We start from the raw sequence: 54792 nt of genomic DNA on the forward strand, positions 1-54792 counted from the left end.
ACCGCTTTAGCATCTCGCGCGATCCAGACAATCCAGGTGTAAATCTGGAAAATCTGCAGATAATAAACGGCTGTCAAACCACTTCGTCGCTGCGACATGCCTACGAACAGGGCGACCTTTCGGAACGTGTACAGGTCCAATTGAAGGTGTACGCGTCCAACGACCGCGCTTTCGTTGATGGTGTTGTAGTGGCTACTAACAATCAGAATGCTATCGGAACTCGCGATCTTCATGCGAACGATGAGGCGCAGGCGCTCATCCAGAGACGGATCCAAGAAGATTTCGGCCTGTTTTACGAGAGAAAACGGGGAGAGGCTAAATCTCAAGGAATCGCAAGATCGGACGTCGTGGACCTTGAAAAAGCGGGGCAGGCTTTCATCGCCATTTTTAGGCGACAGCCGACAGTTAGTAGAGCGCAAAAGTACAAGGTCTTCACCGATGAATTTTACGGGTCGGTTTTTGAAAATAGAAACGCCCCAGCACAGTTGGTGATTGCGCATGAAATTTACCGCTTATGTGAATCGCTCGGCAAGCTTCAGATGCGTTGGTTGGATCGGGAACATGAGGACCGAAGTCTGTTCAGCTATGGAGTGTTCCATTTGGCGAGGATGGTTCATTGGCTCATCAAAAACGATGAGGGCCTGCGTGATCTTTCCGACGTAGAGCTAGTCACTCTCCTGCGAAGAAGTGATGCGTCAGTTGCGGGTAATCACGAAAAGGCTGTTGCTATCCTTCGTACGGTGATTTCCGAGAATCGAGAGACGTTTCAAAATCTGAACAACTACTTCAAATCTACTGCCTCTCAGCAGCACGTGAATCGTCATTTACAAGCTTTGGAGAGTCAAACTGAGCTTGAAGAAGCATAGTCTAGACCGGCCCGCGCGCGCCCTGCTGGCAAGGGTTTTATGGCTGGCTGTGCGCCGTATGGCGCTGTGACTGACGAGGTGAGGGGCGGATGGCGACCAAGGAAGACATTCTCGAGCAGGTCGTTGAGGAATACCTCATCCACCAGGGCTATTTTGTTCAGCACAATGTGAAATTCCTTCCGCGGCGGGATCACCCGGACTTTGTGTCCAACCAGGACAGCAATCACTCCGACATCGATGTGCTGGGTTTTCATCCGGGCAAGACCGGTCCGGATCAGGTCTTGGCGGTGAGTTGCAAGAGCTGGCAGCAGGGTTTCAGCCCGGCCAGCGAAATTGCGGCCATTGAGGGTGACAAGACCCTGCGCGGGCGAAAGGCCTGGAAGGCGTTCCGCGAGTTGACCGTTCCGAAATGGTCGGAGGCGTTCATCGCAGCGGTTGAGGAAAAAACCGGCCGCCGAGAGTTCACCTATGTCACTGCGATCGCCAAGCTGAAAGGGTCTGCCGAGCCATGGGAAACCCATCCCGGCTTCCGCGCTGCGCTGGGTGGAAACCCGATCCGTATCCTCACCTTCGAGCAGATGATCCGGGACCTTGCGCCGGACATGTCGACGACGCTGGCCGCAACGGAAGTCGGTCGATTATTGCAGATGTTTGCGGCGGCCGGATATGATCTGAAGGCGCGCTAGGGCGCACTGGCTGACAAGAGATTTAAGCAACACGCGGGGCTATGAATGCGGTGCGAACGTTTGGTCTTTGTCTGAAAGCGCCTGCTGTGGACGGTGCTTGCGGTCAGTGTATCGGTGGCGATCGGTGTGGCCTTGTGGTTTTTTGACCGGGCCTATCCCGATATCGTGCCGTTCTGGCTGATCATACTCTTTGGCTTGCCGATTCTCGCGCTGCCATGGTTCTTCGTCGAGGTTTTCTTCACCTCCCTGCTCGACGCAGTTGAGCGCAAGTCGAAAGACTGACGGGACATTCGCGCTCAGTCGAACGCGTGAATGCCCCAATAAGCCCATCCCGACAGCTAGCGCCGCCCGGCCAGGGTGATGAAATTCCAGTTGGCTATGAGGGGCCCCGCCAGATCCCCTTGTGGCGCGGCTTGCGCCGCGCGCCCCTCACCCCCGGCTTCGCCGGACCCTCTCCCCACAGGGGGAGAGGGGGCTGAGCCCGTCAGTCGTCGGTATCGGTCTTGTCACCGCCCAGCGTGTAAAAGGCATAGGTGGCCAAAAGCCCGCCGCCCGTAAGCGCCACATAGGGCAGAAGTTCGGGGTCCCAGCCGGCAAAGACCTGCATCATGGCCAGCCAGGTCATGACGCCCAGATACACCGCACCTCCGATCAGCAGGCGCTGCGCGGCGCGGCTGAAGAGCGGGGGCTGGGCCGGGGTGTCGGGTGTAGTGTGGGATGCGGTGGGTGTCGGTGTGGGCATGTCAGCCTCCGTCGTCGGGTCCATCAAATCCCGCATCTGCGCCGGGCTCACATCAAACGCCGCCGCCAGGGCCTGGAGTGTATCCAGGCTGGGCCGGGTGCCGGTCTCGCTGCTGCGTTCAATCCTCTGAATGGTACGCTCGCTCAGTCCGCTCAGGGTAGCGAGGTGTTCTTGTGACCAGCCTCGCTCCGTACGCAGGGCCCGAAGACCGTTGGCGTTCTGGGCGGTGGATGAGCTGTGAACCATGCGAGAGAAATCCTTGAAACGTGTGAACGAGAGGGCCAGTGAGCATCGGTGATGCGGTTCGCCACACCTAGCCTGACCGCGCCGGGCCGGCCCCGACACGGGACCGACACAGACGCGACACTAGCCCGACATGCCCGCCGCACAAAGGCGTGCGTCATCGGAGCCTCACCCTTCGCACGGTGTGGGCCTATTCGGACGCCATCATGACGGTCTGGCGCTCCAGTGCGGCCGTGCGATGGTGATAGGCGGCCCGATAGGCCGGGTCGGAAAACAGCGCCCACAGGGCGTCGGGTCCAGGATAGCGGCCGATGACCACCAGGTCCCAGTCCTCATCCGGGCCCAGAAAGGCGCCCATGCCCGGGCCGGCGAAGAGGAAACTCCCGCCCGCACGGGCCATGGCTGGCATGCTCACAGCGGCATAACGGTCGAACGCGTCCTGACCCGTGCCGGGCGAGGCATTGTCCAAGGCGGCCAGAGCCTCCGGCTGATACTCGGCCTCGGCCTTCATCCTGAAGAAATTGACGAGAATAAAGGCCGCATCTGCCGGACGATCGAGGGCGTGTTGCCATTGCGCGCGGGTGGGAGAGAGACCATCGGTGCCATCACCATACCAGCCGATGAGGCGGTCCAGACGATCATCCAGTTCCCGGGTGGAAGAGGGGGTGAGATTGACGCTCATGGCGACCTCGCTCTAGTGTTTTTTACAAGTGTAAAATAGGAGCAAGTTTACACGTGTCAAGTAAGAGTGAGCCCCGTCGTGACAAAGCGCGAACCCGCCAGGGCATTCTCGATGCGGCCTGGGATCTGGTGCGGGTCCAGGGGGCCGAGGTGTCCATGGCCGACATTGCCCGGGCTGCCGGGGTGAGCCGACAACTGGTCTATCTCAACTTCACCTCACGCGGCGGGTTGTTGATGGAATTGGTGCGCCGGGCCGATGAGCGCTTTGCGATCAAGGCCGCCTTTGATGAGGCCGCCCGCACGGGGGATGCTCAGGCCCGCCTCGCAGGGTGTCTGCGTGCCTGGTTCCGCTTTGTGCGCGAGATTGATCCTGTGGCCCGGGATCTGGTGCGGTTGCGTGATACTGATGCCGATGCAGCGGCGGCTTGGGAAGATCGCATGTCGGATTTGCGGTCCTGGTGGCTGGCCCTCCTGTTGGATCTGGAACGCGAAGGAGCGCTGGTGCCGGGCTGGACGGCGGCCCGGGCTGCCGATCATGTCTGGGCCTCATCCTCTGTACAGGTCTGGGGGCTCTATGTGCGCGATTGTGGCTGGAGCGAAGCCGAGACGGAGGCTCATCTTCTGACGGGGATTTGCCAGCTGGTCCTGGCCGGTGACTGGTGTGGGAGGTGAGACTCAAAAATGTCCCGTGTGCTGTCCGTGGCGGGTCAGAACGGATAACTGATGTCCCTAATGTCCCCTATTGCAGATATGATTACGCTGTCAATCTGCGAAAAAGCGACATCTTCCGCGCAAATGTGACAAATCGGGGTGGTTTCAGGCTTCCCACCTCTGGCTAAACCGCCTAGCGTGACCGCTAACGAATACACGTTACCGGGATTGAACCCGGCCGGACTGGAATCCGGACCGTGTTGTGAGAGGGGAGGACATCATGTCCGATAATGAAGCGGCCGTGCCGGGGCAGGCACTGGCGTTCGTGGTTTTCATCAGCCTGGTGGCGACGCTGGGCGGATTTCTGTTTGGCTATGATAGTGGCGTGATCAACGGCACCGTCGATGGTCTGCGCACCGCCTTTAACTCCGATAGTGTGGGAACGGGTTTCAACGTCGCATCCATGCTGTTGGGCTGTGCCTTCGGGGCCGCGGGTGCCGGCCTGGCATCCGATGCGTTCGGTCGCCGCGCCATGATGCGTGTCGCCGCGGTGTTTTTCATCATCTCGGCCTGGGGTTCCGGTGTAGCGGGGACCTCGCTTGAGTTTGTCCTCTACCGTGTTCTGGGCGGTGTGGCCGTGGGCGCGGCCTCGGTCATGGCCCCGGCCTATATCTCCGAGATTGCTCCGGCCCGTTTGCGCGGTCGTTTGTCGACCATTCAGCAGGTGGCGATTATTTGCGGTCTGTTCATGGCCTTTGTCGCGAACTACCTGATCGCGGGAGCCGCGGGGGCGTCCACGGAAATCTGGATGTGGGGTTTTGAAGCCTGGCGCTGGATGTTCTGGATGGAGCTGATCCCGGCCTCCCTGTTCCTGGTCGCCTTGTTCTTCATTCCCGAGAGCCCGCGTTTCCTGGTCGCCAAGAAGCGCGAAGACCAGGCGAAAACCGTGCTGGACCGTGCCCTGGGTGAGGGTGAAGGCGCTCGTGTGCTCAAGGAGATCGGTCAGAGCCTGGCCGAAGGAGCGACGGCCAAATTTTCCGACATTTTCGGCGGTGTGGTGTTCAAACCCATTATCTGGATCGGTATCGGTCTGGCTGTCTTCCAGCAATTGGTCGGCATCAATGTGGTTTTCTATTACGGCGCTGTACTCTGGCAGGCTGCGGGCTTCACGGAAGACCAGGCCCTGTTGGTCAACGTGCTGTCGGGTGGATTGTCTATCGCAGCCGTCGCTGTTGGCCTGCTCGTAATCGACAAGATCGGTCGCAAGCCGATGCTGGCGATCGGTTCGGCCGGCATGGCGGTGACACTTGCCGTGGTGGCCTATGCCTTCTCGACCGGTGAATTGATCGAAGGCGGATCACTGAATCTGAGCGATGAAAACGGGCGGATCGCACTCTACGCGGCGAACGCCTATGTGATGTTCTTCAACTTCTCCTGGGGGCCGGTGATGTGGGTCATGCTGGGTGAGATGTTCCCCAATCGCCTGCGCGGTTCGGGTCTGGCGGTTTCGGGTTTTGCCCAGTGGATTGCCAATTTCATCATCACCATGACCTTCCCGATCATGCTGGCCGCTCCGGCCATTGGCCTGGTCGGTGCCTACGGGGTCTATGCCCTGTTCGCGGCGATCTCGCTCGTCTTCGTGATCATCTATGTGCGCGAAACCAAGGGCAAGACGCTGGAAGAAATGGAAGGCTAACGCGGGACCGCGTGCTGGCGCGCATAATAAAAGCGCACCAGCTCGTGGAGCCGTTTGATATGCGGCGGCGTGGCGCCTGCATAGATATGCAGGAAGGTGGTTGGCCACACTTCGCCGCGCCAACCGGGCATGATATCGACCAGGCGGCCCTGCTGAACCAGCGGGGCCGCTACCGGTTCGGGCAGCAAGGCACAACCCAGTCCCAGCTCGCACAAATGCGCCAGATTGTTGAGATTATTCGTTTCCAGCAGGGGTGGGTGATCCCGACCCGCCAACACGCATGTGGCGTCCGTCGCTCCCTGGCGCAGTGTGAGCCCGTCCGGCTGCCAATCGCCCGTGATCCAGGGGGCCGAGGGCGGCAGAGGCTGTTGGGTTGAGAGTGTGTGTTCGCTGGCCCAGTCCGGTGAGGCGTAGAGAGACTCTGTGATCTCCCCGACGGGCAATCGTTTGTAATCACTATCGGGCAGGCGCCCGGCGGCCAGAGCGACATCAAACCGGTCGCGCACAAGATCGCGGCGTGTGTCGCTGACATCCAGACGAAAGCGCAGGCGCGGATATTCGCGGGCCATTCGGGCGAGAGCCGGCCCGGCCACCGTGTCCGCCAGGATGACCGGCACAGTCATCGAGAGCTCGCCGGAGGGTGAACTCACCTTGTCCTCAAAAGCACGAAGGGCCGAGGCATATTGATCACGCAGCAAGAGCCCGCTCTCAAAAAGGGTAGCGCCCGCCGGGGTCAGGCTCAGTGCCCGGGTATGGCGAACCATTAATTGTTGCCCCAGCTGGTGTTCCAGCCGGCTCACCTGCTGGCTGACTGTGGATTTGGACAGACCCAGGTGTGTGGCCGCGCGTGTGAAACTGCCGGTTTCGGCGACTTCCACAAAACTCAGGAGATCATTCAGGTCAGGTTTATTGTTCGCCATATCGGACAATGAGTTCCAGAATCGGGTATTGTTTGAAGATGGCGGCTCGCCCAAGTCTTGGCAAGAGCCCGGCTGGCCGGGCGTTCTGTTCGATTATGAAGGAGCCTGACATGACCTCGAACACCACCCAAGCTGTTGTATTTCGTGAAACCGGGGACAGTTCGGTCCTGTCGATTGAAACGCTGGATCTGTCTCCACCCGCTGCGGGCGAGGTTCAGATCCGCGTCGAGGCGATCGGCCTGAATCGGGCCGAGATTATGTTCCGTGAAGGGGCGTATCTGGAACAGCCGGTTTTCCCGGCTCGGATGGGGTATGAGGCTGCGGGTGTCGTGACGGCGCTGGGTGACGGCGTGTCGGGTTTTGAGCTGGGCCAGAAAGTCTCGACCATTCCGGCGTTTTCAATGGGCGTTCACGGTGTCTATGCCCACATGGCGAATGTGCCGGCCCATGCTGTCAGCGCCTATCCTGACCGCTTAAGCCCGCGTGAAGGCGCATCCATCTGGATGCAGTATGTCACGGCTTGGGGTGGTCTGATCGCACGCGGTGGTCTGGCATCCGGCAAGACCGTGATCATCACAGCGGCCAGTTCGAGCGTGGGTCTGGCGTCTATCCAGCTGGCGCGCGCTGAGGGCGCGACGGTCATCGCAACCACGCGGGGCGGGTCAAAGGTTGAGGCCTTGAAAGCGGCCGGTGCGCATCACGTCATCCAGACCGATACCGAAAACCTGGTCGAGCGGGTCCAGGAGATTACGCAAGGTCAGGGGGCAGACATCGCCTTCGATCCGGTGGCCGGCCCGATCGTGGATGAACTGGCGCAAGCCATGGGAGCGCGCGGCCGGATCATTTTGTACGGGCTGCTTGATACCCGCCCGGTCAATGTGCCGCTCTTCCCCATGCTGGCCAAAGGCGTGAGTTTGATTGGTTATACCCTGTTTGAGATTACCCAGGATCCGGAGGCTCTTGAGGCGGCCAAGGTCTATCTCTATTCCCGCCTGAACGATGGAGCGATCGCGCCCATTCTCGATAAGGATTTTGCGTTCGAGGATATTGCGAAAGCGCAGGACTATATGGCCTCGAACCAGCAGATCGGGAAGATCACCGTCAGCGTTTGAAAACGTTGACGTGGTATTTCAGGGGCGGCCTGGTCGCCCCTTTCACTGTCAGGTCTTAAGAAGCGCACGGATCTGTTCCAGCACAGTCTGGATCTGACCGGCTGTGCGTTCATTGATCAGCACACCCTGATCATCAAACCCCTTAAAGGCCTGGGGCAGGGTGGCATGGGTGGTCGTGGTCACAACGCCCAGATCGGTCAGAAAGGCGCGCAAGCGCGGGATGACCCGGATTCCGCCCAGGCCGCCCGGGCTGGCGGCCATTATGCCCGCAATTTTTCCAGCAAAGGGCCGGACCCTGTCTTGACCGTCCGACCGGCTGGCCCAGTCTAGAGCATTGACGAGCAAAGGTGGCATATTGCCATTATACTCCGGCGTTGAGATCAAAAGGGCGTCATGATCGGCCAGTAGGGCCTGAAACCGGCGAGTTGCTTCCGGCAGTCCCTCTGCCTCCTCCAGATCGCCATTGTAGAGCGGCATGTCATAGTCAGCGAGATCGAGCAGGGTGACGTCAAATCCAAGCGCCTGTGCCGGTTCGACGGCCGCTTTCGCCAGTTTCCTGTTGAACGAGGCCTGGCGGATGGAGCCTGAAAAAATCAGCAGACGAGGCATGGCAATCTCCGGAAAACAACTGGTTCAGCATATAAAGAGGCTGGCGCAGTCTTCAATGTGGGTGTGGAGGGATTGAACCTTTTTCCGGCCCGGAGCCACTTGGTCCGTAAGAAGCGAGATCACGGTGATCTCCGGTCGGGCCGGGAGGGCGTGCTGGATACTCGAAAACGCAGATTGACGGAGTATCTCATCCTGTCCGCTCGCACGGGCGAGGGTGATGCCCTGAATCAGCTTGCGCGACTGTGGCACCCGGGCCTGCTGGCTTATGCGGCGCGCCAGCTCGGCGATCGGGATGCGGCACGTGATGCGCTCCAGGAGGCCTGGCTGGACATTCTTCGCGGTTTGCCTCGATTGAGTGAGCCGCGCGCCTTTCCCGCCTGGGCCTATCGGATCCTCTCTCGCAAATGTGCCCGCCAGATCGGATCTGCAGTCCGGCAAAGGGAAACCGCAGACGCGGTCATGATTGACCCGACCGAACCGGACCAGGCCGAGCCGGAGGCGGAAACACGGGCTGAGTTGCAGTTGATACGACGTGCGATCGCGGCATTGCCGCCGGGCCAGCGCGCGGCCATGACACTCCACTATCTCGAACAGATGAGCCTCACCGAGATTGCCCTGGTCCTGCAAATCCCGGTCGGTACGGCAAAAACCCGGCTGATGCATGGGCGCAAGAGCCTGAAGGCTGCCCTCAATCTCATTGAAACAGGAGAGACAGATGAACACGAATGATAAGGATATCGATCATCTTATCCGCGAAGCCCTGGCCACGGAGGATCGTGCGATCCTTGATGAGTTCGGGCCTGAACAAAGCTGGTTCAGCCAGGCGTTCGCCTCGTTCACCGGGCGCCATGGCTGGGTCGTCTGGGTCATGTATCTCACGAACCTGGTGGCCGCCGGGGGGATGATCTGGGGCATATGGGCGCTTCTGCACACAACGGATCTACTGGTGTCCTTGCGTTGGGGCGTCTGGGTTCTGGGCTGTATGAATATTGGCCTGTTCATGAAACACGGTATCAATCAGCAGATGCAGGCCAACCGCGTCCTGCGTGAAATCAAGCGGGTGGAACTCCAGATTGCACGGTTGCGATCGTCTGACCGGACTTGATATTTCGGGCGGGTCCAGATTTGTTAATGTGTTCGTGGCAGGCTTAAACCTCAGTGATGATGCCGGAGGCCTGTCATGTCGAAGACCCTTACCTCCTCCTATCGCCGGGTTTCGGATCGTTTTGAACCGGACCTGGTCCAGGATCCAGCCGAGGCGCGCAAGCTGCGCGGCCATCTCGAACAGATTGACTATACGGTTTTTGCGGCCAACCAGGCCGTGATCCAGAAAACCATTCATCATGTGACGATCGAGGATTTCCAAAATCTGGCCTTGTCCGCGTCGAAGGCCCGGTCCGCCTGGGTTGATGCAGCCATGGCTGCCGCCCGGGATACATCTCCGATGAGTAAGGAAGATGTCGAACGGCTGGCTCTTTTGCGCACGGCTTATGAAGAGATTTCCGAGGCTTATGACGCCATGCGCCGTATGGTGGAACGCGGATATCTGCAGTTTCACAAGACCGTCTAGACCCTGGGATCCGGTCCGCGCAGTGGCGGAAGCCAATGTGTGTCTAGAGGTCTTCGGGCTGTTACGGCAGCCAGGCCATCTCGTTCAACTCGGCCCTGGCCTCATCAATCAGATCCGGAAGATCTGCCAAGAGGGCGGTCGACACGTTGGCGACAACCACGATTTGACCTGCCTCATCGTCCAGGCCCAGCGTCCCACTGGATGCAAAGTCGGCATAAAGCTGCTGGTTGGGAGATAATTCATCGCTGTGATGCAAGCATGTCCTGCCGAAACTGGGCATCACACTCTTGTGACCCCCTCGCATTTTCCGGAATGGCTTCCTAAATATGCGAACGGACCGGTTCTGGGGTGCGCTCACGGGGTGCAAGGAGACCGGTGGGAAAGGAATGAAATCGCCATGGCTAACGCATCTGCTTCTGCACTGACCCTGTCACCGGAACAGGGATTGTCCAGCTATCTGGCAGAGATCCGCCGGTTTCCGATGCTGGAGAAGGATGAGGAATTCATGCTGGGTCGCCGCTGGCAGGCGCATGGCGACACCGAGGCTGCGGAACGTCTCGTGACGTCCCACCTGCGTCTTGTGGCCAAGATCGCCATGGGATATCGCGGATATGGTCTGCCGGTCGCGGAGGTGATCTCCGAGGGCAATGTCGGCCTGATGCAGGCGGTGAAGAAATTCGATCCCGAAAAAGGCTTCCGCCTGGCGACCTATGCCATGTGGTGGATCCGCGCCTCGATCCAGGAATACATTTTGCGGTCCTGGTCGCTGGTGAAGATCGGCACAACTGCCGCCCAGAAAAAGCTCTTCTTCAACCTGCGCCGGATGAAAAGCCAGATGCAGGCCATTGATGAAGGCGATCTGCGTCCGGACCAGGTCGAAGAAATTGCGACCAAGCTGGGTGTGACCAATGAAGACGTGGTGTCCATGAACGGACGCCTGTCAGGTCCCGATGCGTCTTTGAACGCGCCTCTGCGCGGATCTGAAAGTGACCAGGAATGGCAGGACTGGCTGGCCGACGAAGAAGGCGAGAACCAGGAAGAGCATCTTGCTGAAACCGATGAGTTCGACGCGCGCATGCAATTGCTGCAATCGGCCATGGGTGAGCTCAACGAACGCGAGCAGCATATCCTGCAGGAGCGCCGTCTGTCTGACGAGCCGAAGACTCTGGAAGAGCTGGCGGAACACTATGGTGTGAGCCGTGAGCGTATTCGCCAGATCGAGGTGCGCGCGTTCGAGAAACTGCAAAAAGCCATGCGTGAGATGGCGTCGGATCAAGGTTTGATGGCGGAGGCGGACTAGTCCGCCTTTCGTGCCAGACCCAGCGCGATGCCGGCCTGGGCCAGATAATAGGTGGACCAGACCACGGGGCCGGCCCACTCCAGAAATCCGGCAAACTGACGAGTCGCCAAAACGCTGTCCGACACGACGAACAGCAGCGCGCCCGCGATGGCCAGGGGGTGGGATCGACCCAGGACAGCGAGGATCGCCATCACCAGAATAATGGCGTTGTAGACACTCGCTGCAATGCGCAACTCGCCAAAATGGGGCTGGAGCCAGATCAGCATGACCAGACCGAACACGCCCAGCCCGATCGCTGCAAGTATACCGGTTCGCCCACTGAGCCCCGAGCGTCGTAAATGGTGAGCAAACAGCCCGATATAGACGAGATGGCCGAGGCCAAAGGCGAGAATGCCCAGATCAAAACGCGCCGGCTGCAGAGCCAGGAAGGCGTCGCCTGCCGCGCCCATCCACAGCCCGGCTGCCAGCCATCCACAGCGATACTGCGCCGCGATTACCCCCAGCAGGATGATGCCGGACGCTTTGAGCCCAACATTTGCGGGATAGGGCAGAGACAGGCCAAATCCATCTCCCAGATAGGCCAGGCCCAGCAGGGCTGACATCGCAAGCAGGATCTGTCGCGCGGATGTGGCAGGATGAGGCAGGAGTTTGGAGATCAGACCGGTCATCATGCTGGTCACGCTAGTGGCAATGACCGGAGGAGGAAAGCCGGTCTGACAGAATTCGGGGACAGGTGAAGTTTTGGGCATGGTTGGGAATATTGTGGCGGCGGCGCTGGGACTTGTCCTGGTCAGTGCGCATAGCCATGCTCAGGAAAGCCCGCCTCGCCCGGTACGAGACGCCATGGCCGAGCTGCGCGCCCGCCCTCATGCCGAAGACGAGGTCTGGCGCGAATTGTCTGGACGGGGCTTGCCTCTGATCGACAGACAGATTGCTGGTCCTGGCCGTACCCGATTGACCTTTCTCTACCGCGCGGAATCGGGAACTGAACGCGTACGCCTCGACAGTGTGTTGAACGCTCCTTATGCCCGCCAGCCGGTCGAGGACTATGAGCGCGATTTTGTGCTCGACATGACCCGTCTTCCAGGCAGTCGGATCTGGACCATCTCCATCGATGTGCCGGATGATGTGCGGGCCAATTACAGTTTTCGTCTTGAACGAGCCGGGCGGTCGCTCTGGCGTCCGGATCCGCATGCCCGGCTGACCCTGCGCGGTGGGGAGGCCGAAAGCGTTGTCGTACTGGCTCCGTCGACATTGGATGGCGTGTTACCGCTCGGGCCTCCCTCCTATACGGATGCCTCCCGGACCAGCGGTGCCAGCCAGGTCATGAACAGCCCGGCGCTCAATCGCAGTGTCTGGCTGGATATCCACGCCCACCCGGATGGCGGGGCGGACGCGCCGGTTCTGGTACTCTGGGATGCTTTCCTGTGGGGGACACGGGCTCCTGCGGTCGATATTCTTGACCGTATGGAGCGCCAGGGCTTGATACCGCCCACCCATCTTGTGTTGATCGATCAGCTTGATCCGGACAGTGCAGCCTTGGCCTATGCCGACCAGTCGGCCTTTATCGCGGATGATCTGGTCCCTCTGCTGCGTGACAGCCTGGGCTGGCAGATGAACCCGGACCAGCTCTTGCTCGGCGGGGCGTCGAGACGGGGACTGGCTGCTGCGCGTGTGGCGCTTGATCACCCCGCTATGGTGGGCGGGGTCATGTCGCTGTCCGGTTCCTTCTATTGGGCCCCGTCGGGCGAGGAGATGGAGTGGCTGTCACGACAAATCGACCCGGCCGGCCCGGATACACCCCACTACATTCTGGCCGCCGGCACTCTGGAAACCATGCAAACCTCGACCAATCGCGGGCATGTGATGCTGGAGGCGAACCGCAATATGCAGGCGGCGCTGACGCAGGCCGGTTATGAGAGCACGCTGCTCGTCTATTCCGGAGGACATGACCTGACCGGGTGGCAAAGTGCGCTCGCCCAGGCCCTGGCCCTCTATTTTGCGGAATCCACTGACGCCGTCCCGGGTGATTAGTCTGACTGCGCGCTGTCCTCGACCTTGACCGGTTTGACGGGTTTGCCGGGGACCTCACCTTCATCAGGTGTGTTGCCCACACGCCCGGCCTCGAACTCAGCCAGCTGATCGGCCCAGGCCTCGGAGCGCACCGCGATGTAAAGCATCGGGCCGCGTGGATTGCGCCGGAAATTCGAATCCGTGGCGACCACAGCATAGGTATCGCCATCGCGTACCAGGAAGGGCGAACCGCTATCGCCGCGAGTTGTGTCGCAATTATGCGCCATCGTGTTGTCACGATAAACTTGGTCGATGGAGCAGTCCTCATTGCCCGACAGGTGAGAGCCGGTATCCCAGCTATAGCCGGCCTGGAGCAGACGGGCATTGCGGGCCTGGCGACGCCCCTCCCGGTCGACCAGTTCCAGCACGCCCACATGGCCCAGCTCGGCGCCCAGCGGGGTGTCGATCCGCAGCAGGGCCCAGTCTGTTCCGTCAATGTCGTCGGTGGTGTTGAACCGGCGATCATCCCAGTTCCGGTCAACGAGATAGTCGATGATGCGGGCCCGGCGCGGACCGCCAGGCAGGTCGAACCCGGTCGTGAATTCCCCGCGGGCGCTGATGCGGCTTTCTCCGGAGATACAGTGGGCGGCCGTGATCAGGACGCTCTCGCCGACCAGCGTCGCCGTACAGGTTCCCCCCTCGTCCAGATCGATCGTGCCAACCACACTCCAGGGGAAGGTTGATGTGTCCATGAAGCGACGATCATCATGTCCGAAGAAATGGTCATTGATGGTCAGCGGGCGTTCGCGACCGGCACAATCGGCCCGGTCGGTTCGTGCTTCACAGCGGCCATCACCGCCATCTGGCTCGTTGCAAACGCCATCAAACGCCCGCTCGCACGTGTCATTTCGAAAGCGCAGAGCTGTCACATCGCGGCAATCGGAAAAATCCGTAGCCTGTGCGCAGGCTCCCGTGCCCAGGCCGAGAGGCTCGTCACATTCGCCATCATTGGCCCATCGACAGCTATCATCCTCGACACCCTCGGCGATGCGCCAGCAATCCGAATAGTCCGTGCCTGCCTCACAGGCACCGGTTCCAAGACCGATATCGTCACATTCACCATCATGAGCGTACTGGCAGCTGTCATTGCCCTGATAGCGTCCAGTACCCGACGTGCCGGTGGGTTTGACAGGCTTGTCCTGGACACGCGCCAAGTAGGCATTGATATCGCGCGAGGACAGGCGTGATTCCGGACCGTCGTCCAGCTGAGCCGAGGCCAAGGAGGTTGTGACCAAACCCAGCGTGCCGATCACCATGAACCGGGCGATCCGGGTCAAACCCTGGTCAAACAAGTGTCTCAAAACGCGCATTCCATCCCCCTCAGGCCTATACCGGTCTCGCAGCGCGCCCTGTTGCGGACAGAGCGCTGACAGTTCGCCGTCGATCCTGGACACAGTGTGCGGCAGGTTTGAGGCATGTCCCGCAAGGATCATAGGCCCGGGGTGGACAGACTACCAGCGCTCGGCGTCATTGGGTGCGTAGACCAGCTCGATGCGGGTGGGGTCCTCGTCAAACGCGGCCATGTTCTCCGCCGTGATGGCATTATCGCCAAAGCGTTCCGTCAGGGCCCGAACCAGCCCGGACCGCGCCTGGCTCTTGAGGCGGGCGATCTCGCGCCCCAGGTCCCGGCGCCAGAACTCAACACCACGCGACAGGGCCTCGAAATCCTCCGGGCGGTCGGACCGGTCAAGATCACGCCAGCGCGCGATATCGCGATACGCTGCGCTCAGGCGCAGGCCCTGTTCGTTTTCATAGGCTTCGATCTCGGTAATCAGGGCCTGATAGCTGGCACTGGTCTCGATTATGCCGACTGGAGCCGGGGGCGTTCCCGCATACCGACGGAAATAGTCCCGCGCTTCTTCAATCGGGCGCGAGGCTGCGCTGGTCCACACATTGCGTTCCGCCCGGTTGATGACGTCTCCGGTCGAGGGATCGATGACCAGGACGGTCGGAGTGCCGTAGATCGCGGTCACACCATAACTCAGGAGGACGGCCTGATTGGCATCGCGCCAGGCGACGTCGACATAAGTGAGAACGTAAGAGGCATCCAGCAGGGCCGCCAGCTCGGCATCTTCGAAATGATGGGCGAGGCCGCGACTGTCATGGCACCAATTGGCACCAAAAACGAGGAGCAGGCGCTTGCCCTCGGTCAAGGCCTGGTGGCGTGCGGCCGCAACGGCCTCGGCGGCATCATAATTCTGATCGAACGGACGCGGATGATCATCCTCCGCCACAGCGAGAGCCGGGGTCAGGACCCAACCGACAAAAATTACCAGAAACAGCGCGCGCAACATGAGTATGTCTTTCCCGGTCAGAGGCCGAAAGGATTGTCGATAGAGGGCGAGGGACGGGTGAACCATCGCGGCCCGTCGGCGGTCATGTAGAAATGATCTTCCAGACGGATGCCAAATTCACCGGGAACGCAGATCATCGGTTCATTGGAAAAGCACATGCCGATATCCAGCAGGGTCGTGTCGCCGCCGACCAGATAGGGGCCTTCATGAATATCCAGGCCTATGCCGTGCCCGGTCCGGTGCGGTATTCCCGGCAGCTGATATCCGGGCCCGTAGCCGCGACGCTCTGATTCTGCACGCGCTGCATCGTCCGCGGCATGACAGGGCTGGCCCAGTTGCGCGGCCCGAAAGGCGGCCTGCTGGCACGCATGCTCGTCCTCCCAGACCTTGCGCTGGCGGTCGGTCGGGGCACCGAAGACATAGGTGCGCGTAATATCGGACTGGTATCCGTGGATGGCACAGCCGGTATCGATCAGCACCATATCACCCTCGTCCAGGGTTTTGGGCGCGGCAACCCCGTGCGGAAAGGCCGTGTCGGGACCAAAGAGCACGATGCAGAAGGTTGAACCGCCCGGTGCCCCGATTGCCTTGTGGGCCGCATGAATGAAGGCCTCGACTTCACCGGTGGAGATGCCCGCGCGCAGGATCCGCGCCGCAGCCTGGTGAACAGCCAGCGTCGCGGTTTTGGTGGCCTGCATCAGTGCGAGTTCCGCTTCGGATTTGCGGGCGCGGGCGGGCAGGATGATCTCTGCGGCGTCTTGGGCCTGGCCGTTGAAGGCGTTGATCAGACCCGTCACACGAAACAGCGGCGTGGCCGGGTCCAGCCCGATCCGGGCGCCTGCTGGCAGGTGAGCCGCACACAGGGCGTAGGGGTCTTCATGCTCCTCCCAGGTGATCAGCGGAGAATCCAATCGCATATAGGAGGTGAGCGTGCCGGTCTCGAAGGCGGGCCCGACATAGGTGATCGACGCGTCCGGTTTGACCAGTGCGCCGACCAGGCGTTCCGAACCCCACCATTTAAAGCCGGTGTAATAGGTCAGATTGCTGCCGGCATCGAGATAGACGGCATCATAGCCTGTTTCGCGCATGCGCTGGGCCAGGCCGGCCAGGCGGGTTTTATGTTCGTCCGTGGAGATGGGTTGGCACCCGTGCAGCCTGTCTGTCAGCTGCGCCAGCTCTGTCTCAGCATCCGATCCGCCCACACCCTTGGTCCAGGCTGAAGTCTCGACTGTTGTCATCACGCTCTCCCCGTCTTGTGTTGGCATCATGCGCCCGGCAGGGCGGAAGACAATGCCTAGTCTCACAGATGTTCCAGGAATTTCTCCAGGCGCTGCATGTCTTTCGGCATGTCTCGCTCGAACCGGATCGCAGCCCCGGTGATCGGGTGTTCAAATCCCAAAATGGCGGCGTGGAGAGCCTGGCGACGAAAATCCTTCAACGCCTTGCCCGTTTCGCTGGTGGCCAGCAGGGTGCCACGGCGATTGCCATAGAGCGGATCGCCCAGCAGCGGGCAGCCAATATGCGCCATGTGCACACGGATCTGGTGCGTGCGACCTGTTTCGAGGCGACATTCCACCTTGGCGGCCAGACCTGTGCCGATCGCGGCATCGGGTTTTTGACCAAATCGGGTGAGCGTTTGGTAATTGGTGATGGCGTGTTTGCCTTCAGTGCTGTGCGGGTCACGCGGCACTTCAAACTTCTTGCGATCACGCGAGGAACGGGTGAGCTGGGTTTCAATCCGTCCCGTTTTCGGATTTGGCGCGCCGCGCGTGAAGGCAATATAGGCCCGCTCCACAGTGTGCGCTGCGAACTGCCGGGTCAGGCCCTTGTGGGCCGGATCCGATTTGGCGACCACCATCACACCGGACGTGTCCTTGTCCAGTCGGTGGACGATGCCCGGCCGTTCTACTCCACCAATGCCCGACAGGCTGTCGGCGCAGTGATAGAGCAGGCCGTGGACGAGGGTTCCTGTCCAGTTGCCGGCCGCCGGGTGAACAGCCAGTCCGGCCGGTTTCATCAGGACGATCAGATCATCGTCCTCGAACAGGATGTCCAGATCCATCTTTTCCGGCTTGGGATCGGCAGGTTTGGGCGGGGGCACAGTGAGCGCATAGCGCGCACCTGCGATGACCTTTGCCGACGGGTCCGTCATGACCGTGCCATTGACGGTCAATTGCTCGTCCTCGATCAGCGCCTTGATTCGTGAGCGGGAAAATTCGTGGAGTTCAACGGCCAGCCAGCGGTCGAGGCGCTCTCCGGCGGCCTCGTCCTCGGCAATCAGCGTGCGAATATCGGTGTTATCTGCGTTCATCCACATGCGAGTAGCCTTCTCGTCGTGAACACGCAACAATCAGACGCTAGGAGAGGCAGATATCTGTCTGGAGGGGATGATGACCAAAACCGATCTGACGCGCCGGGGCGCACTTCTGGGAGCGGCTGGTGCCAGCCTGACTGTCGCGGCCTGTTCGGGCCAGCAGCCGGAGCCGATGGTCGTGTCGGATACGGGCACCCCCTTTAAACATGGCGTGGCGTCCGGTGACCCCGATCAGAACAGTGTCATGTTGTGGACGGCCATCACCGACGATGGCGGCGGCTATCGGGGTGTGCAGGTCGCCACGGATCGTGAGTTTACGAATGTCGTATTTGAGGCGGGCGATGACATCGCCTATGTGACGCCGCAGCCGCTGGGCACGTGGAAATACCTCGCGACCGGGCTCGAGGCGGGCCGGACCTATTTCTATCGTTTCCGTCTGAACGATGTGTTTTCACCAACGGGTGTCACGCAGACCCTGCCGGACGGTGATGTCGACAGTTTCAATATCGGCGTGTTCTCGTGCTCGAACTTCCCGGCTGGTCACTTCAACGTTTATGGCGCTGCGGCGCAAATGGCTGGTCTCGACCTCGTGCTGCACCTGGGCGATTACATCTATGAGTACGCGCGCGACGGGTATGCGACCGGCAATGCCGAGGCCCTGAACCGTGTGTCTGTTCCGGCGCATGAGATCGTGTCCTACCAGGATTATGTCGAGCGCCATGCGCAATACAAATCCGACCCGGACCTGCAATTGCTGCACGCGAGCGTGCCCTGGATCATGACCTGGGATGATCATGAAAGTTCCAACGACTCCTATACGGATGGCGCGGAAAACCATGATGAGAGCGAAGGGCCGTGGGATGTACGTCGCGATGCGGCTCTGCGCGCCTGGTATGACTGGACGCCGAGCCGGGAGCCGGATGATCTGCGCCATCGCTGGGGCACGTATCAGATCGGCAATCTGGCAACTCTGGTGATGATCGAGAGCCGTCTGACGGCCCGTGATGTCCAGGTAGATCTGTCCAGCTTCCCGGTCGAAGCGGATGCAGATGACTCCGATCCCGAGGTGCTGGCCGCTGTCGAGCGCTGGAAAACCGAGATCATTGGGGATGAAAGCCGCGAATTGCTGGGCCGTGAGCAAATCGACTATGTCGCCAATGCCTTCGGCGCGTCTGTCGAGGCGGGTACGCCGTGGCGTATCCTGGGCAATCAGATCATCATGAGCCGGGTCAACTTCCCGGATTTCTCTACCGAAATGCCGGGTTGGCTGCGCTGGTTCGCGACGCGCGACAATGAGTTTGCACGCCAATTCATTACGCGGACCCGGTTCGGCATCCCGTTTGGTCTCGACATGTGGGATGGCTATCCGGCCGAGCGTGACCGTCTGTATTCAGCGCTCAATGCGGTCAATGCGGATATCATCACCGTCACCGGCGATGTGCATTCCTTCTGGACCAATGATCTGATTGATCGGGAAGGCCACCGCATGGGGACGGAGTTTGTGACGGCGGCGGTGACCAGCCCGACACCCTTCTCCAGCTTTGCCGCTCCCGGTGTTGATTACGGTCGCATGCTGGTCGAGGCCAATGCCGAAGTTCAGCACTGCAATATGGAAGACCAGGGCTTTATCCGCCTTCACCTCACGCCGGAGCGTTTGCTCGCCGATTATTACCGTGTCTCGACAATTTTGAGCCGTGACTATGAAGTGGTGACTGAGAGTGCGTGGGAAATCGAACGCGGCCCGCTGGGGACCGCGCCCGACGTCCAGCAAGTGGTCTGACCCTTTGGGGACGTGACAAGGGGTCGGGTCAGGCCGCCTGCCGGTTCCAGGGCATGAGGCTCAGAAGATTGGCCATCATGCAGGTGCCGGTGATGCCGGAAAAGGCCAGTCCCGCCCCGACAAAGGCCGACACCCCGTAGAATGCGGGATGAACAAGTGTGCCCAGCATGACACCGATCAGCACCAAAGTGCCCGCGGTGATCATGACCTGGCGGAAGATATCAATGGGTTGGGAGCGATCGACAATGGTGTCCAGTCCGGCGAGTTTCCAGCCGCCTATGCCGCCATCGACAATATAGACGGTTTCACTCTCAATTCCCTCTTTCAGCAGCTGCGCTTGCGCCCGGGTGCGAACACCGCTGCGGCAGTGGAAGATCGCAATCTTGGCCGATTCATGAGGAATGCCGTGTTCCTCAATCCTGCTGAGTGGCAGGTGTTTTGAGCCGGGGATGTATTCCCGTGCCCGTTCATCGGCTTCGCGGATGTCTATCAGAACAGCGCCTTCGCGGATCAGGGACTGGGCGCGGGCGGGGGATATAACGTCACTCATCAGTGTCTCCTGTCATCGTCGTCTAGGGGCAGTAGATATCCTTGAGCGTGCCCAGAATGCGCACGGCTCGCGGGTCATGGATACGATAGAGAATTGTGGTGCCTACACGGCGTGTCGCCACGACATCCGTCTCGCGCAGCTTGGCCAGGTGTTGGCTGAGTGCGGATTGGCTCAGACCCGATCGAGCGACCAGATCGCCTGCCGCGAGTTCGCCCTCAACCGCCAGGTGACACAGCACCAGAAGGCGGTTTTCGTGCGCCAGCAGTTTCAGCATGGCAGCGGCGTCTGCCGCGTTTTCAGTGAGGTCCTGGATCACATCCGTCATGGGTTTCTTTTATTTAGGAAAATCTAATTTAGATAATTCTAATAAAAAGTCAAGCGGCTTGGCTCTGGTCTCACTCTGACAAAACGCGTAAAAGGCGCCCCCAGTTTTGAAATCATGTCATGACACCGCTTCTAAGCCTGCACGATATCGCCGCCCAACGGCCTGATGGTTCGATCCTGTTCGAGCGGGTCGGCTTCGCCCTGACAGGCGAAAGGGCGGGGCTTGTCGGTCCTAATGGAGCAGGCAAGTCGACCTTGCTGTCGATTCTCGCCGGTGATCGCAAGCCGGCTTCGGGGCATGTGGACTGTCAGGGGCGGATCGGCGTGTTGCGCCAGGTGGTTCATCACGATGCGCACGCAGACCTGACGACCGCTTTCGGTGTCGAGCGGGCATGGGCGCGTCTGCATCGGATAGAAGCCGGCACGGCCAGCCTGGATGATATGTCCGAGGCGGACTGGGACATGCCGGTGCGAATGGAGGCCGCGCTTGCGGAATTCGGCCTGTCAGGACTGGAGCCGAAGACGCGGCTGTCCCGTCTGAGCGGTGGACAGGGCGTGCGTGTTATGCTCGCTGCGCTCTTCTTTCGCGAGCCCGATCTGATCCTCATGGATGAACCCAGCAATAATCTGGATCGCGACGGGCGGGATCTGCTTCTGGCCGCTGTGCGGCGTTGGCGGGGCGGCGCCTTGATCGTCAGCCATGATCGGGAATTGCTGGACGAAATGGACGCCATTTATGCGCTGGACCGGTGTCAGGTGAAGCGCTATGGCGGCAACTACACGGCGTATCGGGAGCAGCGCGCGATCGAGCAGGAGGCTGCGGCCCATGCACTGGATGTCGCGCGGCAGGACGAGAAGCGGATTGCCCGCCAGATCCAGCGGACAGCGGAGCGCAAGGCTCGCACAGATGCTGCGGGTCGGGCCGAGCGGGCCAGTGGCAGCCAGCCCAGACTGGTCATGAATGCCAAGCAGGAGCGCGCCGAGAGTACAGGCGGTGCATCGGCCCGCCAGGCCGAGAAAATGACATCAGAGGCCCGGCTGGCCGTCGACAAGGCGGCGGAAGAAGTGGCGCATCAGATCCGGCAATCTTTTGATATTGCGCCGTGCGGCTTGCCGGCGGGTCGTCAGGTCCTGTCGCTCGACGCCGTGGCCGGAGGCTGGCCGGGGCAAGCGCTCTTGTTTGAGGGCGTCACACTGTCGATCCGTGGACCGCAACGCTGGCGGATTACCGGGCCAAACGGTGTCGGCAAGTCGACCCTGCTTCAGATCATCATGGGGCAGCTTGAGCCGCGTGCGGGTTCCGTCGTTCGTGGTGTGGAGATGGCGCTGCTGGACCAGACGGTCAGCCTTCTGAGGCTCAACGCGTCTCTGGTCGACAATTTCCAGCGGCTCAATCCAGAAGCGACAGTGAATGAGGCCCGGTCCGGCTTGGCGCGGTTCAGGTTTCGCAATGTTATGGCGGACCGAAGCGCCGGGGATCTGTCAGGGGGTGAACGGCTTCGGGCCGGTCTGGCCTGCGTGCTGGCGCGTCCGCAGCCTGTGCAGGCTCTTATCCTCGATGAGCCGACCAATCATCTCGATCTCGATGCGATTGAAGAATTGGAGGCCGCGTTGCAGGCCTATGACGGTGCTATTCTGGCCATCAGCCATGATGAGCGGTTTCTCGACGCGATCGGAGCGAGCGAAGCTCTGGACATGAAAAAGGCCGCCCGCGGCGGCCTTTGACACGGTCGATACGTGAACCCGATCAGGCTTTTTCAATCAGGCGCAGGAAGCGATTGCGCAGATCGGCATCGGTCTTGAACTGGCCCGTGAAAGTGGTGGTGATCGTGGAGACGTTCTGATGGTGTACGCCGCGCGTGGTCATGCACTGGTGTTTGGCGTCGACATAGACAGCCACGCCCAGCGGTTCCATGGCCTCGGTGAGGGCGTCAGCGATCTGCGCGGTCATGGTTTCCTGAGTCTGCAGGCGCTTGGCGAAGATTTCCACCACACGCGCAATCTTGGAAATACCCACAACGGCCTTGGTCGGGAGATAGGCCACGTGTGCCACGCCCAGAACCGGCGCAATATGGTGTTCGCAATGGCTCTCGACATCGATATTGGTCAGCAGGACCATGTCGTCATAGCCCTGAACGTCCTCGAATTTTTTGCCGAGAACCTTGGCCGGATCGTCATTATAGCCCGAGAACCATTCTTCATAGGCTTTCACGACACGCTTGGGCGTTTCCAGCAGGCCTTCGCGATCCGGGTCATCGCCGGTCCAGGCGATCAGGGTGCGAACGGCCGCCTCGGCCTCTTCGCGGGTCGGGCGTTTAATCTCGTCTTGGGCCATGCGGTCGGCCTCGGGGGTTACGGCGTCCATCGAATGGATCCTTTCGTTGACGGGTCGGTCGGTTCTACGACGTGACCGAAGTTCCGGTTTCCGGATCGAGGTTCAAAGCGCCACTTTTTTACAGTCCGGGCCTGACATCCTCAGTATCCACGCTCATGCGCTGTGCGTTATTTAGGCGTAGAATTATCCAATTCCAATGTTATGACCACAGACTCGGCGTCAAGTTATCACGTTTGTGACGCCTGTTCAGCCTTTCACCAATGGATGTGACCGATGTCGGCCCTGACACTCTATGACACGCACTCGCGCCGTAAGCGCTTGTTTGAACCGATGAATCCGGAGCGGGTCACGATGTATGTCTGTGGACCGACCGTGTACTCCTATGCGCATATCGGAAATGCGCGACCGGCTGTGGTTTTCGACGTCTTGTCCCGGGTCCTTCGTGGAATCTATGGCCAGGACCATGTCGTTTATGCCCGCAATATCACGGATGTAGACGACAAGATCATCGCTGCGTCGAAGGAGACCGGCCAGCCGATTTCCGAGATCACGGAAAAGTATGCGCGAATTTATCGTGAGGATATGGGGGCGCTGGGTGTACGCGTCCCGGATATCGAACCGCATGCCACTGATCACATCGGTGAGATGATCGATATGATCCAGGTGCTTGTCGATGAGAAATACGCCTATGAGGCCGAGGGGCACGTCTTGTTCGCTGTGTCGACCTATGACCGCTATGGCGCACTCTCACGTCGTTCGCTCGAGGACATGATTGCCGGGGCCCGCGTCGAAGTCGCCGACTACAAGCGTGAGCCCGGCGATTTCGTGCTCTGGAAACCCGCCGCTGATGATGAGCCTGGCTGGGGCAGCCCCTGGGGTCGTGGTCGGCCGGGCTGGCATATTGAATGTTCTGCGATGTCCGAGAAACATCTCGGTGAGACGTTCGATATTCACGGCGGTGGTGTGGACCTGGTCTTCCCGCACCATGAAAACGAGATTGCTCAGTCGGTCTGCGCCCATGGCGGCAAGGCCATGGCCAATTACTGGCTGCATAATGGTTTCTTGACCATGGGGGCGGGCAAGATGTCCAAATCCGAGGGCAATGTGAAACTGGTGCATGATCTCGCCAGGGACTATCCGGGTGAGGTGCTGCGCTATGCCTTGCTGACGGCGCATTATCGCGCGCCCCTTACCTGGAATGGCGAGCTTTTGACGAAGACACGCCGCTCGCTGGATCGCATCTATGGTGTCTTGCGGCGCCTGGCTGATGTCGAGGCGGTTGAGGCGACACCGCCGGCCGATTTCCTCGAGGCGCTGCATGATGATCTCAACACGCCCAAGGCGCTGTCCGCCCTTTTCCAGCTCACGGCGGCCGCCAACAAGGCGGAGACGGATGCCGAACGGGCTCGTATCAAGGGCGAGCTCCTGGCTGCTGGCGAGCTTGTCGGTTTGGCGCAGGGGGATCCGGATGAATGGTTCGGCATCTCCGAACTACCGGACGCCGAGCGTGCAGAAATTGATGCACTGATTGATCGTCGCAATCTCGCACGGGCGGAGAAGAACTGGGATGAGGCGGATGCTGTGCGTGAAGAGCTGACGGCACGCAAGATCCAAGTGGACGACGGGCCGGAAGGCTCGACCTGGCGCAAGCTGGAGGGCTGACATGGCGCTTTGCGGTTTCAATGTCATGCTGGAAGCTGAAGATGCTGTGGGCGCGTGTTTTGTGTCCTATGGCGTGGTTGCAGAAAATGCTGACCAGGCGGGCCAGCTGGCCGAGGGGGCCGCGCAGTCGGAAGGGTTCTGGTCCGTCGTGGTGGACGAGGTCTGGCAACCCGACGATCTCGACCCGGAGGATGTCGGCGAGATTCCTGAAGTTCTGGGGCGGACCGATCCGGTCTATCTCGATGAAGACGAGTATGAAGAGGATTAGCGGATTTATGCCGCGTATGTCTGGCGAAGCCGGACGCCATATCCTAGATTGAACACATGAAACACGATCTGTACTCCAATGACGTCCTGCGTCTCGCGGCCCAGATGCCGCGGGTTGGACGTCTGGGCGCGCCCGCGACCTCGTCGCGCAAGGTGTCGCGCCTGTGCGGGTCGGAGATCGAGGTTGATCTCATGGTCCAGGATGGACGTGTGGTCGACATGGCCCAGCGCGTGAAGGCCTGTGCCCTCGGACAAGCCTCTGCGGCCATTCTGGGAAAGCATGTTGTGGGTGCGACCCAGGACGAGCTGCTCAATGCGCGCAATGCCCTTAGAGCCATGCTGAAATCCTCCGCGCCTGCGCCCCGCGGCCGGTTCGCGGAATTGGCGGTTCTGGCCTCGGCCAAGGCTTATCCCGCTCGACACCAATCGATCATGCTGCCCTTCGAGGCGGCCGTTGCCGCGTTTGAGGCGACCGCAACCACAACTGGCCTGACCACACCGCTCACTCGCTAGGGCCGTTGGCGCCTGCCTCGCCGGCAGGAGATCGCAACGGTCCGCAAGGTAAACCTTCTAAGCGACAACGAATTCTTCAGCGGTCCGCACTGTAACGGGCTGTCACGGGTAGACAGCGGGCAGGGCGGCGTTAAAAGGCTTGATTTCATATGTGTTCGTGCAACGCACCAAAGTCGACATCGGGTGGGCTGGCCTGGGTGATGCGGGGGATGATCCACCTGTATCGCGTGACACTGTCCCCGGTTTTCTACGCTTTTGGTGTACGCTGCCGTCATGAGCCGACCTGTTCGGCGTACGGGCTGGAGGCTTTGCGCCTTCACGGAGCCTGGCGCGGCGGATGGATGACGCTCGGACGGCTTTTGCGTTGCCGGCCGTTGGGCACGTCCGGTTATGATCCGGTGCCGCACGAATACAGTTCTGCACCCTGGTGGGCGGTCTGGCGTTTCCGTCAGCCCTATCGGGGCCAGGACACGGACTGAACCTGCCTCACGCCGGTGGACCGCACCGACGACAAGGACATGACTGCGATGATCAATATCACGCTGCCGGACGGCTCTAAACGCGAATTGCCTGAGGGATCCAGCCCGCTGGACCTGGCACTCGATATCTCAAAATCTCTCGCCAAGGCGGCCATGATCGCCCGGGTGAACGGGGAAGAGTGGGACCTTAAACGCCCCTTCGATGGTGACAGCGAGGTCGCCATCATCACGCGCAAGGATGAAGAGGCGCTTGAGGTCATTCGCCACGATACGGCGCACATCCTCGCCCAGGCGGTCCAGGAGCTTTTCCCGGGCACACAGGTGACGATCGGTCCGGCGATCGAGGACGGTTTTTATTACGACTTTGCGCGTGAAGAGCCGTTTTCTCCGGAAGACTTCGAGGCGATTGAAAAGCGCATGGCGCAGATCGTGGATGCGGATCTGCCCTTCGAACGTGAGGTCTGGGACCGCAATGAGGCGATCGCCAAGTTCGAGGATCTGGGAGAACGCTACAAGGCTGAACTGATCCGGGATCTGCCGGAAGACGAAGTGGTAACCCTGTATCGTCAAGGCGAGTGGTTTGATCTGTGTCGTGGACCGCACCTGCCGTCCACGGGCAAGATCGGCAAGGCGTTCAAGCTCATGAAAGTCGCCGGGGCGTATTGGCGTGGCGATCATCGCAATGCCATGTTGCAACGGATCTACGGCACGGCCTGGCGCGATGACAAGGAGCTGAAAGCTCACCTGCATCGTCTTGAAGAGGCGGAAAAGCGTGATCACCGCCGTCTGGGCAAGCAGATGGAGCTATTCCACTTCCAGGAAGAGGCTCAGGGACAGGTCTTCTGGCACCCCAATGGTTGGACTCTGTATCGTACAGTCGAGGACTATATGCGCCGTCGTTTGCAAGCTGACGGCTACGTGGAAATCAAGACGCCTCAGTTGATGGACCGCAAATTCTGGGAAGCGTCAGGACACTGGGACAAGTATCGCGAAAACATGTTCATCTCTTCAATCGACCAGGAAGAAAAAGTCCTGGCGGTCAAGCCGATGAATTGCCCGTGCCATGTCCAGGTCTTCAACCAGGGTCAGAAATCCTATCGGGACCTGCCCTTGCGCATGGCGGAGTTTGGGTCCTGCCACCGTTATGAGCCATCAGGTTCACTGCATGGTCTCATGCGGGTGCGTGGATTTGTTCAGGACGATGCTCACATCTTCTGCACGGTGGAACAGATCACAGACGAAGTGAAACGCTTCTGTGAACTCCTCAAATCTGTCTACAAGGACTTTGGTTTCGAGGATATCCGGATCAAGTTCTCGGATCGCCCGGATATGCGGGTGGGATCGGACGAGGTTTGGGACAAGGCCGAAGCGGCCCTGCGAGAAGCGGCGGAGGCATCGGGCCTCGATTATGAACACAATCCGGGTGATGGCGCCTTCTATGGTCCCAAGCTGGACTTCGTGCTCAAGGATGCCATCGGCCGGGAATGGCAGACGGGAACGATCCAGTGTGACTTCAACCTGCCTGAGCGTCTGGATGCCAGCTTTGTGGGCGAAGATAGCGATAAGCACCGCCCCGTCATGTTGCACCGCGCGGTCCTGGGGTCTCTAGAACGTTTCCTGGGTGTTTTGATCGAGAGCTATGCGGGTAAGCTGCCTATGTGGTTGGCGCCGCGTCAGGTCGTCGTCGCGACCATTACTTCCGATGCCGATGATTATGCCCTCGACGTCTGCGAAAAAATGAAAGCGGCGGGTCTGCGCGTGGAAACGGATCTGCGTAATGAGAAGATCAACTACAAGGTTCGTGAGCACTCGGTCGGCAAGGTGCCGGTGATCGCGGTTGTGGGTCGCAAAGAGGCAGAGGACGGCACATTGGCCCTGCGTTTCCTGGGTGAGCAGGGGCGTAACCAGGAGATGATGTCGCTGGACGAAGCCATCGTCAAACTGCAGGATGCTGCGACGGCACCAGACCTGAAACGCGTTTAATCCCTGACGTTTCGGAGAACAAGGAGAGGCAGGCATGGCCGTATCCGGCATGCGGACCGGCATCTGTGCGATCGTGTTGCTGGCGACCAGCGCGATCGCGGCCGCCATGGGCGGGTTGTTGCTGTCCACCCTCGCAGCGCTGTTCGGCCTGCTTGTCTTTCCCTTCAATCCAAGCGAGTGGCGGGCCTGGTCATCGCGATGGCTGGCTCTGCCGGTTGTGCTCTTTCTGGCCTGGGTGGCGATCAGCTTTCTCTGGTCCCCGCATGACAAGCCGGACCAGGTCTGGAAAACCGGTCTGGGCATTCCCCTCTATACTGTTCTGGTGTTGCGGGTCGGGCATCTGTCCGGAATCTGGCGGATCAGGGCGGAAGCGGCCTATCTGGCGGCGGCTGCCGCTGTGGGCTTGTTTTTCGTTCTCGAAGTGGCGACCGGTTTCATGGTCACCCAGTCTTACAAGCTCTCGGTTGAAGGCGCCGTTGAGGTGTCAGACCGTTTCCTGCGCGATGCCGTCACACGCAGCCTGGGGCATGGCGCGGCGTTCCTGATCATGATCTCCGCGCCCGCGGCGCTCCTGGCCTGGCGCTCAGGCGGTCTTGTGATCGGGGTCCTGATCATGGCCATGGCCGGGTTGGCGGCGGTGAGTTTTTCCACCGAGGTGAATATCGTGGCCATTGCGGCGGCAAGCGTTGCCGCAGGGCTCGCCTTCTGGAAGCCGCGCAGTATGGTCGCGTTGAGTTTCGGCGTTTTTGCGGGGTCATTCCTGATCATTCCCATGGTTCTGCCGACGGTTGTCGCATTGCTCCCGACGGAGATGACAAGCGGACTTCCCTGGTCCTGGCAGGAACGGCTCGGCATCTGGATGTATGCAGGCGAGCTGATTCAGGACAAACCCTGGTTCGGGCATGGTCTCGACGCCTCTCGTCCACTGTCAGGTGTGTTGGAGCTGAACACCTGGACACGCGAAGCTCTACCCTTGCATCCCCATAACGCGCCCCTTCACGTCTGGCTGGAAACGGGTCTGGTCGGAGCGACCCTTCTGGCAATCAGCCTGATTGCGATTGGAGGGCGGATCTCCTCGGCACCGCGTTTGTCCCGGCCTCAGGCTGTCGCTGCGGTTTGGGTTCTCGTTAGCTATGCTTCCCTCTTGTATTTTGGGTACGGCGTCTGGCAGGAATGGCACCAGGGGGCTGTCGCGATTGCCGCCACCGGCGTGTTTTTCCTGGGAGCGCAGAAGCCAGCCGCATGACTGACCCGATCCTCAGCGTTGTGATTGTCTCGTGGATGACCGGACCACGGCTGCTGGATTGTTTGCATGCTGTGCTGACGGCTGACCAGGTGGACGAGCTGGTTCTCGTCAGTCATGAGAACCCCCCGGAGATCCTCCATAGGCTCCGAGATCTGGACGCGGCTCATTCGAAGATGGTTCTGATCGAAACCGGTCAGAATCTCGGTTTTGGCGTGGGGTGTAATATCGGCGCTCAGGCCGCACGCGGCGATACTTTGCTTTTCCTCAATCCCGATACGGTTTTGCTGGCCTCCGTCGCCAAGCGCTTGAAGCAGAATGTCTCCCGCATGGATGAGACACGCCCCTGGATTATCGGTTCACGTCTATTGAACGAGGATGGGAGTGAACAGCGTGGCGGGCGTCGTGGCGAGCTGACGCCGTCGACCGCCTTTGTTTCGTTTCTGGGCTTGAACCGTTTTCTCAAAGGCATGCGCAGCCTTCACCAGGAACAGGACCCGCTCCCTGACGATCTGGTCGAAGTCGATACGGTTTCCGGAGCCGCACTGATGATCCGGGCACAGCATTTTCACGATATTGGCGGGTTCGACCCGCGTTACTTCCTCCATGTGGAAGATATCGATATCTGTCGAACAGCGCGGGAGGCCGGCGGCACGGTCTGGTTCGATCCCAATGCCTCGATCCTGCATGTGGGGGGCACCAGTCAGTCCAGCCCCTTGAAAGTCGAGAACCACAAAGCTTGGGGCTTTATCTCCTATTTCTGGAAATTCTATCCGGGGCCGGTCAGCAAGGTTTTGACGAGCCTGATGATCCCGGCGATTTTTCTCGCCATTTGGACACGGCTTTTCCTGAGCCATGTAAAGGCAAAATTCCGACGCGTTGATACCAAGGACGATCAGTCGCTGGCGGACGCTCCGGCCAATCCGCGCTCGGACTAGCGCGTCTGAGGCATCGGGAAGACACCCGCTCGCGCCAGCGCACTGTCGACGGGGTGCCCCAAACCCTCGGTTTCCAGCCATTTGGCCGTGTCGATCAGCAGGTCCAGATCCAGACCCGTCTCGAAACCCGCGCGGTGCAGCATGTAAACGACGTCTTCTGTCGCGACATTCCCCGTCGCCGCCGGAGCAAACGGACAGCCGCCGATACCGCCACACGAGGCATCAATCACGTCCACTCCGGCCTCGACGGCCGCGAAAATGTTCGCCATCGCCGTGTTTCGTGTGTTGTGAAAATGCATGCGCAGGCGCATCGACCCGGCGGCGTCCTTCAGGCTTTCGACCACACGGCGGACGGTCCATGGATCCGCCACGCCGATTGTGTCGCCGAGGGCAAATTCCCGTGCGCCGGCGGCAGAAGCCCGTCGCGCGAGTTCGGGCAGAATGCTTTCGTCGACCTCGCCATCAAACGGATCTCCGAACGCTACAGAAACAGTGACCGACACCGGCACACCGTCATCATGGGCGAGCACGGCGATCTGGTCGAATATGTCGGCGGTTTGTTCCGGGGTCGCATTCTGGTTTTTCAGGCCAAAGCCCGGCGACGCGACCATCACATAGTTGACCTCATCACAGCCGGCATCGAGTGCCCGGCGCATGCCCTTTTCGTTCAGGGCGAGGCCGATATATTGTACGCCATCGGTTCGGGGCACGCGCGACATGACTTCGGCGCTGTCCGCCATGGCCGGAACGAGTTTGGGGTGAACAAAACTGGCCGCTTCCATACGTGTTACACCGGCCTTAATCAGCCGCGAGACAAATTCGATCTTGGTGTCTGTTGGCATCAGAACCGGATCGTTTTGCAATCCGTCACGTGGTCCTACTTCGACGACTTCGATCGCGCGGCTCATTCTTCGGTCTCCATTGGGACAGCGTTTTCTGAGCCCGGCATGGCAAAGACCGGCGGTTCAAAAAGGCCTTCTCCGGGCCGGGCGCACCGTGTGAACAAGATCGCCAGCACCGTTTCGTCGCCGCGTGAATAATTGAAACCCGGAGCGAGCGTGCGATGACAGATTTCTAGCCCGTACAACAAGGCGCGCAGTTCGAGGTCAGCCTGTGTCGCGTCGGCCCTGTCTGTGGACGAGACGGGGTTCGCCGCCGAGCCTTCCAGCAGCACGCGGCGCATGTCGGCATCGCGCGACAGATCGAGAACGACCAGGGTCGGTTCTGTTCGCTGTGCAGCAAACTCCAGCGGACCGGCCTCATCCGCCAGGTGAGTGTCAGATCCCATCAAAAACACCAGGCTGGGTTCGGTGAACGATGACGCTGTGACAATATCGGTGGGGTCCAGACCCGTAATCGGCTGCGAATAGGCACGGGCATTGTCGACCTGCCGGGCCAGTTGCAGGGCATGTGTATTACCCACAACAACACCGCGCCCGGCTCCCTGCCAGGCCAGGCCAGCCAGGATGGTGAGAACAAGCGCGGGTACGAGTGACGCCCCGGCTGTTCGTACAAACCGCTCGGATATCATCGCTCCTGCCGCAAGCCCCGCCAGAAGTGTCGTGCCCAGGAAAACGCCTGCGGCAGCGGCCGGATCCAGGCCCAGCTGGAAGCCATTGCTGAAACCGGCCTCGACCAGTTGAACGGCGTCCCAGCTGGCACCGGATCCGTACATCACGAACAGGACGGGCAAAGCGACGGCAAACACCAGCGCGGCAAAGGCGTAGAGGCCCAGGCTGGTCCAGCGTTGCCAGGGAGCTAGACGGTAAAGCTCGACCAAGCCCCACCCCGCTGCCAAAGCCAGCGCTGGGTAAGCGGGCAGGACATAATGAGGCAGTTTGGTCGGCAGTAATTCGAACACGACCCATGTGGGGACCGCCCAGCAGATCAGGAAGCGGGCCGCATCGGCCTCAACCAGGCGCTCTCCCGGTTTCAGGGCCTTGGCCAGACGCCCCACGCCCGGGACAAGAAACAGGGTTGCCGGAAAGAAAAGCAGCGGCAACAGCAGGAGGTGATACCCGGGCAGCCCGCCATGGCGTTCATGGCCTGAGACAACTTTGGGGCCCAGATCATCTCCCAGGGCCTCACGCAGGAAATTGCCATCGGTGGCGATCTGGATAGAGACCAGCCAGGGCAGGACCAGAAGAATGGCCAGGATGGGTCCGGGCCAGAACAGAAGCGGCTTCATCCAGCGTGCGCGTCTTTCCCAGGAGAACAGCGCGATCAAGGTCAGGCCGGCGACCATGGGGGTGACGGGGCCCTTGAGCAGGGCGCCCAAACCGATCGCAAACCAGAAGACCAGGCTGACCTGCCAGTCTTTCAGCCTCCCCTTGGCGACACCGGCCCGAAGCTGCATCAGTGCGGCCATGGCGAGGGTCGTCGCGCCGGCCAACATGGCATCGGTCTTGGCGATCCCGGCCTCGATGCCCAGGAGGACGGTTGCGGCAAACAGGGCGGATCCGGCGAACGCCGCCTCCCGGCCCACCAGTCTCTGTCCGCCCCAGAAGGCCGCCAGCGCGGCGAGGATGGCGCCCAGTGTCGAGGGTATGCGATAAACCCAGATCTCGCGGGCCTCCGCACTTGATACCAGGGCGACCGTCGCGGCCTGCATCCAGTGGATGCCCACCGGCTTCTTGTTGCGTTCCTCCTCCAGGAAATTGATTCGTACAAAATCGCCTGTTTCCAGCATCTGTGCGGTCGCCTGGGCAAACCGGCTTTCATCGCGATCGAGCGGCGGCATGGTGAACCAGCCCGCCACGCCTGACAGGGCAGCGATCAACGCAATGATGATATAGGCTCTTACACCGGTAGCGAGGGCGTGCATGGCGATCCCTTTTTGGAGGAGGCTGAGAAAAGCCTCGCGATATCAGTCAAACCCGGTATGTAACGGGGCAGAGACCTGACGCAAGCGCAAGCCGACACTGACATGACCCAAAATCCTGAAATTTCCGTCGTTGTCCCCGCCTATAATGAGGCAGGCAATGTGGTTCCCCTGGCCCGAGAGATCGCGGCGGCGCTCGAGGGGCGCAATTATGAGATGGTCTTTGTCGATGATTGCTCGACGGATGAGACCCGTGCGGAACTGATCGCTGCCAAGGAAGAAATGCCGACTTTGCGTGTCGTGGCCCATCGTGACAATGCCGGGCAGTCGCGTTCCGTGCGTACGGGTGTCATGCATGCTCGCGGCAGCGTGGTGGCAACACTTGATGGTGATGGCCAGAACCCGCCGGAAAACCTTCCCATTGTGATTGATGCGCTGATGCGTGCGGATGCGCCGGAGGATCTCGCTCTGGTCGGCGGCGATCGCAGTGCCAATCGCCAGGACAGCGCCTGGAAGAAATTCGCCTCGCGGTTTGGCAATGGCATCCGCAAACGCATGCTGAACGATAACTGCAATGACACGGGATGTGGTCTCAAAGCCTTCAAACGAGACGTCTATCTGCAATTGCCGTTCTTCGATCACCAGCACCGTTTCCTGCCGGCGCTGATGAACCGTGAAGGTTATTTGTGCGAGTTTCGTCCGGTCACACACCGGCACCGGACCATTGGTGCGTCGAAATATACGAATTTTGGCCGTCTTTTCGCCTCTTTGACAGACATGATGGGCATGATGTGGTTAAATTCGCGCGCGCGTAATCCGCACGGCGCGGACGAGTATTGAAGCCAGCGAGGAGGCAAGCATGGCCGGTGGTGGGGATAACGGCGTATTGTTAGGCATGACGGCCGCACAACGGGCCCAAAGAGGGGGTCGCGGTTCGCAGGGGGTAGGTTCCATGTTCAATGTTTTTCCGAAAATGATCATTCCGGTGGTCATCTATGCCATTGTGGCGCTGATCTTCGGCGGCGGTGATGCTGCCAATTTCATCGGTGAAGTCTGCCGCCATGGTGGCGAGGCCTGCACCGTGGGTGAGCTGGGTGCCACCCTCTTTGTCGTCCCTATGGTCTCGGGCTTGTGGGGCCTGTCCGTGGGTGATGTCCTGGTTATTCTCGGCCTGATTTTCCTGTTCATCGAGCTGGTGAAGTCTGCCGGATCCGGTACGGCAACCATCATCAATCACGCCCTGTCCATGCTGGTCTTCGTGCTGGCTCTGGGTCTGTTCCTGCTGGTCGAGCTGTTCGCGACCTCGACCTTCTTCTTAATCATGATGATGACCCTGATGGATACGTTGGCCGGCTTTATCGTGACAATCGTCGCGGCTCGCCGCGACCTCGCCGTGGGTGGCGAAGGCTAATACCGACACCATAGTTCGTTTAAAACGCCGCTCCGGTCTGATCGGGGCGGCGTTTTTGCGTCTAGTTAGGCCCCAACGGTTGTCTGTTGAAAGTTAATGCGTCGTGGGATACAATCTGAGGTAACGCGAGTTGATGTGACACTGATAGGTCATGTTGGCTAGATGAAAACAGAACCCAAGGGAAGAGATTATGGCGAACCAGAAGAGCGACGCGGACGTTGAAAAGATCGAGGCCGAGATCACCAAGGCCACATTGATCCTGCAGGCCCGTCTAAAGGAAATTGACCCAAGCCTCATTACTCAGCTGAAAATTGGCCGCGCGAGCGAGATCTCGACCGGACATTTCTCTGACTGGCATGACAATTGGCGCGATGGTCCGCGCTGGTCGAAAACCTGGGGCAAGGCTGGCGGAAAGACTGAATTCGACTTCGAGCATTTTGATGCGAGTTTTCGTGGTCTGAAGTGATGCGCCTTATCGTGATGCAGCCGACCTCGGGCTGTAATCTCAATTGTCGGTATTGCTATGTACCGAACCGACAGGACTATTCGGTGATGACGGCCGAAGTCCTCGATGCCGCGCTGGACGGCGTGTTCGGATCGGACATCTTCATGCAATCACCAAAGGTGGAATTCCTCTGGCATTGTGGGGAGCCCTTGCTGGCGGGTGTGGATTTCTATCGTCGCGCCTTTGAGCGCGCGGCGGTTCTCAATCGCGACCGGGTTGAGATCCAGCACTCGATCCAGACCAATGGCACGCTCATCAATGCCGAATGGTGTGACCTCTTTCGCGAGTACAAGGTCAATATTGGCCTGAGCATTGATGGTCCTGAGGATCTGCATGATGCCGGACGCCCGAACTGGGCAGGACGGGGCAGTTTTGACAAGTCCATGGCCGGGTTTCATTGCCTGAAGGCGCATGGTGTTCACGCCGGAGCTCTGTGTGTCATCACGGACCGACATCTCGACCAAGCAGCCCGTCTGGTCGAGTTTTTTGTGGAGGCCGGCTTCCCGTCTGTCGGTTTCAATGTCGAGGAGATTGATAATGACAATACCCAGTCATCCTTGCTCGACGCGTCCAACACCATCAACCCGGTTACGCGTGACCGGTTTAGGCGTTTTCTAGAGGCGTTGTATGAGGCCTGGCTGCCGCATCGCGAGTATTTCGAGATCCGGGAGTTCAAGGACTTCATCATGGTCCTCGGCGAGAAACTGACGGATGCAGACTACGCGCGACGCCCGGACGAGGTCAGTGAGTTTGGCATCACCACCATCCACAAGAGCGGGGATGTCTCCGCCTATTCGCCTGAGTTTGCCGGGGCTAAGAGTGACGTCTATGGCGATTTTGTCATAGGAAATGTGGTCCGCGATAGTTTTGATTCGATGTATGAATCACAGGCCTTTTGCCGGATCCGGCAGGCGATCAACACGCACACGCTCAACTGTCAGAGGTCGTGTTATCTCTTTGATCTGTGCGGGGCGAGTTACGTCTCCAACGTCTATTTCGAGACCGGTGGATTTGACCAGCCTGAGTCCTCAGCCTGCCAGTTCCTGCGCCAAGATGTAGCCGACCTGATCCTGGAACGACTGGGCTCTCCCTCTCACTCCACCGCGCGGGGGCGGGGCAGGATGCTCAGCCCGACCATATAGTCAGACAGGCGGTTGGCGATGAGTGCGACCCCCTCCTGTGTCGGGTGAAGGCCATCGGGCAGAAGCAGCGCCGGATTATCCTTCACGCCCTCTAGCATGGCGGGAAAGAGGAAGAGGCCATAGGTCTCAGCCAGCTCCGGATAAATGGCGTCAAATGCAGCCTGACGCTCGCTTTGTACGCCATTCCAGCGCGGCTCCAGTCCGACCAGGATGAGGGTGAGCTCTTGTGCGCGGGCGCGCTGGATAATGGCGTCCAGATTGGCGCGGGCACTCTCGGCGGACAGACCGGACAGATAGTCATTGGCGCCTAGGGCAATTATGAGCATGTCCGGATCATTCCCGCTGACGCTCCAGTCATAGCGGGCCAATCCATTGGCCGTCGTATCGCCGGACACACCGGCATTGATGATGTCGATCGCATAGCCTTGCTGGGTCAAACGTGCTTCCAGCTGCGCCGGCAGGGCGGCGTCCGGGCCCAGACCAAAACCGGCTGTCAGGCTGTCTCCCAACATAACCACGCGAACCGGGGTTTGCGCTTGAGCCATTGGGGTTGCCAGACTTGCGAGCAGCGAGATCACAAAGGCTTGAAACATCCGGACCAATCTTAATCTCCCTCAGGATTTTGTATGGGATAGGATCAAACTAAGCCTTCTTTCCCGTCGTGCAACGCCCATATCGTCACCTGTTGAGCCCAATCGTCACCTGTTGAGACTGTGTCGATCCTGCCTGAAAGTGTTTCTTCGTGACCCCCACACTGTTTTTGGAATCCGTGCATCTGAGCCTGCCCTCTCGGTCCGGCCCGGTTGAAATCCTTCGGGGTGTTCATCTCTCCGTGGAAGAGGGAGAAGTGCTCGCGCTTGTCGGGCCGTCCGGTTCGGGCAAGTCGAGCCTGATTTCGGTCGCGGCGGGTCTCGAACCGCCCACGGCCGGGCGTGTCTGCCTGTTGGGTGAGGATTTGCGGCGGCGAAGCGAAGACGAGCTGGCGCGATTGCGCCGGGGTCGGGTCAGCCTCGTGTTCCAGTCCTTCCATCTCATCCCCACCATGACCGCACTCGATAATGTGCGTGTGCCGATGGAAGTCGCCGGTTTCAAGGATGCGGCCGCGCGGGCGCGGGCCGGTCTGGAAGAGGTCGGGCTGGGCCATCGTCTGCGCCATTATCCCGGTCAGCTGTCGGGCGGGGAACGTCAGCGGGTGGCCGTTGCACGGGCACTGGCACCGGATCCGCAGATCGTGTTTGCGGATGAACCGACCGGCAATCTGGACTCCCAGACAGGAGAGGGTGTGGCCGATCGTCTGATCGCGATTGCGCGCGAGAAGGGGGCGAGCCTTGTGCTTGTCACGCATGATCCGGTACTCGCCCGCCGGGGCGATCGTATCGTCCAGATGAAGGACGGGGTCGTGGTGTCATGAACCTCTCGCTGGCCCTTCGTTTTGCCCTGCGGGAGCTGACCGGCGAGATCCGGCATTTCGGCATTTATGTCCTGTCGATCTTTCTGGGGGTCGCGGCGATCGCTGCGGCGGGGTCATTGACCGAAGTTTTCTCCAACGGTCTGGACAACCAATCCCGCTATCTCCTGGGCGGGGATTTGCGGTTCACGGTCAGCCAGCGCCGACTGGATACACAGGAGCGCGCCTTTGCGGCCGGCTATGGTGATATCGCTGAAACGGCCGGGCTCAATGTCATGGGCCAGACTGCGGACGTGCGAAGCCAGGTCGATTTGGTGGGGGTCGATGCGGCCTATCCGCTGCTGGGTGACGTCGGTCTGGATGGCGGGGCGCAAAGCCTGAGCGAGGCCCTTCAGGTTCGAGAGGGACGCTGGGGTGTGGTCGTTTCGCAATCCTTCCTCGACACGTTTGACCTGGATGTCGGGGACAGTGTGCAACTGGCCGGCCTCAATGTGACGGTCACCGCAAGGATGGTGAGCCGGCCCGACATGGTTCAGGCGCCCGGCGGGTTTGGCCCGGAAGCGCTTATCGCTCTTGATGCCTTGCTGGAGGCCGGTCGCCTTCAACCCGGAGATATCTTCACGTCTCGCGTGCGGGTGCGCAGTCGGGAGCCTCTTGATGTGGAACCGGTTCAGCGCGCCTTTGACGCGTTGGGGGTGGATGAGGGCGTGGAGCTCGATGGTCGCGATGACGCGGTGGACGGGCTTCAGGGTTTGACCGAATTGCTCAATACCTTCCTGACGCTGATTGGTATTGCGGCCCTGATTGCAGGCGGAGTCGGTGCGGCGGAAGCGGCACGCAGTTTTCTACAATCGCGGACCGGAACGATCGCGGCACTCAAGGCCTTGGGCGCGGATGGCGGCCTGATCCGTCTGGTGTACGGGCTGCAACTCCTCCTGCTTGCGCTTTTGGGCGGAGGCGCCGGACTGGGACTGGGCGCGGGCATTCCCTTTCTTCTCGACGCCGTCATGGGAGAGGCTCTTCGATTACCGCAAGCCCTGGCGGTCTATCCGCGACCCTTGCTTGAAGCGCTGGCCTATGGCGTTCTCATTGCAGCAGCCTTTGCGTTACCGCCTTTGGGCGAAGCACGGGCGACACCGCCCGCCGCGCTGTTTCGCAGCCAGGTGGATCGATCGGGCCTCAAACGGGCCTGGGTCGAACGAGGCGCGGCGGTCCTTGCCCTGTTTGCGATTGTGGCCCTGGCGCTGGTCACCCGCGATGATCCCAGCCTGATCCTGATCCTGCTGGGTGCGACCGGTCTTGTCTTTGTGCTCTTTGTGGTCCTGGCCTTTGTGCTCAAGGCTTTGATCTCGGCTCTCACAGGTTTAGGGCGCGGGCTTGGACGTCTGGTTCTGGCCAATATGTCGGGGCCGGGCTCGCTCATCCCCACCATTCTGCCGGCGCTCGGTCTTGGGCTTGCCCTTCTGTCACTGGTGGTGACCGTGCAGAGCAATCTCCTGCGCCAGATCAGCGAGACGGCACCGTCTCAGGCTCCGGCCCTGATCTTCACCCAGATACCCGGATCGGGCGTTGAACAGTTTGATGGAATACTCTCGGAAGCGGGTGTCGAGATCGGCGATGAGGCGAGCTTCCGTCGCGGCGCGTTTCTGCTGGTCCGGCTGACCCGTCGCAATGGTGAGCCGATTGATATTGAGACCGTGGCCGAGGCGGAACGCTGGGTCGTGCGCAATGAGGTCAATTCCACCATTATGGCGGCGGCTCAGTCCGATATTCAGCTCAGCGCCGGTGAGTGGTGGCCGGCCGATTATCGTGGCCCCCTTCAGGTTTCGGTTGAAGCGGAAGCGGCCGCGGGTCTAGGCGTTGGCGTAGGGGATCATTTGGGGTTCCAGGTCTTTGGGCGACAAGTTGAGGCCGAGATCGCCAGCTTGCGGTCGGTGGAGTGGGGCCAGTTTGGTTTGGCGTCCAACACCGCCTTTGTATTTTCACCTGGCATGCTGGAGGCCGCCAACCCCGCACATGTGGCGTTGGCTCAGGCGGGCGCGGAAAGCGAGGCCGCGATAATACAGGCCGTCGGCGACGCCTTTCCTGATGTGATCGTGTTTCAGACCCGCCCAGCCTTGGAAGCGGCCGCGAAAATCATTGGGGACCTCTCTTTGGCGGTCAATGCGGCTGCAGGGTTGGTCATGATTGCCGGATTGCTGGTTTTGTTCAGCCTGTTTGCGTCCATGGCTCGTCGCCGGGCGGTCGAAGCGGCGCTCATGAAAACCTTTGGAGCCGAGCGGGGCATGGTGCTGCGTGTGTATGCGCTCGAATTCATGGCGGCGGCTGTTATCGCAGCCGCGGTAGGGCTTGGTCTGGGGGTCAGCGGCGCCTGGTGGATCGTCATCCATGTGTTCGAGGCACAATGGGCGGTTCCGGTGATGCCTCTTGCTCTGATTGCGGGCGCCACCTTGCTGGTGTCCGGCCTTGGTGGATTTTGGGTGGGGCAGCGTACCTTGTCGCGCCCGGCCTGGCGGGTGCTTCAGGGTTAGTCAGAACAGGACGAACAAGAGGCTGGCGCCAATCGCTGCCTCGACCCAGAACGCCCATCGCGACCGGCTCATGCGCGACGCTCCAGGATCGGGCTGGTGTCCTCATAATCGGCGATGCGCGCATAGGTTTCGCGATACCGGCGTTGCTCGGATGGTTCCGCTTTCAGGCCCCGGGCCGGATGCCCCGCCATCAGCTGGACGACGACCTCCGCCGCAGGCGGTACCGGACGATGCAGGGGATGGCTGCGCTGTTCCGGTTCCGGCGAGACGGGTACGGGAAGCCCCACCTTGCGTTCTGCCCGCGGCGGACGGTCATTGGATCGTGCAGCCCGTCGGACCGCCTGCACGCGGCGTGCGGTCTCATATGGGATGGATGTATGGCTGCGGATCGTCGTCATACCCTCTCACTCGCAAGGCTGATGCCAAGTCTTAAGAGGGTATTAACGAAATCGGGGCGGCGCCAGTGTCTTAATAAGAGATTAATCGTCTCTCAGGCGCGCCGCCCTGTGCCGGGACGGGACAGATCCAGGCTTAATCCTTGACGAGCTTGTCGAGCTTAGCCCGCATGGCATCGAGTTCAGCGCGCATGGTGGCCATGTCGTCCTCCGACTTTGTGGCGGGTGTTTCAGCCGCCGGGTCTTCACCTGCAGGCGCTGAGGGCGTTGCACCCGGCGCTGCGAAAGGCGTGAACATGCGCATGGCCTGGCCGAACATCTCCATATTGCGGCGGGTCTGTTCTTCCATCAGCTGCATGCTGGCCTGGGGAGAGGTCATGGCCTCGCCCATACGACGTCGGAACTCCTCCTGCTGCTGAGCAAAATTATTCATCGACATCTGCAGATAGCCGGGAACCACATTTTGCAGGCTGTCGCCGTAAAAGCTGATCAGCTGACGCAGGAAATCGACCGGCAGGAGATTGGCGCCGCGCGATTCTTCTTCGAAGATGATTTGCGCGAGAACGCTACGGGTCAGATCTTCGGAGGACTTGGCATCGATGACACGGAAGTTCTTGCCCTCCTTGACCAGTTCACGCAGGTAATCCAGCGTCACATACTGGCTGGTGGACGTGTCGTAGAGCCGACGGTTCGCATACTTCTTGATGGTGATCACGTCGCCACTGGATGTTTGACCCACAATTCACTCCCTGTTGGCAGCACGCCCGCTGGTTTCATAAGCATTTCACTTAACATACGTGCGCGTCTTTGCTTTACGGTTTACGCCCAGTGAGGCGTGTGCTGCAAGTGCGAAACCTATTCTTGCGCAAATCACGGGCTTGTCTCAATTGGTTTTTGAGGCGTTCCAGATGTAGTTTCAGCGTTCAGTCAGGCAATTTCACCCCAATAAAAAGGCGATGACCATGGGACGGAATGTATTGGTAACCGGCGGTACACGCGGTATCGGCGCGGCGATCAGTGTAGCAATGCGGGATGCGGGTCATACCGTGATCGCCAACTATGCCGGGAGTGAAGAGGCCGCTCAGAAATTTCGGGAAGAGACGGGCCTGAACGCGATCAAGTGGGATGTCGGTTCGTGGGAGGATTGTCAGCGGGGGATTGCCGAGGCGGAAACGGCTGCGGGTGGCCCGATCGATGTTCTGGTGAATAATGCCGGTATCACGCGCGATGGCATGTTCCACAAGATGACGCCGGAGCAATGGGCCGACGTCATGCGGGTGGATCTGGATTCTCTGTTCAATATGAGCCGCCCTCTCTATGAAGGCATGCGCGGCCGCGGCTGGGGCCGGATCATCAATATTTCCTCGATCAATGGCCAGAAAGGTCAGATGGGTCAGGTGAATTATTCCGCGGCCAAGGCCGGCGTGATCGGCTTCACCAAAGCGCTCGCCCAGGAAGGGGCGTTCAAGGGTGTGACGGTGAATTGTGTCGCGCCGGGCTATATCGGTACGGACATGGTCGCGGCCATGCCGGAGAAAGTGCTCGAGAGCATTGTCGGTGGAATTCCGGTCAACCGCTTGGGAACGCCTGAAGAAATCGGCGCGGCTGTGGTCTATCTTGCCGGTGAGGATGCCGGTTTCATGACCGGGTCCGTCCTTTCCATCAATGGTGGCCAGTATATGGCCTGAATTCGATTCACGTTTGCCCCAAAATTGCCCTCTTGGCGGGTAATAGATGCAATCATGATACGGATCCTTGCGGCCATACTCGCCCTCATTCTGACAGCCGGGACTGCGCTTGCGGTGCAAAACCCCTTGCGCGACCGGCTGTTGCGGAATGAACGCTCTGAACAATCCATCGGCTGGTATCAGCGGGCGGACAATGGCGCGTTCATTCTTTTTGACCAGTCTTCCAGCTATGCGCTGTTACGTGAGCGGGATGATACCAATGCGGAAATCCTGGTACTCTTTCCCAATCGCGCACCGGGTGGTGGCATGTCCTTTGTCACCGATACCGGGCGTGAATTGGTGCGGTTTACCTCTCTGGGAGGGGCGACCTATTTCCCCAGTGACGCACCGAATGGTGTGATCATCGAATTTGCTAGCCCGGCCGGAGGGCTTGTGCCCGCGCCGCGCTCTTCACTGGAAGTGCGTGCGCGCGCCGAGCGTCTGGCCGAACGCGCCTCGGCCGTGTCCGGCAATGCAGTCACGATCGAATATGCACCGGCGCCGCGTGCGGGGCTGGGGCTGCAGTATGATGTGTTGTGGGTCATCGAACGCAGCCTGGACGGATCACGACGGAGTGGATTGCGTCAGCTTGAGCGCATCCAGATCATCAATGGCGAGCGGGCCAATGCCTATCGCACACGCGATTCGCTGATCGTCGTCATCAACCCCCAGGCGGGTTATGCGGGACGTCCCTCATCGGAATTTGTCCGTGCAGCCTTGCAGGCGGCTCCGATCGACGCCTGATGCGCCACGAATGCTCGGCGAATTGACGGTTGTTCGTCGATGCCAAGGTCAGGTGTCAGACGCGTCGCTCACCGCTCGACGATCAGCGGGTGCCCAATCGGGCTTGGCCAACTCAAAACCTTCAAACTCAAATCCCGGTGCCACGGTGCAGCTGACCAGCGTCCACGCGCCGAGCGAACGGGCGCTTTGCCAGGCATTGGTCGGGACAATGCCTTGCGGGCGTTCACCGGCCACCACATCGGGCCCCAGTGTGACATCGCGTGTGGTTTCGCCATCTTCACTGACAGACAGGAGAAGCGGGGCTCCGGCGTGCCACAACCACACTTCTGCCGCATCCTCGCGATGCCAGTGAGAGATCTGGTCCTGTTCGAGCAGATAATAGATCGCCGTGGAGCGTGAGCGGCCATTCACCTCGTCGGGATCACGGAAGGTCTCGATGTACCACCCCCCTTCCGGGTGAGGGTGCATGCCCAGTGATCGAATGATTTCCCAAGCCTGGTATTGCATCAGAACTGATCCTTCTGCCGACGCACTTCGGCGAACACATCGTCTGGATCCGCATCCGCCATACCGATCGCCGCTTTGAGATCCGGCGCATCCGCACGCAGAAACGGGTTGCTCTTTATCTCGTCCGCCAGCCGGGACGGGACCGTTGCCAGTCCGTTTGACCGCAAGCGCGACACTGTCTCAGCATAGGCTTTCAGATCCGGATTGTCAGGATCAATACTCCGGGCGAAACGGGCATTGGCCTGCGTGTATTCATGGGCGCAATAGATCAGGGTGTCCGGGTCGAAGGCCCGGATGCGCGACAACGAGTGCCACATCTCTGCGGCGGTGCCTTCGAACAGGCGGCCACATCCCAAGGCAAACAAGGTGTCGCCGACAAAGGCCACGTTTTCGGTCGGGAAGTGATAGATCACATGTCCCCGGGTATGGCCGGGCGTGAACAGAACCTTGGCCCGGATATCGCCCAGCTGGATGATATCGCCGTCTGCGACCTCATGGTCGATATCAGGAATGCGCGCGGTTTCATAAGTCGGCGCGACAAGGCGAGCCCCGGTGGCGGCCTGCAAAGCCGCATTGCCACCGGTGTGGTCGTGATGATGGTGTGTGTTCCAGATCTGGGTCAGTGTCCATCCAGCGGCTTCGGCTTCCTCGAGAATGCGGACCGGGTCTGGTGTGTCGATGGCCGCCGTCTCCTGGCTGACCGGGTCATGGATGAGGTATCCGTAATTATCGGAAAGACATGGGAACTGGCGGATTTCAAGCAAGGACATGATATAGGATTCCCCTCTGGCCCGGTCGCGGCAAAAGCGCGTGCTAAGGGTGATATGCGATTGGCGAAGGAGAGTGCAAGTGCGGCGCAATGCAGTGGATCTGGACCGTTTCTACGCATCTCGACAGGGGCGCACCGCCCAGACCATGATCATGCGTCGTCTGGAAGCCCTGTGGCCTGATGTCCGCGATCTCGACATGCTGGGGTTGGGGTTCACGACACCGTTTCTCGAGCGCTACCAGGCGTCGGCCCGGCGCTGTCTCAGCTTTCTGCCGGCCGGGCAGGGGGCTGTGATTTCCGGTGAAACCGCGCCGCCAAGCGCGATGGGTGATGAAACCCGCCTGCCCTTCATGGATGCCATTTTCGACCGTATTCTAGTGGTCCATGCGCTTGAGGAAGCCGACAGCCTGCGGCCCCTGTTACGCGAGATCTGGCGGGTGATGGCGCCGGGCGGCCGCATGGTGATTGTCACGTCCGCGCGGGCCGGCGTGTGGGCGCATATGGATGCCACCCCCTTTGGACATGGACGGCCTTTCTCTCGCGGGCAGCTCACTCAGCTTTTGCATGATGCCCTGTTTGAACCGGCTGCATGGTCCCGGGCTTTATACGCGCCGCCCTGGCGCTGGAGTACCTGGCCGCGACTGGCCCAGGCCTGGGAGAAGGCAGGGGAAACGGCCTGGCCCGGTCTGGGCGGCGTCATCCTGGTGGAGGCGGTCAAACGCAATGCAGCGCTGACGCCGAGAGACCGGAAACCGGGTATACGCAGACGCGCTCTTGAAGGAGCCCCGGCAGGCGCGCTATCTCCGCGACACAAGGACCAGGACCGGTCCACCGAGGAGGATGACCTGCAATGACTGTGCAACCGCGTGAAGGCCTGCTGAATATTCGTCCCTACAAGCCGGGTGCGGCTGAAGCGCCGGGGGTTGAGAACCCGGTCAAACTCTCATCGAATGAAAATGCCCTGGGGTGTTCCGAAAAAGCGTCAGCTGCGTTCCAGGCGTCTGCGGACCAGTTGCACATCTATCCGGATGGCGGGGCGACCCGGCTGCGTGAAGCCATCGCCAAGGCCGAAGGGCTGGAAGCGGAACGCATTGTCTGTGGTGCGGGGTCTGACGAGCTGCTCCAACTTCTGGGCAAGGCCTATCTCAATCCGGGCGACAAGGTGGTTCAGAGCCAATACGGTTTCCTGGTCTACAAGCTTGTCGCCATGCAGAGCCTGGCAGAGCTGGTTGTGGCTCCGGAGACCGGCTATCGCACGGATGTGGATGCGATTATCGAGGCGGCCGGGGATGACGCCAAAATCGTGTTTGTGGCCAATCCGAATAATCCGACGGGCACCTATATCCCCGCCAGCGAAATCACCCGCCTGCGCGACGCCCTGCCTGACGAGACGCTGCTTGTGCTCGATTCAGCCTATGCCGAGTTTGTTGAAGATCCCGATTACGAGGCCGGCATCGAACTGGCCCGCACACGCGACAATGTCGTCATGACGCGGACATTCTCCAAGATCCACGGCCTGGCGGCCCTGCGTCTGGGCTGGGCCTATGGCGATCCGTCTATCATTGATGTGCTGCACCGGGTGCGCGGGCCGTTCAACGTCAACCTGCCCGCCATCGAAGCCGGTATTGCGGCGATCGAAGATGCGGACTTTGTTCGTCGATCGATCGCGCATAACACGCAATGGGTCGATTATCTGCGTCAGCAGATTGGTGGTCTGGGCCTGGAAGTGACGCCAAGTGTCTGCAATTTCGTGCTGGTTCACTTCCCCGAGAGCGGGGACAAGACGGCTCCGAATGCGGATGCCTATTTGACGTCTCAGGGATTGATTGTGCGTCGTCTGGAGCCTTACGGCCTTCCCCACGCCTTGCGGATTACGATCGGGAAGGAAGTCGAGAACCGTCGCCTGGTCGAGGCACTGACCGCCTTTATGGGACAATAACAGGTATCGGAGCGGGGGCGCGCTAGCGCGCCTCCTCGTCCACCAGAGTTCCCAGGCGCACCGGGCCGAAGTAAACCGCGCCGGCCTGGATGCGAAGCGGCAGGGATACACCTTCCGGCGACCGTGGCGCCATCATGGTCGCCAGGCGCAGCGCCTCTTCCGGATTGCCTTCAGCGACAATACCGCCGTTCACCAGCGCTTCGGCGAGCGCTTCAGGGTCGGTGATCCGGACGGATATGCGCCCTTCCGGCAAGGCGCGGGCGTCTACCGCCAGATCGCCATTGCCGCTGAGCTGGGCCGGTCCCCAGCCTAGGCTTGCGTTTTCAATTCGTATGCTACCGTTGGAACGGTGCCAGTCCAGCACGTCACCCTGCTGGGCGAGGGCCGACCAGGCCGACACGGCGATATCCAGATCCACCGTGTCGATGCGTGTGCCAAACGCCTGGATCATCCGCGGATCGAGGCGGGTTTCCTCGGCGGTTACGCCCGAGACGGACATGCGGGCCCGCATATGATCGTCATCGTCGAGCATGGCGTTGAAGACGACGCGCTCGATGGATTCCAGCTGGGCCTGTTCGCCCTCTATTGTGGTGATGGACAGGTTTTCGATCTCGGCGCCCACACTCTGTGTGACACCGCGGCGATTGGTGCGAATGCTCAGTAAGGTCTTGTCGCTGACCCATTCATAGGTGCAATTCGTATCGCTGACAGTATTGAGCCGCGACGTTCCGTCGAACTGGATAATCCAGTGTGCCAGATTGAACGGCATGGCGTGCGCGGTAATGGTCTCGATCTCGGCCGACCAGTCGCCATCAGCAGCCGGGGCGTCAATAGCCAGGGCATTGATCTCCACCGCGAAGCGGTAGGGGAAGCCTGAAACCCGGATTAGTTCTTGTTCAATGCTGTATCCCGCCGCGACCTGACTATCCATCCAGGCGGCGAGTTCAGATTGAATGCGCGACTTCGCATAGAACCAATAGCCGGTATACAGGCCCAGAAGGACCACGAAACCGCCAAACGGCAGATAGAGACCGACCCGGTTTTTCACGCTTTAACCCTCATCACTCACTCTACACATCAAGGCTCGGACTTTGTAACGCAAGTCCCGTTCCACCTTGCCACAGGTATGAATTATTCCTTACCACCCGGCAGCAATGCATCGCTGGCGGTGTTGATACGTTCGCGTAGCGTGGTGAGGAACTCATCCTTGCTCAAGCCGGGTTCAATCGGCTCGAGAAACTCCACGACAATGACGCCAGCATGGCGTTTGAAGCCGTGAGCCGGCCAGTACAGTCCAGAATTCAGCGCAACGGGCACACAGGGCACTTTCATGGCCGCGTACAATCCCGCCACACCCGGCTTGAAGTCCGGATTGTCTCCGGGGGTGACACGTGTTCCCTCGGGGAAGATCAGCACCTGACGCCCTTCTTCGGCACGCGCTGCAGCGTCACGCAGCATGCCACGCAGGGCCTTCGCCGCCGCGCTTCGGTCCACCGTGATGTTTTTCAGCTTGAGGGCAAACCATCCGAAGAAAGGAAGGTAGGCCAGAGATTTTTTGAGGATGATCGCGGGATCGGGAAGAATGTCCCAGAAGGCGAGGGTCTCGAACATGCTCTGGTGATTCGAGGCGATCAGTGCGCCGCCTTGAGGAATGTTCTCCTGACCGCGCACCTCAAACCGTATCCCGCATATCACGGCCAGTGCGCCCCAGATGATTGTCAGGAAGACGCGAAAATAGGCGCGAGCCCAGGTACGCGGTGCCAGTAGCAGCCAGATGCCCAGCGTGCCCATCACGACAATCAGGCCATACATGAAGATGACGAAGGCGAGGGAGCGCAGGGTATTCATGACAAGTCTCAGCTTCCGCTAAAGGTCTGACCCAGACTAACGGCCAGGTATTTGGTGTATTCCAGGATCCAGAGCCGCAAACGCCCAGCCGCCCGCCAAGGCGGTGTGGTGCGCACCGGAGCGGCGACCAGATCCACCTCCGGCATAAGCTTTTGCATTTCCAGCAGGCTGCGCGGAAGATGATAGTCAGACGTCACGATAATCAAGCGCTTATAGCCGTTTTCTTCCGCCCATTCGGCGGTTTCCACAGCATTGCCCAAAGTGTCTTCAGCCAGTCGTCCCATTGTCACACAGCAAGAAAACCGGGCCGGATCGAGACCTGTCAGGCCGCGCATATCCTCGATCGTGACAGAGGGGTGGACGCCGGACACCAGAAGGTGGTCGCCATATCCATCATCCAGCAAGCGGCCGGCTTCGGCCAGGCGCCCGGCATCACCGGTCAGCACGACAATGGCTTCAGCTCGCGTCCGGCTGTCGAGGTCCGCTTGTCCGGTGACACGCAAGGACCAGTGCACAAACCCGCCCAGATAGAGCACGACAGCCAGGAAGGCGACCAAGCGTACAGGTTGCAGGCGTTTGCCGGATTTGGATGTCTTGGCCATCTCTCACACGGTCCGATATCGCAATACACGTCCCTCGCATGCCGGGCGCGGGCAGAAAAGTGAAATCATCGTTGGCCTCGTCCCTCTACCAGCGTGCGCGCAGGTCGGCGGCGATAGCCAGACGTGCTGACACAGCCGAGATCAGTCCGGCAACGATCGGAGCGGCACTCAACAGGCCGATCTCGAACGGGGCGAGGGCCCAGTGCGGCAGGAAAAAGACCTGGTCTGCCGGGGTCTCGCTCAGGCTGACGATCAGGGCGACTGCGCCCGCCGCGGCTGCACCGCCCAGGCCGGCTTTCAGACCGAGCATGAAAAACCGCCGTTGGAACAGGGCTGCGATGAACCGGTCCTCCGCCCCGCACAAATGTAGCGCGTCTGTCACATCGATACGTGCGGCCAGGGAGGCTCGGGCGGCAAAGGCGATCACGGCCGCCGCTGCACCGGACAGGAGTGTCAACAAGGCCAGGCCGAACAGCTGAGCCGTTCGCGCTGCATCGCGCACAGCACCCGACCAGCGCGAGTGGTCATCCACAGTGGCGGGCAGGCCGGCGGTGTCGATTGCGCGAGTGAGGTCATCAAGATCGAGGCTGCCCACCTCAACCAGTTCCACACGGATCAACAGGGGCAGGGGCAGATCCTCGGGCAGATTGCCCTGTCCCAGCCAGGGTGAGACAAGGGCCTCGGCATAATCCCGATCAAGCGTGTCCACACGCGATACACCGGCCATACCGGCCGCCAGGGCAGCCGCCTCGGCCTGGTCGGCGATCAGGTCGCGGTCATCGACCGGACGGACCTGAATGGTGACACTGTGGGCCAGATCGCTGGTCCAGGCCTCTGCTGCGAGCCAGGCGCCCCGCGCGCCCAGACCTGCGACACAGGCCAGAAACACCAGAATGGCGGCCACAAAGACCAGCGGGCGATCCCGTCCCTTATCGGGTGGGAGCAGCGGTCCCGGGGATTGGCTGGGCGCCGAGGACACGGTGTCAGTCATGCTCTGTCTCCTCCTGCCTGGCCCCCCGGGAGGGGCGGATATGCACGTGACCATTGGACAGCGACATGACAGGTGCGTCGACCATGCGCACAAGCTGGAGGTCGTGGGTCGCGATAACGACGGTGGTGCCTAGCTTGTTGAGCTCCAGAAAGAGACGCAGCAGGCGCATTCCCATTTCCGGATCGACATTACCGGTCGGTTCGTCCGCGATGAGAATTTCCGGTTGCCCCACAACAGCACGGGCAATGGCGACACGTTGTTGTTCGCCGCCCGAGAGCGTGGCGGGTTGTGCCGTCATCTTGTCACCCAGCCCGACCCAGGAGAGCAGTTCCGCGACGTCTTCGGCGTAATCGCTGCGCGGCTTGCCGGCTACGCGGAGCGGTAATGCCACATTGTCGAAAACATTGAGGTGGTTGAGCAGGCGAAACTCCTGGAACACCACGCCGATCCGGCGGCGCAGATCGGGCAAGTCCTGCCGGGGCAACGTGGCCAAGTCACGACCAAAAAAGGAAATCAGCCCGCGTGAGGGTTTGGCAGCCAGATAAATCAGACGCAAAAGCGAGGTCTTGCCCGCTCCCGACGGTCCGGTGAGAAATTGGAAAGAACCGCGTGGTAAATCGAATGATAAGTCGCGCAGTATTTCCGGCCCGCGTTCGTAACGCATGCCGACATTGTCGAACCGAACGACCGGATCGGGAGCACTCTGCGGGGAATGGTTTGAACTCGGAGTTATGGAACGTCTCCCGGACTTTTCGGTGAGCCGGTCTGTTGGAAACGACTCATATGAGCATTGTACTCAGCTGTCCGTCTTGTGGCACGCGCTATCGTGCTGATCCCCAGGCCATTGGTCTGGCGGGACGTCGCGTGCGCTGCACAGCCTGTTCGCATGTATGGCTCGCAGAAAGTGAAGAACCCGTATCCCTCACCTCTGTTGATCCGGAGCCTGTTCCCGAGCCGGAGCCGGAACCGGAAGTGCCGGCGGAACCCCCGAAACCGCATCAGGCCTACCGGGCCAAGGTGGAGGCGAAACGCAAGACCGCCAGCATGGCCGTGGCCGGTGGAGCCTGGGCTGCGCTTGCTGCGTGCTGGATGCTGGTGCTGAGCGGTGCATGGGCCTTTCGGGTGGATATCGTGCAGTCCTGGCCCCGGGCCTCGGCGGCTTATGCCGCGCTGGGTGTGGAAATTGACCCGTCCGGATTTCAGCTATCCGAACTGAGCATCACCCGCGAGGTGGATCATGGCGTGCCGGTTGTGATCATCGAGGGCGAAATCCTCAATCAAAATCGCCAGACTCGACCCGTGCCCCAGGTGCGGGCTGCGCTTCTCGATAGTCAGGATACGGCGGTGCTGAGCTGGCGTGTGAATATCGAGGCGCATGAGATGAGCGGTGGCAGCCGTCTGGCCTTTCGTACGCTTGTCAGCGATCCGCCGCCCGCCGCTATCCAGGCCGAAGTCATTCTGGCGGGGCTGGACCTGGCGCCAGCCGATCCCGTGTCGGATGTGAGCCATGGCGCTGAGGATCATCACTCTGCCGATACAGTTTCGCACCCGGCTGGTTCCGACCAGGGTGGGCCAGAGGAGGCCACGCACGAGAGCCCGGAGCATGGGACTGCTCTAGAAGAAACCGCCACCCACGAGAACGACGGGCATCACTGAGGCGTCAGAACCGGTCCAGCAGGCGATCAATATAGTCGAGTTCGTCTTGCGGACGCCCGGTTTCAGCGGCGCGCCGACGAAGCTCTTCTAGGATCTCACGGGCCCGAGCCCGGCTCATTTCTTCCGGCACGTCCACGCCTGCGCCATCGGAATAGGCCCCATTGGTCGGACGACCGAGCGGGTCCTGCTCCTGATCGCCCTCGCCTGGTCCACCTTCATTCTCTGCCATGCGTTCCAGCAAATCGCGCGCAAGGCTTTCTGCACCATCACGCAATTCCGACAGCGCATCATCTTGGGCCTCCAGGGCGTCGTCCAGATTGCCCTGGCGCAGGGCTTCTTCGGCCTGTTGCATCGCTTCACCCGCACCGTTCAATGGGTCGGCGGAACCTCCAGGCAGGCCTTCACGCGCCCGTTCGAGCTGTCCGGCGATCGCCGCCTGGCGTTCGGCCAATTGTGCTGACCGGCTGGTCCCGCCTTGCTGGTTTTCCGCGAGGCCCTGTGGGGTATTGCCGCCCTGCTGGCCTGGTGTGTTGCCGGCGTTTTGCGGCCCGCCCTGACTCTGACCCCCTTGGCCTTGGCCACCCTGGGGCTGGCCCCCATTATCCTGCTGCATGCCGAAGGTCTGATCCTGCAGCTCACGCTGTTCACCGATCACATCGCCTAGTTCTTCAAGGGCTTCAGACAGGGCTTCGGAGACCTCGTCGCTTGGCTCACCTTCACCGGATCCCTGACCCATCTGCATTTCCAGATTGCGCAGGAGCTCGCTGAGCATGTCGAGGGCTTCGCGCGCCTGTGCTGTGTCGCCCAGTTCGGCCGCTTCTCGCAGGGCTGCGAGCAATTCCTCGAAATCAGCGGGGTCCATCATCGGCACATCGCCGCCGGCCTGGGCATTGCCCTGTTCGGCCTCGCGTGCGAGAGCGGCCAGATAATTGTCCATTGCCTGTTGATAGGCCTGGAACAGGGCATCCAGCTCGGTTTCATCGGCACCGCGCGCCAGCGCTTCCTGCAAGGCGCGCTCAGCTGCGGCCAGTGCGGCCTCTGCATCGGCCAGTGAACCCAGTTCTGCGCGCAGGGCGATTGCCCACAGATCCGCTGCGACAGGGCCGGCATCATCCCAATGGCGTGCCCTTTGAAGGCGATGGAGCACCACACGCAGGCCGAGAAGCACCGTGCCGTCGTCAAAGAAGTATTCCGGTGCATCGGTCAGGGCGGTCAGTGCCACAGCCACGCGCTGAATGCCGTCTGGCGCCCGTTCGATCCGGCGCGCGGGTGCATCGTAGAGATAGAGCGGGCCGGGTGGCAGGTCGTCGGCGTAGAGCGGGTCCGGCTCGGTGAGCGGCTCATAGGGGCCGGCATGACGCATGACTTCGCGGCGTTGTTCAGCGACAGCCCGCGCAAGGCTGTCGAGAAAGACCCGTTCGGGCAGAACCCGTGTCTGGACACCGGAATACCCGGTATTGTCAGCCGCATCGCGAACGGCAAGGCGCATCTCCACACGATCGCCGGCCCATTGATGACGGGCGGTTTCAACCGTGCCGATCAGCCCATTGCCTTCGGGGACAGAGCGTACCTGTTCCCCCGGCAGGACGAGGCTATCCCAGTCTGTATCGCTCGCGCCTTCAGGTCGAATTTCGAGGGCATAATCGGTCGCGCCATAATCGTCGATGACCTCGAAGCGGAGTTCGAGTTCACCCTGGGCCGTTGAAGCAGGCGCTTCGAGCAGGCGCACGAGGGGGGCTGTGTCGGGAATGATGTCGGCTGACCACTGGGTGCGTGTGCCTCCGGCCCGCAAGGTCAGTTCGGTATCACGATCGATGAACTGGCGGATTTCCCATACACCATCACCAATTTCCACCGCATCCGTTCGTACACGATCCGTGCCCTGGTTGAGCGTCAGCCGTGGAGTGCGCCGCGAACCAGCAATGCGCGTTACGAACTGGGCGCCTTCCGGCACCTCGATTTCGAAGGCGTCCGCTTCGAGAAACTGCGGTGCCCGTCCCGTATAGGCGGGCGGATCAATCCAGGCTTCGATCCGCAGATTCTGGCTCAATGCATTGATGGGTCGAAACGCAAAGGCATCATCCAGGCGCGAACGGGCCTGCGGGCCAGCCAGAACCCAGGCCGACAGGACAAACAGCAGGAGTACGATGCGCAATGCCCAGGGATCACGACGCGCCCAGGCGGCGTGGGGACGTCGGGCTTTCAAGGCGGCCAGACGTTGACGTTCCCGGCGCTGATGTTCTTCCCAAAGGGCGTGTTCGGTAGCACTTAACGAGGCGGCCTGATCGGTCACGGCTTCATAGGGGCGTCCCGCCATCCCGCTATCGCGTTCGAGGCGATGCGCAATATCGGCGAGGCCAGGCCAGGCAAACTGCCGCGCGGCTCGCCATGTCAACACCGCGAACCCGGTCAGGCTGAGAAGCGCAAACACAGCTCGCCAGGGATCGCCAACGGCATCCCAGGCTCCCAGAAGGGTTATGCCGGCATACAGAAACAGCCAGGCCAGGACAGGCCAGACAAGAGGCACGGCGCGCTCCCACACAAGGGAGGCACCTGCCAGAATGAGCGAAATCCGCCGCATGGACAAAAGACTAGCACGCTCGCCCTGAATGTTGAGGACGCTGCGCATTACGAATTGGTGAGGGCGAGGCCCTTACGAATCCGTGTCCTCATTATCCTCAGGGGTCTCCTGCGGATTGCCCCAAAGGGGTGGCGGGCGTTCCAGATCGCCGCGCAGGCCACACGCAGTGACAGCTAGGCTGGTCAGGAGGATCAGGAGAACGGGTTTGATACGCTTCATCGTTTTCGTTCCGATTGAATCTTCGTTCCGATTTCGTGTCAGTTCCGAATGCAATCCGGGGCCGCTATGACGGATCTGCCGGCGACAGGCGACGGGTCCAGACTTCGACCTGTTCCCTGACGCGAACCGGAGACGTACCGCCAAAACTGGTCCGGCTCTGCATGGATGCCCGCGCACTCAACACGGAAAACACCCGCTCGTCGATAGAAGAATCGACCGACTGCATGATTTCCAGTGGCAGGTCCGCCAGCGGGACATCACGTGCCTCGGCAGCCTTCACGATCGAGCCTGCGATATGATGGGCGTCGCGGAAGGGTCGGCCGAGTTCGCGAACCAGCCAGTCAGCAAGATCGGTGGCATCGGAATAGGCTTCACCGGCTGCCGTTTCGAGCGCGGAGGCGTGGAAGGAGAGGTCGCCGGCCATGCCGGTCATGGCGGCAATAGCCAGTTCCAGATCATCAATGGCCTGGAAGACCGGTGCCTTGTCTTCCTGCATATCCTTGGAATAGGCCAGCGGCAGACCTTTCATCACGATCAGCAAGCCCTGAAGGGCGCCGGCGATACGGCCCGGCTTGGCGCGGACCAGTTCAGCGGCGTCAGGATTGCGCTTTTGCGGCATGATGGAAGACCCGGTCGACCAGGCGTCACTCAGACTGGCAAAACCAAAGCGGCGTGTGCACCACAGAACGATTTCCTCGGCAAAGCGAGACAGGTTCACGGCACAGATCGCCGCGGCTGACAGGGTTTCCAGCGCAAAATCGCGTGAAGACACACCATCGAGCGAATTGGCCATGGGGCGATCAAAGCCCAACGTCGTGGCCGTCATCTCCCGGTCGATCGGAAAAGCTGTACCGGCGAGGGCGGCGCAGCCCAGCGGGCTTTCATTGAGACGTTTGCGGGCGTCAGCAAACCGACCGCGATCACGTTCGGCCAGCTCGACATAACACAGAAGATGGTGACCCAGGGAGACCGGCTGGGCGGTTTGCAGGTGGGTGAAACCCGGCATCACCTGGTCGGCATGGGCGCGGGCCTGGTCAATAAGTGCGGATTGATAGGCCGCCAGAGCTGTATCAATGCGGTCACAGGCCGCTCGGAGCCACAGGCGAAAATCGGTTGCGACCTGGTCATTGCGGGACCGGGCGGTGTGCAAACGCCCTGCCGGTTC

59 protein-coding genes (2 of these 59 cut by a window edge) are annotated in these 54792 nt (G+C 60.6%); 31 read left to right on the top strand and 28 right to left on the bottom strand.

Features of this window, described 5'->3' with window-relative positions:
- The 3 genes from RMQ97_RS03760 to RMQ97_RS03770 all read left to right on the top strand — a co-directional run.
- A protein-coding gene (locus RMQ97_RS03760) for an AIPR family protein (RefSeq protein WP_413659496.1) crosses the window boundary here: on the top strand, positions 1-866 show its 3' portion. It extends 865 nt beyond the left edge of the window; only the last 866 of its 1731 coding nucleotides appear in the window; its start codon lies beyond the left edge, outside the window; it ends in the stop codon at positions 864-866.
- An 89-nt stretch (positions 867-955) separates the two neighbouring features.
- On the top strand, positions 956-1552 hold the full coding sequence (locus tag RMQ97_RS03765) for a hypothetical protein (RefSeq protein ID WP_413659497.1): 597 nt from the start codon (positions 956-958) through the stop codon (positions 1550-1552).
- Between the two features lie 93 nt (positions 1553-1645).
- Positions 1646-1834: a hypothetical protein gene (locus RMQ97_RS03770; protein WP_413659498.1), complete on the top strand. Its 189-nt coding sequence runs from the start codon at positions 1646-1648 to the stop codon at positions 1832-1834.
- Between the two features lie 202 nt (positions 1835-2036).
- On the opposite strand, the gene RMQ97_RS03775 is transcribed toward RMQ97_RS03770, so the two are convergent.
- Together RMQ97_RS03775 and RMQ97_RS03780 are read right to left on the bottom strand one after the other, a co-directional pair.
- Positions 2037-2540 carry a helix-turn-helix domain-containing protein gene (locus tag RMQ97_RS03775; protein ID WP_413659499.1) on the bottom strand — a complete coding sequence of 168 codons (504 nt, stop codon included), beginning with the start codon at positions 2538-2540 and terminating at the stop codon, positions 2037-2039.
- 187 nt (positions 2541-2727) lie between these two features.
- Positions 2728-3219, bottom strand: a complete 492-nt coding sequence (locus tag RMQ97_RS03780; protein ID WP_413659500.1) for a DUF1330 domain-containing protein — start codon at positions 3217-3219, stop codon at positions 2728-2730.
- Positions 3220-3272: 53 nt separating this feature from the next.
- On the opposite strand from RMQ97_RS03780, the gene RMQ97_RS03785 reads away from it, so the two are divergent.
- Together RMQ97_RS03785 and RMQ97_RS03790 are read left to right on the top strand one after the other, a co-directional pair.
- Complete coding sequence (locus tag RMQ97_RS03785) at positions 3273-3890, top strand: TetR/AcrR family transcriptional regulator (protein ID WP_413659501.1); 618 nt, start codon at positions 3273-3275, stop codon at positions 3888-3890.
- Positions 3891-4149: 259 nt separating this feature from the next.
- Complete coding sequence (locus RMQ97_RS03790; protein ID WP_413659502.1) at positions 4150-5565, top strand: sugar porter family MFS transporter; 1416 nt, start codon at positions 4150-4152, stop codon at positions 5563-5565.
- Here the strand turns inward: RMQ97_RS03790 and RMQ97_RS03795 are convergent.
- Entirely contained in the window at positions 5562-6485 is a 924-nt protein-coding gene (locus RMQ97_RS03795; protein ID WP_413659503.1) for a LysR family transcriptional regulator, read from the bottom strand. The genes RMQ97_RS03790 and RMQ97_RS03795 overlap by 4 nt on opposite strands.
- A gap of 110 nt (positions 6486-6595) precedes the next feature.
- On the opposite strand from RMQ97_RS03795, the gene RMQ97_RS03800 reads away from it, so the two are divergent.
- Positions 6596-7597: a zinc-dependent alcohol dehydrogenase family protein gene (locus RMQ97_RS03800; RefSeq protein WP_413659504.1), complete on the top strand. Its 1002-nt coding sequence runs from the start codon at positions 6596-6598 to the stop codon at positions 7595-7597.
- A 48-nt stretch (positions 7598-7645) separates the two neighbouring features.
- Here the strand turns inward: RMQ97_RS03800 and RMQ97_RS03805 are convergent, their stop codons facing one another.
- Positions 7646-8206 carry an NADPH-dependent FMN reductase gene (locus RMQ97_RS03805; protein WP_413659505.1) on the bottom strand — a complete coding sequence of 187 codons (561 nt, stop codon included), beginning with the start codon at positions 8204-8206 and terminating at the stop codon, positions 7646-7648.
- Between the two features lie 174 nt (positions 8207-8380).
- Here RMQ97_RS03805 and RMQ97_RS03810 point away from each other — a divergent pair, with 174 nt between their 5' ends.
- The 3 genes from RMQ97_RS03810 to RMQ97_RS03820 all read left to right on the top strand — a co-directional run bounded on the left by RMQ97_RS03810 (position 8381) and on the right by RMQ97_RS03820 (position 9776).
- Entirely contained in the window at positions 8381-8935 is a 555-nt protein-coding gene (locus tag RMQ97_RS03810) for an RNA polymerase sigma factor (protein WP_413659506.1), read from the top strand.
- On the top strand, positions 8922-9311 hold the full coding sequence (locus RMQ97_RS03815) for a DUF6768 family protein (protein WP_413659507.1): 390 nt from the start codon (positions 8922-8924) through the stop codon (positions 9309-9311). The genes RMQ97_RS03810 and RMQ97_RS03815 overlap by 14 nt, the downstream gene beginning before the upstream one ends.
- A 75-nt stretch (positions 9312-9386) precedes the next feature.
- Positions 9387-9776, top strand: coding sequence for a hypothetical protein (locus tag RMQ97_RS03820; protein ID WP_413659508.1), 390 nt, complete (start codon positions 9387-9389; stop codon positions 9774-9776).
- A 61-nt stretch (positions 9777-9837) separates the two neighbouring features.
- Here RMQ97_RS03820 and RMQ97_RS03825 read toward each other — a convergent pair whose 3' ends face one another.
- On the bottom strand, positions 9838-10032 hold the full coding sequence (locus RMQ97_RS03825) for a hypothetical protein (protein ID WP_413659509.1): 195 nt from the start codon (positions 10030-10032) through the stop codon (positions 9838-9840).
- Positions 10033-10173: 141 nt separating this feature from the next.
- Between RMQ97_RS03825 and rpoH the strand changes: the two genes are divergently transcribed.
- Positions 10174-11076 (top strand): RNA polymerase sigma factor RpoH, encoded by a 903-nt coding sequence (gene rpoH, locus RMQ97_RS03830; RefSeq protein WP_413659510.1) that lies wholly within the window; start codon positions 10174-10176, stop codon positions 11074-11076.
- Here rpoH and RMQ97_RS03835 read toward each other — a convergent pair.
- Positions 11073-11747 carry a lysoplasmalogenase gene (locus tag RMQ97_RS03835; protein WP_413659578.1) on the bottom strand — a complete coding sequence of 225 codons (675 nt, stop codon included), beginning with the start codon at positions 11745-11747 and terminating at the stop codon, positions 11073-11075. The two genes, rpoH and RMQ97_RS03835, sit on opposite strands and share 4 nt — an antisense overlap.
- 76 nt (positions 11748-11823) lie before the next feature.
- Between RMQ97_RS03835 and RMQ97_RS03840 the strand changes: the two genes are divergently transcribed.
- Positions 11824-13110, top strand: a complete 1287-nt coding sequence (locus RMQ97_RS03840) for an alpha/beta hydrolase-fold protein (protein ID WP_413659511.1) — start codon at positions 11824-11826, stop codon at positions 13108-13110.
- Here the strand turns inward: RMQ97_RS03840 and RMQ97_RS03845 are convergent.
- From RMQ97_RS03845 to RMQ97_RS03860, 4 genes are all read right to left on the bottom strand, one after another.
- A complete protein-coding gene (locus RMQ97_RS03845; protein ID WP_413659512.1) occupies positions 13107-14459 on the bottom strand; it encodes a trypsin-like serine peptidase in 1353 nt (450 codons plus the stop codon). The genes RMQ97_RS03840 and RMQ97_RS03845 overlap by 4 nt on opposite strands.
- 141 nt (positions 14460-14600) lie before the next feature.
- Positions 14601-15443 (bottom strand): thioredoxin family protein, encoded by an 843-nt coding sequence (locus tag RMQ97_RS03850; RefSeq protein WP_413659513.1) that lies wholly within the window; start codon positions 15441-15443, stop codon positions 14601-14603.
- Positions 15444-15460: 17 nt separating this feature from the next.
- Positions 15461-16681 carry a M24 family metallopeptidase gene (locus tag RMQ97_RS03855; protein ID WP_413659514.1) on the bottom strand — a complete coding sequence of 407 codons (1221 nt, stop codon included), beginning with the start codon at positions 16679-16681 and terminating at the stop codon, positions 15461-15463.
- 62 nt (positions 16682-16743) lie between these two features.
- The gene (locus RMQ97_RS03860) at positions 16744-17754 is read right to left on the bottom strand and encodes an RluA family pseudouridine synthase (protein ID WP_413659515.1); all 1011 of its coding nucleotides are present in this window, start codon (positions 17752-17754) and stop codon (positions 16744-16746) included.
- A 79-nt stretch (positions 17755-17833) separates the two neighbouring features.
- On the opposite strand from RMQ97_RS03860, the gene RMQ97_RS03865 reads away from it, so the two are divergent.
- On the top strand, positions 17834-19537 hold the full coding sequence (locus tag RMQ97_RS03865; protein WP_413659516.1) for an alkaline phosphatase D family protein: 1704 nt from the start codon (positions 17834-17836) through the stop codon (positions 19535-19537).
- Between the two features lie 28 nt (positions 19538-19565).
- Here RMQ97_RS03865 and RMQ97_RS03870 read toward each other — a convergent pair whose 3' ends face one another.
- Both RMQ97_RS03870 and RMQ97_RS03875 read right to left on the bottom strand, forming a co-directional pair.
- Positions 19566-20087, bottom strand: coding sequence for a rhodanese family protein (locus RMQ97_RS03870; protein WP_413659517.1), 522 nt, complete (start codon positions 20085-20087; stop codon positions 19566-19568).
- Positions 20088-20109: 22 nt separating this feature from the next.
- Positions 20110-20412 (bottom strand): ArsR/SmtB family transcription factor, encoded by a 303-nt coding sequence (locus RMQ97_RS03875; protein ID WP_413659518.1) that lies wholly within the window; start codon positions 20410-20412, stop codon positions 20110-20112.
- A 119-nt stretch (positions 20413-20531) separates the two neighbouring features.
- Here RMQ97_RS03875 and RMQ97_RS03880 point away from each other — a divergent pair, with 119 nt between their 5' ends.
- The gene (locus RMQ97_RS03880; RefSeq protein WP_413659519.1) at positions 20532-22136 is read left to right on the top strand and encodes an ABC-F family ATP-binding cassette domain-containing protein; all 1605 of its coding nucleotides are present in this window, start codon (positions 20532-20534) and stop codon (positions 22134-22136) included.
- 22 nt (positions 22137-22158) lie between these two features.
- On the opposite strand, the gene folE is transcribed toward RMQ97_RS03880, so the two are convergent.
- Complete coding sequence (gene folE, locus RMQ97_RS03885) at positions 22159-22776, bottom strand: GTP cyclohydrolase I FolE (protein ID WP_413659520.1); 618 nt, start codon at positions 22774-22776, stop codon at positions 22159-22161.
- 243 nt (positions 22777-23019) lie between these two features.
- On the opposite strand from folE, the gene cysS reads away from it, so the two are divergent.
- From cysS to RMQ97_RS03920, 7 genes are all read left to right on the top strand, one after another.
- Positions 23020-24408 (top strand): cysteine--tRNA ligase, encoded by a 1389-nt coding sequence (gene cysS, locus RMQ97_RS03890; protein WP_413659521.1) that lies wholly within the window; start codon positions 23020-23022, stop codon positions 24406-24408.
- A gap of 1 nt (position 24409) precedes the next feature.
- The gene (locus RMQ97_RS03895) at positions 24410-24676 is read left to right on the top strand and encodes a hypothetical protein (RefSeq protein WP_413659522.1); all 267 of its coding nucleotides are present in this window, start codon (positions 24410-24412) and stop codon (positions 24674-24676) included.
- A gap of 56 nt (positions 24677-24732) precedes the next feature.
- Positions 24733-25188: an iron-sulfur cluster assembly scaffold protein gene (locus RMQ97_RS03900; protein WP_413659523.1), complete on the top strand. Its 456-nt coding sequence runs from the start codon at positions 24733-24735 to the stop codon at positions 25186-25188.
- Between the two features lie 149 nt (positions 25189-25337).
- Complete coding sequence (gene yidD, locus RMQ97_RS03905; RefSeq protein WP_413659524.1) at positions 25338-25667, top strand: membrane protein insertion efficiency factor YidD; 330 nt, start codon at positions 25338-25340, stop codon at positions 25665-25667.
- A gap of 48 nt (positions 25668-25715) precedes the next feature.
- Positions 25716-27650, top strand: coding sequence for a threonine--tRNA ligase (thrS, locus tag RMQ97_RS03910; protein WP_413659579.1), 1935 nt, complete (start codon positions 25716-25718; stop codon positions 27648-27650).
- A 34-nt stretch (positions 27651-27684) separates the two neighbouring features.
- On the top strand, positions 27685-28896 hold the full coding sequence (locus tag RMQ97_RS03915; RefSeq protein WP_413659525.1) for an O-antigen ligase family protein: 1212 nt from the start codon (positions 27685-27687) through the stop codon (positions 28894-28896).
- Positions 28893-29831: a glycosyltransferase family 2 protein gene (locus tag RMQ97_RS03920; RefSeq protein ID WP_413659526.1), complete on the top strand. Its 939-nt coding sequence runs from the start codon at positions 28893-28895 to the stop codon at positions 29829-29831. Before RMQ97_RS03915 ends, RMQ97_RS03920 begins: the two co-directional genes overlap by 4 nt.
- Here the strand turns inward: RMQ97_RS03920 and RMQ97_RS03925 are convergent.
- Both RMQ97_RS03925 and RMQ97_RS03930 read right to left on the bottom strand, forming a co-directional pair.
- Positions 29828-30739 carry a hydroxymethylglutaryl-CoA lyase gene (locus RMQ97_RS03925; protein WP_413659527.1) on the bottom strand — a complete coding sequence of 304 codons (912 nt, stop codon included), beginning with the start codon at positions 30737-30739 and terminating at the stop codon, positions 29828-29830. The genes RMQ97_RS03920 and RMQ97_RS03925 overlap by 4 nt on opposite strands.
- A complete protein-coding gene (locus RMQ97_RS03930) occupies positions 30736-32655 on the bottom strand; it encodes an ArnT family glycosyltransferase (RefSeq protein WP_413659528.1) in 1920 nt (639 codons plus the stop codon). Before RMQ97_RS03930 ends, RMQ97_RS03925 begins: the two co-directional genes overlap by 4 nt.
- A 102-nt stretch (positions 32656-32757) precedes the next feature.
- On the opposite strand from RMQ97_RS03930, the gene RMQ97_RS03935 reads away from it, so the two are divergent.
- The 4 genes from RMQ97_RS03935 (at position 32758) to grrM (ending at position 35710) form a co-directional block, all read left to right on the top strand.
- Positions 32758-33492: a glycosyltransferase family 2 protein gene (locus RMQ97_RS03935; RefSeq protein WP_413659529.1), complete on the top strand. Its 735-nt coding sequence runs from the start codon at positions 32758-32760 to the stop codon at positions 33490-33492.
- Between the two features lie 112 nt (positions 33493-33604).
- Complete coding sequence (locus tag RMQ97_RS03940) at positions 33605-34063, top strand: hypothetical protein (RefSeq protein ID WP_413659530.1); 459 nt, start codon at positions 33605-33607, stop codon at positions 34061-34063.
- A 190-nt stretch (positions 34064-34253) separates the two neighbouring features.
- Positions 34254-34529 carry a hypothetical protein gene (locus tag RMQ97_RS03945; RefSeq protein ID WP_413659531.1) on the top strand — a complete coding sequence of 92 codons (276 nt, stop codon included), beginning with the start codon at positions 34254-34256 and terminating at the stop codon, positions 34527-34529.
- A complete protein-coding gene (gene grrM / locus RMQ97_RS03950; protein WP_413659532.1) occupies positions 34529-35710 on the top strand; it encodes a cyclophane-forming radical SAM/SPASM peptide maturase GrrM/OscB in 1182 nt (393 codons plus the stop codon). Before RMQ97_RS03945 ends, grrM begins: the two co-directional genes overlap by 1 nt.
- Here grrM and RMQ97_RS03955 read toward each other — a convergent pair.
- The gene (locus tag RMQ97_RS03955; protein WP_413659533.1) at positions 35662-36255 is read right to left on the bottom strand and encodes an arylesterase; all 594 of its coding nucleotides are present in this window, start codon (positions 36253-36255) and stop codon (positions 35662-35664) included. The genes grrM and RMQ97_RS03955 overlap by 49 nt on opposite strands.
- A gap of 197 nt (positions 36256-36452) precedes the next feature.
- Here RMQ97_RS03955 and RMQ97_RS03960 point away from each other — a divergent pair, with 197 nt between their 5' ends.
- On the top strand, positions 36453-37121 hold the full coding sequence (locus RMQ97_RS03960; protein WP_413659534.1) for an ABC transporter ATP-binding protein: 669 nt from the start codon (positions 36453-36455) through the stop codon (positions 37119-37121).
- Positions 37118-39649: an ABC transporter permease gene (locus tag RMQ97_RS03965; RefSeq protein WP_413659535.1), complete on the top strand. Its 2532-nt coding sequence runs from the start codon at positions 37118-37120 to the stop codon at positions 39647-39649. The genes RMQ97_RS03960 and RMQ97_RS03965 overlap by 4 nt, the downstream gene beginning before the upstream one ends.
- Before the next feature lie 68 nt (positions 39650-39717).
- On the opposite strand, the gene RMQ97_RS03970 is transcribed toward RMQ97_RS03965, so the two are convergent.
- Both RMQ97_RS03970 and phaR read right to left on the bottom strand, forming a co-directional pair.
- Entirely contained in the window at positions 39718-40047 is a 330-nt protein-coding gene (locus tag RMQ97_RS03970; RefSeq protein ID WP_413659536.1) for a hypothetical protein, read from the bottom strand.
- Between the two features lie 133 nt (positions 40048-40180).
- Positions 40181-40783 carry a polyhydroxyalkanoate synthesis repressor PhaR gene (gene phaR, locus RMQ97_RS03975; RefSeq protein ID WP_413659537.1) on the bottom strand — a complete coding sequence of 201 codons (603 nt, stop codon included), beginning with the start codon at positions 40781-40783 and terminating at the stop codon, positions 40181-40183.
- A 223-nt stretch (positions 40784-41006) separates the two neighbouring features.
- Between phaR and phbB the strand changes: the two genes are divergently transcribed.
- Positions 41007-41732 (top strand): acetoacetyl-CoA reductase, encoded by a 726-nt coding sequence (gene phbB, locus RMQ97_RS03980; RefSeq protein WP_413659538.1) that lies wholly within the window; start codon positions 41007-41009, stop codon positions 41730-41732.
- Between the two features lie 54 nt (positions 41733-41786).
- Positions 41787-42515 carry a DUF4908 domain-containing protein gene (locus RMQ97_RS03985; RefSeq protein WP_413659539.1) on the top strand — a complete coding sequence of 243 codons (729 nt, stop codon included), beginning with the start codon at positions 41787-41789 and terminating at the stop codon, positions 42513-42515.
- Positions 42516-42563: 48 nt separating this feature from the next.
- Here RMQ97_RS03985 and RMQ97_RS03990 read toward each other — a convergent pair whose 3' ends face one another.
- Both RMQ97_RS03990 and gloB read right to left on the bottom strand, forming a co-directional pair.
- The gene (locus RMQ97_RS03990) at positions 42564-43022 is read right to left on the bottom strand and encodes a cupin domain-containing protein (protein ID WP_413659540.1); all 459 of its coding nucleotides are present in this window, start codon (positions 43020-43022) and stop codon (positions 42564-42566) included.
- A complete protein-coding gene (gloB, locus tag RMQ97_RS03995; RefSeq protein WP_413659541.1) occupies positions 43022-43792 on the bottom strand; it encodes a hydroxyacylglutathione hydrolase in 771 nt (256 codons plus the stop codon). Before gloB ends, RMQ97_RS03990 begins: the two co-directional genes overlap by 1 nt.
- A gap of 79 nt (positions 43793-43871) precedes the next feature.
- On the opposite strand from gloB, the gene RMQ97_RS04000 reads away from it, so the two are divergent.
- Positions 43872-44645: a class I SAM-dependent methyltransferase gene (locus RMQ97_RS04000; protein ID WP_413659542.1), complete on the top strand. Its 774-nt coding sequence runs from the start codon at positions 43872-43874 to the stop codon at positions 44643-44645.
- Entirely contained in the window at positions 44642-45730 is a 1089-nt protein-coding gene (gene hisC, locus RMQ97_RS04005; RefSeq protein ID WP_413659543.1) for a histidinol-phosphate transaminase, read from the top strand. The genes RMQ97_RS04000 and hisC overlap by 4 nt, the downstream gene beginning before the upstream one ends.
- Before the next feature lie 22 nt (positions 45731-45752).
- Here hisC and RMQ97_RS04010 read toward each other — a convergent pair whose 3' ends face one another.
- From RMQ97_RS04010 to ftsE, 5 genes are all read right to left on the bottom strand, one after another.
- Positions 45753-46778, bottom strand: a complete 1026-nt coding sequence (locus RMQ97_RS04010; RefSeq protein WP_413659544.1) for a DUF2125 domain-containing protein — start codon at positions 46776-46778, stop codon at positions 45753-45755.
- An 83-nt stretch (positions 46779-46861) separates the two neighbouring features.
- Positions 46862-47578: a lysophospholipid acyltransferase family protein gene (locus RMQ97_RS04015; protein WP_413659545.1), complete on the bottom strand. Its 717-nt coding sequence runs from the start codon at positions 47576-47578 to the stop codon at positions 46862-46864.
- A gap of 8 nt (positions 47579-47586) precedes the next feature.
- Positions 47587-48180 carry a YdcF family protein gene (locus RMQ97_RS04020; RefSeq protein WP_413659546.1) on the bottom strand — a complete coding sequence of 198 codons (594 nt, stop codon included), beginning with the start codon at positions 48178-48180 and terminating at the stop codon, positions 47587-47589.
- Positions 48181-48265: 85 nt separating this feature from the next.
- A complete protein-coding gene (locus RMQ97_RS04025; protein ID WP_413659547.1) occupies positions 48266-49171 on the bottom strand; it encodes a hypothetical protein in 906 nt (301 codons plus the stop codon).
- Entirely contained in the window at positions 49164-49904 is a 741-nt protein-coding gene (gene ftsE / locus RMQ97_RS04030; RefSeq protein WP_413659580.1) for a cell division ATP-binding protein FtsE, read from the bottom strand. Before ftsE ends, RMQ97_RS04025 begins: the two co-directional genes overlap by 8 nt.
- Positions 49905-49954: 50 nt before the next feature.
- Here ftsE and RMQ97_RS04035 point away from each other — a divergent pair, with 50 nt between their 5' ends.
- Positions 49955-50827, top strand: coding sequence for a DUF3426 domain-containing protein (locus tag RMQ97_RS04035; RefSeq protein WP_413659548.1), 873 nt, complete (start codon positions 49955-49957; stop codon positions 50825-50827).
- 4 nt (positions 50828-50831) lie between these two features.
- Here RMQ97_RS04035 and RMQ97_RS04040 read toward each other — a convergent pair whose 3' ends face one another.
- The 3 genes from RMQ97_RS04040 to argH form a co-directional block, all read right to left on the bottom strand.
- Positions 50832-53408 (bottom strand): DUF4175 domain-containing protein, encoded by a 2577-nt coding sequence (locus tag RMQ97_RS04040; RefSeq protein ID WP_413659549.1) that lies wholly within the window; start codon positions 53406-53408, stop codon positions 50832-50834.
- A gap of 72 nt (positions 53409-53480) precedes the next feature.
- Entirely contained in the window at positions 53481-53627 is a 147-nt protein-coding gene (gene lptM, locus RMQ97_RS04045; protein ID WP_413659550.1) for an LPS translocon maturation chaperone LptM, read from the bottom strand.
- A gap of 64 nt (positions 53628-53691) precedes the next feature.
- A protein-coding gene (gene argH, locus RMQ97_RS04050; RefSeq protein ID WP_413659551.1) for an argininosuccinate lyase crosses the window boundary here: on the bottom strand, positions 53692-54792 show its 3' portion. Its footprint extends 327 nt past the window's final position; 1101 of the gene's 1428 nt are visible here — the last part of the coding sequence; its start codon lies beyond the right edge, outside the window; it ends in the stop codon at positions 53692-53694.

Origin of the sequence: Maricaulis sp. D1M11, assembly GCF_047308265.1 — a bacterium.
Classification (GTDB): Bacteria; Pseudomonadota; Alphaproteobacteria; order Caulobacterales; family Maricaulaceae; genus Maricaulis.

Excerpts from the sequence above, each read along its gene's own strand:
- RMQ97_RS03845 (WP_413659512.1), bottom strand. The coding sequence starts at position 14,459 with ATGCGCGTTTTGAGACACTTGTTTGACCAGGGTTTGACCCGGATCGCC.
- RMQ97_RS03855 (WP_413659514.1), bottom strand. The coding sequence starts at position 16,681 with ATGACAACAGTCGAGACTTCAGCCTGGACCAAGGGTGTGGGCGGATCG.
- RMQ97_RS03790 (WP_413659502.1), top strand. The coding sequence starts at position 4,150 with ATGTCCGATAATGAAGCGGCCGTGCCGGGGCAGGCACTGGCGTTCGTG.
- RMQ97_RS03895 (WP_413659522.1), top strand. The coding sequence starts at position 24,410 with ATGGCGCTTTGCGGTTTCAATGTCATGCTGGAAGCTGAAGATGCTGTG.
- lptM (WP_413659550.1), bottom strand. The coding sequence starts at position 53,627 with ATGAAGCGTATCAAACCCGTTCTCCTGATCCTCCTGACCAGCCTAGCT.
- cysS (WP_413659521.1), top strand. The coding sequence starts at position 23,020 with ATGTCGGCCCTGACACTCTATGACACGCACTCGCGCCGTAAGCGCTTG.
- RMQ97_RS03805 (WP_413659505.1), bottom strand. The coding sequence starts at position 8,206 with ATGCCTCGTCTGCTGATTTTTTCAGGCTCCATCCGCCAGGCCTCGTTC.
- RMQ97_RS03955 (WP_413659533.1), bottom strand. The coding sequence starts at position 36,255 with ATGGCTCAAGCGCAAACCCCGGTTCGCGTGGTTATGTTGGGAGACAGC.
- RMQ97_RS03850 (WP_413659513.1), bottom strand. The coding sequence starts at position 15,443 with ATGTTGCGCGCGCTGTTTCTGGTAATTTTTGTCGGTTGGGTCCTGACC.
- RMQ97_RS03795 (WP_413659503.1), bottom strand. The coding sequence starts at position 6,485 with ATGGCGAACAATAAACCTGACCTGAATGATCTCCTGAGTTTTGTGGAA.
- RMQ97_RS03815 (WP_413659507.1), top strand. The coding sequence starts at position 8,922 with ATGAACACGAATGATAAGGATATCGATCATCTTATCCGCGAAGCCCTG.
- RMQ97_RS03840 (WP_413659511.1), top strand. The coding sequence starts at position 11,824 with ATGGTTGGGAATATTGTGGCGGCGGCGCTGGGACTTGTCCTGGTCAGT.
- yidD (WP_413659524.1), top strand. The coding sequence starts at position 25,338 with ATGTGTTCGTGCAACGCACCAAAGTCGACATCGGGTGGGCTGGCCTGG.
- RMQ97_RS03780 (WP_413659500.1), bottom strand. The coding sequence starts at position 3,219 with ATGAGCGTCAATCTCACCCCCTCTTCCACCCGGGAACTGGATGATCGT.
- gloB (WP_413659541.1), bottom strand. The coding sequence starts at position 43,792 with ATGTCCTTGCTTGAAATCCGCCAGTTCCCATGTCTTTCCGATAATTAC.
- RMQ97_RS03920 (WP_413659526.1), top strand. The coding sequence starts at position 28,893 with ATGACTGACCCGATCCTCAGCGTTGTGATTGTCTCGTGGATGACCGGA.
- RMQ97_RS04025 (WP_413659547.1), bottom strand. The coding sequence starts at position 49,171 with ATGACTGACACCGTGTCCTCGGCGCCCAGCCAATCCCCGGGACCGCTG.
- RMQ97_RS03945 (WP_413659531.1), top strand. The coding sequence starts at position 34,254 with ATGGCGAACCAGAAGAGCGACGCGGACGTTGAAAAGATCGAGGCCGAG.
- RMQ97_RS03985 (WP_413659539.1), top strand. The coding sequence starts at position 41,787 with ATGATACGGATCCTTGCGGCCATACTCGCCCTCATTCTGACAGCCGGG.
- RMQ97_RS04040 (WP_413659549.1), bottom strand. The coding sequence starts at position 53,408 with ATGCGGCGGATTTCGCTCATTCTGGCAGGTGCCTCCCTTGTGTGGGAG.
- phbB (WP_413659538.1), top strand. The coding sequence starts at position 41,007 with ATGGGACGGAATGTATTGGTAACCGGCGGTACACGCGGTATCGGCGCG.
- RMQ97_RS03990 (WP_413659540.1), bottom strand. The coding sequence starts at position 43,022 with ATGCAATACCAGGCTTGGGAAATCATTCGATCACTGGGCATGCACCCT.
- RMQ97_RS03820 (WP_413659508.1), top strand. The coding sequence starts at position 9,387 with ATGTCGAAGACCCTTACCTCCTCCTATCGCCGGGTTTCGGATCGTTTT.
- RMQ97_RS04035 (WP_413659548.1), top strand. The coding sequence starts at position 49,955 with ATGAGCATTGTACTCAGCTGTCCGTCTTGTGGCACGCGCTATCGTGCT.
- RMQ97_RS03875 (WP_413659518.1), bottom strand. The coding sequence starts at position 20,412 with ATGACGGATGTGATCCAGGACCTCACTGAAAACGCGGCAGACGCCGCT.
- RMQ97_RS04020 (WP_413659546.1), bottom strand. The coding sequence starts at position 48,180 with ATGGCCAAGACATCCAAATCCGGCAAACGCCTGCAACCTGTACGCTTG.
- RMQ97_RS03900 (WP_413659523.1), top strand. The coding sequence starts at position 24,733 with ATGAAACACGATCTGTACTCCAATGACGTCCTGCGTCTCGCGGCCCAG.
- RMQ97_RS03940 (WP_413659530.1), top strand. The coding sequence starts at position 33,605 with ATGTTCAATGTTTTTCCGAAAATGATCATTCCGGTGGTCATCTATGCC.
- grrM (WP_413659532.1), top strand. The coding sequence starts at position 34,529 with ATGCGCCTTATCGTGATGCAGCCGACCTCGGGCTGTAATCTCAATTGT.
- RMQ97_RS03880 (WP_413659519.1), top strand. The coding sequence starts at position 20,532 with ATGACACCGCTTCTAAGCCTGCACGATATCGCCGCCCAACGGCCTGAT.
- RMQ97_RS03965 (WP_413659535.1), top strand. The coding sequence starts at position 37,118 with ATGAACCTCTCGCTGGCCCTTCGTTTTGCCCTGCGGGAGCTGACCGGC.
- RMQ97_RS03860 (WP_413659515.1), bottom strand. The coding sequence starts at position 17,754 with ATGAACGCAGATAACACCGATATTCGCACGCTGATTGCCGAGGACGAG.
- RMQ97_RS03970 (WP_413659536.1), bottom strand. The coding sequence starts at position 40,047 with ATGACGACGATCCGCAGCCATACATCCATCCCATATGAGACCGCACGC.
- RMQ97_RS03835 (WP_413659578.1), bottom strand. The coding sequence starts at position 11,747 with ATGATGACCGGTCTGATCTCCAAACTCCTGCCTCATCCTGCCACATCC.
- RMQ97_RS03865 (WP_413659516.1), top strand. The coding sequence starts at position 17,834 with ATGACCAAAACCGATCTGACGCGCCGGGGCGCACTTCTGGGAGCGGCT.
- RMQ97_RS03765 (WP_413659497.1), top strand. The coding sequence starts at position 956 with ATGGCGACCAAGGAAGACATTCTCGAGCAGGTCGTTGAGGAATACCTC.
- RMQ97_RS03915 (WP_413659525.1), top strand. The coding sequence starts at position 27,685 with ATGGCCGTATCCGGCATGCGGACCGGCATCTGTGCGATCGTGTTGCTG.
- RMQ97_RS03800 (WP_413659504.1), top strand. The coding sequence starts at position 6,596 with ATGACCTCGAACACCACCCAAGCTGTTGTATTTCGTGAAACCGGGGAC.
- RMQ97_RS03870 (WP_413659517.1), bottom strand. The coding sequence starts at position 20,087 with ATGAGTGACGTTATATCCCCCGCCCGCGCCCAGTCCCTGATCCGCGAA.
- RMQ97_RS03775 (WP_413659499.1), bottom strand. The coding sequence starts at position 2,540 with ATGGTTCACAGCTCATCCACCGCCCAGAACGCCAACGGTCTTCGGGCC.
- hisC (WP_413659543.1), top strand. The coding sequence starts at position 44,642 with ATGACTGTGCAACCGCGTGAAGGCCTGCTGAATATTCGTCCCTACAAG.
- thrS (WP_413659579.1), top strand. The coding sequence starts at position 25,716 with ATGATCAATATCACGCTGCCGGACGGCTCTAAACGCGAATTGCCTGAG.
- RMQ97_RS04015 (WP_413659545.1), bottom strand. The coding sequence starts at position 47,578 with ATGAATACCCTGCGCTCCCTCGCCTTCGTCATCTTCATGTATGGCCTG.
- RMQ97_RS03925 (WP_413659527.1), bottom strand. The coding sequence starts at position 30,739 with ATGAGCCGCGCGATCGAAGTCGTCGAAGTAGGACCACGTGACGGATTG.
- rpoH (WP_413659510.1), top strand. The coding sequence starts at position 10,174 with ATGGCTAACGCATCTGCTTCTGCACTGACCCTGTCACCGGAACAGGGA.
- RMQ97_RS03935 (WP_413659529.1), top strand. The coding sequence starts at position 32,758 with ATGACCCAAAATCCTGAAATTTCCGTCGTTGTCCCCGCCTATAATGAG.
- RMQ97_RS03930 (WP_413659528.1), bottom strand. The coding sequence starts at position 32,655 with ATGCACGCCCTCGCTACCGGTGTAAGAGCCTATATCATCATTGCGTTG.
- folE (WP_413659520.1), bottom strand. The coding sequence starts at position 22,776 with ATGGACGCCGTAACCCCCGAGGCCGACCGCATGGCCCAAGACGAGATT.